The organism is Robertmurraya korlensis NBRC 107688 (assembly GCF_001591645.1).
Classification (GTDB): Bacteria; Bacillota; Bacilli; order Bacillales; family Cytobacillaceae; genus Robertmurraya_A.
In genome coordinates this window covers 115,343-173,013 of sequence record NZ_BCVH01000009.1, presented here as the reverse complement: position 1 = coordinate 173,013, position 57,671 = coordinate 115,343, and the positions used below count along the sequence as shown (strand labels likewise).

General features: G+C 36.8%; 64 protein-coding genes and 1 tRNA gene (2 of these 65 running past the window's edge). 21 read left to right on the top strand and 44 right to left on the bottom strand.

The window, feature by feature from the left end; all coding sequences use genetic code 11:
- The 3 genes from BKO01S_RS13940 to BKO01S_RS13930 form a co-directional block, all read right to left on the bottom strand.
- Nucleotides 1–181, bottom strand: the 5' end (the start) of a protein-coding gene (locus BKO01S_RS13940; protein WP_066055034.1) for a flavin-containing monooxygenase. The gene continues 848 nt to the left of window position 1, outside the view; only the first 181 of its 1,029 coding nucleotides appear in the window; its start codon is at nt 179–181; its stop codon lies off the left edge, out of view.
- 282 nt (nt 182–463) lie between these two features.
- Complete coding sequence (locus BKO01S_RS13935; RefSeq protein ID WP_066054971.1) at nt 464–853, bottom strand: cupredoxin domain-containing protein; 390 nt, start codon at nt 851–853, stop codon at nt 464–466.
- A 74-nt stretch (nt 854–927) separates the two neighbouring features.
- Nucleotides 928–1,905, bottom strand: coding sequence for an NAD(P)H-dependent flavin oxidoreductase (locus BKO01S_RS13930; protein ID WP_066054968.1), 978 nt, complete (start codon nt 1,903–1,905; stop codon nt 928–930).
- Between the two features lie 267 nt (nt 1,906–2,172).
- On the opposite strand from BKO01S_RS13930, the gene BKO01S_RS13925 reads away from it, so the two are divergent.
- On the top strand, nt 2,173–2,751 hold the full coding sequence (locus tag BKO01S_RS13925; protein WP_066054965.1) for a class I SAM-dependent methyltransferase: 579 nt from the start codon (nt 2,173–2,175) through the stop codon (nt 2,749–2,751).
- A 120-nt stretch (nt 2,752–2,871) separates the two neighbouring features.
- Nucleotides 2,872–3,729 (top strand): metallophosphoesterase, encoded by an 858-nt coding sequence (locus BKO01S_RS13920; RefSeq protein WP_066054962.1) that lies wholly within the window; start codon nt 2,872–2,874, stop codon nt 3,727–3,729.
- Nucleotides 3,730–3,952: 223 nt separating this feature from the next.
- Here BKO01S_RS13920 and BKO01S_RS13915 read toward each other — a convergent pair whose 3' ends face one another.
- The 3 genes from BKO01S_RS13915 to BKO01S_RS13910 form a co-directional block, all read right to left on the bottom strand.
- The gene (locus BKO01S_RS13915) at nt 3,953–4,453 is read right to left on the bottom strand and encodes a hypothetical protein (protein ID WP_084362083.1); all 501 of its coding nucleotides are present in this window, start codon (nt 4,451–4,453) and stop codon (nt 3,953–3,955) included.
- 315 nt (nt 4,454–4,768) lie between these two features.
- Nucleotides 4,769–4,918: a hypothetical protein gene (locus tag BKO01S_RS24415; RefSeq protein ID WP_157077374.1), complete on the bottom strand. Its 150-nt coding sequence runs from the start codon at nt 4,916–4,918 to the stop codon at nt 4,769–4,771.
- A gap of 132 nt (nt 4,919–5,050) precedes the next feature.
- Nucleotides 5,051–5,123: transfer RNA gene (locus BKO01S_RS13910), tRNA-Val, on the bottom strand.
- A gap of 233 nt (nt 5,124–5,356) precedes the next feature.
- Here BKO01S_RS13910 and BKO01S_RS13905 point away from each other — a divergent pair.
- The 5 genes from BKO01S_RS13905 to BKO01S_RS13895 all read left to right on the top strand — a co-directional run bounded on the left by BKO01S_RS13905 (nt 5,357) and on the right by BKO01S_RS13895 (nt 9,141).
- Complete coding sequence (locus tag BKO01S_RS13905) at nt 5,357–6,622, top strand: S8 family peptidase (RefSeq protein ID WP_066054954.1); 1,266 nt, start codon at nt 5,357–5,359, stop codon at nt 6,620–6,622.
- Nucleotides 6,623–6,769: 147 nt separating this feature from the next.
- On the top strand, nt 6,770–7,984 hold the full coding sequence (locus BKO01S_RS13900; RefSeq protein ID WP_066054951.1) for a tetratricopeptide repeat protein: 1,215 nt from the start codon (nt 6,770–6,772) through the stop codon (nt 7,982–7,984).
- Between the two features lie 9 nt (nt 7,985–7,993).
- Nucleotides 7,994–8,125, top strand: coding sequence for a hypothetical protein (locus BKO01S_RS25025; RefSeq protein WP_269748527.1), 132 nt, complete (start codon nt 7,994–7,996; stop codon nt 8,123–8,125).
- A 530-nt stretch (nt 8,126–8,655) separates the two neighbouring features.
- Nucleotides 8,656–8,817, top strand: a complete 162-nt coding sequence (locus BKO01S_RS23980) for a YozQ family protein (protein WP_084362077.1) — start codon at nt 8,656–8,658, stop codon at nt 8,815–8,817.
- 102 nt (nt 8,818–8,919) lie between these two features.
- Entirely contained in the window at nt 8,920–9,141 is a 222-nt protein-coding gene (locus BKO01S_RS13895) for a hypothetical protein (RefSeq protein ID WP_066054948.1), read from the top strand.
- An 18-nt stretch (nt 9,142–9,159) separates the two neighbouring features.
- Here BKO01S_RS13895 and BKO01S_RS13890 read toward each other — a convergent pair whose 3' ends face one another.
- The 3 genes from BKO01S_RS13890 to BKO01S_RS13880 all read right to left on the bottom strand — a co-directional run bounded on the left by BKO01S_RS13890 (nt 9,160) and on the right by BKO01S_RS13880 (nt 12,746).
- On the bottom strand, nt 9,160–11,112 hold the full coding sequence (locus tag BKO01S_RS13890; protein WP_066054945.1) for a TRAP transporter permease: 1,953 nt from the start codon (nt 11,110–11,112) through the stop codon (nt 9,160–9,162).
- Nucleotides 11,102–11,629, bottom strand: a complete 528-nt coding sequence (locus BKO01S_RS13885; RefSeq protein WP_066055031.1) for a DUF1850 domain-containing protein — start codon at nt 11,627–11,629, stop codon at nt 11,102–11,104. The genes BKO01S_RS13890 and BKO01S_RS13885 overlap by 11 nt, the downstream gene beginning before the upstream one ends.
- Before the next feature lie 115 nt (nt 11,630–11,744).
- Nucleotides 11,745–12,746: a TAXI family TRAP transporter solute-binding subunit gene (locus tag BKO01S_RS13880; protein WP_066054940.1), complete on the bottom strand. Its 1,002-nt coding sequence runs from the start codon at nt 12,744–12,746 to the stop codon at nt 11,745–11,747.
- Nucleotides 12,747–12,996: 250 nt separating this feature from the next.
- Between BKO01S_RS13880 and BKO01S_RS13875 the strand changes: the two genes are divergently transcribed.
- From BKO01S_RS13875 to BKO01S_RS13865, 3 genes are all read left to right on the top strand, one after another.
- Nucleotides 12,997–13,725: an alpha/beta hydrolase gene (locus BKO01S_RS13875; RefSeq protein WP_066054936.1), complete on the top strand. Its 729-nt coding sequence runs from the start codon at nt 12,997–12,999 to the stop codon at nt 13,723–13,725.
- Nucleotides 13,726–13,840: 115 nt separating this feature from the next.
- Nucleotides 13,841–14,353: a YjcG family protein gene (locus BKO01S_RS13870; protein ID WP_066054933.1), complete on the top strand. Its 513-nt coding sequence runs from the start codon at nt 13,841–13,843 to the stop codon at nt 14,351–14,353.
- Between the two features lie 6 nt (nt 14,354–14,359).
- Complete coding sequence (locus BKO01S_RS13865) at nt 14,360–14,782, top strand: GNAT family N-acetyltransferase (RefSeq protein WP_066054928.1); 423 nt, start codon at nt 14,360–14,362, stop codon at nt 14,780–14,782.
- Between the two features lie 29 nt (nt 14,783–14,811).
- Here the strand turns inward: BKO01S_RS13865 and BKO01S_RS13860 are convergent, their stop codons facing one another.
- On the bottom strand, nt 14,812–15,084 hold the full coding sequence (locus tag BKO01S_RS13860; RefSeq protein WP_157077373.1) for a hypothetical protein: 273 nt from the start codon (nt 15,082–15,084) through the stop codon (nt 14,812–14,814).
- A gap of 128 nt (nt 15,085–15,212) precedes the next feature.
- On the opposite strand from BKO01S_RS13860, the gene BKO01S_RS13855 reads away from it, so the two are divergent.
- Nucleotides 15,213–17,501 (top strand): UvrD-helicase domain-containing protein, encoded by a 2,289-nt coding sequence (locus BKO01S_RS13855; RefSeq protein WP_066054921.1) that lies wholly within the window; start codon nt 15,213–15,215, stop codon nt 17,499–17,501.
- 42 nt (nt 17,502–17,543) lie between these two features.
- On the opposite strand, the gene spoVIF is transcribed toward BKO01S_RS13855, so the two are convergent.
- From spoVIF to BKO01S_RS13830, 6 genes are all read right to left on the bottom strand, one after another.
- Complete coding sequence (gene spoVIF / locus BKO01S_RS13850) at nt 17,544–17,798, bottom strand: sporulation-specific transcription regulator SpoVIF (RefSeq protein WP_066054918.1); 255 nt, start codon at nt 17,796–17,798, stop codon at nt 17,544–17,546.
- 133 nt (nt 17,799–17,931) lie between these two features.
- Nucleotides 17,932–18,063: a YjcZ family sporulation protein gene (locus BKO01S_RS23975; protein WP_084362076.1), complete on the bottom strand. Its 132-nt coding sequence runs from the start codon at nt 18,061–18,063 to the stop codon at nt 17,932–17,934.
- A gap of 88 nt (nt 18,064–18,151) precedes the next feature.
- Nucleotides 18,152–18,508 (bottom strand): stage V sporulation protein AE, encoded by a 357-nt coding sequence (spoVAE, locus tag BKO01S_RS13845; RefSeq protein WP_066054913.1) that lies wholly within the window; start codon nt 18,506–18,508, stop codon nt 18,152–18,154.
- 14 nt (nt 18,509–18,522) lie between these two features.
- Nucleotides 18,523–19,542, bottom strand: a complete 1,020-nt coding sequence (gene spoVAD / locus BKO01S_RS13840) for a stage V sporulation protein AD (RefSeq protein ID WP_066054910.1) — start codon at nt 19,540–19,542, stop codon at nt 18,523–18,525.
- Nucleotides 19,542–20,015 carry a stage V sporulation protein AC gene (gene spoVAC / locus BKO01S_RS13835; protein ID WP_066055028.1) on the bottom strand — a complete coding sequence of 158 codons (474 nt, stop codon included), beginning with the start codon at nt 20,013–20,015 and terminating at the stop codon, nt 19,542–19,544. Before spoVAC ends, spoVAD begins: the two co-directional genes overlap by 1 nt.
- Before the next feature lie 16 nt (nt 20,016–20,031).
- Nucleotides 20,032–20,505 carry a YhcN/YlaJ family sporulation lipoprotein gene (locus BKO01S_RS13830; RefSeq protein WP_066054904.1) on the bottom strand — a complete coding sequence of 158 codons (474 nt, stop codon included), beginning with the start codon at nt 20,503–20,505 and terminating at the stop codon, nt 20,032–20,034.
- A gap of 218 nt (nt 20,506–20,723) precedes the next feature.
- On the opposite strand from BKO01S_RS13830, the gene BKO01S_RS13825 reads away from it, so the two are divergent.
- Entirely contained in the window at nt 20,724–21,683 is a 960-nt protein-coding gene (locus tag BKO01S_RS13825; protein WP_198158818.1) for an EAL domain-containing protein, read from the top strand.
- A gap of 33 nt (nt 21,684–21,716) precedes the next feature.
- Here BKO01S_RS13825 and fabI read toward each other — a convergent pair whose 3' ends face one another.
- The 3 genes from fabI to mgtE form a co-directional block, all read right to left on the bottom strand.
- Nucleotides 21,717–22,493 carry an enoyl-ACP reductase FabI gene (fabI, locus tag BKO01S_RS13820; protein WP_066054897.1) on the bottom strand — a complete coding sequence of 259 codons (777 nt, stop codon included), beginning with the start codon at nt 22,491–22,493 and terminating at the stop codon, nt 21,717–21,719.
- Between the two features lie 126 nt (nt 22,494–22,619).
- A complete protein-coding gene (locus BKO01S_RS13815) occupies nt 22,620–24,473 on the bottom strand; it encodes a monovalent cation:proton antiporter family protein (RefSeq protein ID WP_066054894.1) in 1,854 nt (617 codons plus the stop codon).
- A gap of 11 nt (nt 24,474–24,484) precedes the next feature.
- On the bottom strand, nt 24,485–25,861 hold the full coding sequence (gene mgtE, locus BKO01S_RS13810) for a magnesium transporter (protein ID WP_066054891.1): 1,377 nt from the start codon (nt 25,859–25,861) through the stop codon (nt 24,485–24,487).
- Between the two features lie 153 nt (nt 25,862–26,014).
- Between mgtE and prpE the strand changes: the two genes are divergently transcribed.
- A complete protein-coding gene (gene prpE, locus BKO01S_RS13805; protein ID WP_066054889.1) occupies nt 26,015–26,752 on the top strand; it encodes a bis(5'-nucleosyl)-tetraphosphatase PrpE in 738 nt (245 codons plus the stop codon).
- 15 nt (nt 26,753–26,767) lie between these two features.
- Here prpE and BKO01S_RS13800 read toward each other — a convergent pair whose 3' ends face one another.
- The 4 genes from BKO01S_RS13800 to BKO01S_RS13785 are packed head-to-tail and all read right to left on the bottom strand — an operon-like array spanning nt 26,768 to nt 29,556.
- Nucleotides 26,768–27,655: an RluA family pseudouridine synthase gene (locus tag BKO01S_RS13800; RefSeq protein WP_066054886.1), complete on the bottom strand. Its 888-nt coding sequence runs from the start codon at nt 27,653–27,655 to the stop codon at nt 26,768–26,770.
- 18 nt (nt 27,656–27,673) lie between these two features.
- Nucleotides 27,674–28,471: an NAD kinase gene (locus tag BKO01S_RS13795; protein ID WP_066054883.1), complete on the bottom strand. Its 798-nt coding sequence runs from the start codon at nt 28,469–28,471 to the stop codon at nt 27,674–27,676.
- 28 nt (nt 28,472–28,499) lie between these two features.
- A complete protein-coding gene (yjbM, locus tag BKO01S_RS13790; protein WP_066054880.1) occupies nt 28,500–29,138 on the bottom strand; it encodes a GTP diphosphokinase in 639 nt (212 codons plus the stop codon).
- A 43-nt stretch (nt 29,139–29,181) separates the two neighbouring features.
- Nucleotides 29,182–29,556: a UPF0738 family protein gene (locus BKO01S_RS13785; RefSeq protein WP_066054877.1), complete on the bottom strand. Its 375-nt coding sequence runs from the start codon at nt 29,554–29,556 to the stop codon at nt 29,182–29,184.
- 135 nt (nt 29,557–29,691) lie between these two features.
- Between BKO01S_RS13785 and BKO01S_RS13780 the strand changes: the two genes are divergently transcribed.
- From BKO01S_RS13780 to BKO01S_RS25290, 5 genes are all read left to right on the top strand, one after another.
- Nucleotides 29,692–30,273: a CYTH domain-containing protein gene (locus BKO01S_RS13780; RefSeq protein WP_066054874.1), complete on the top strand. Its 582-nt coding sequence runs from the start codon at nt 29,692–29,694 to the stop codon at nt 30,271–30,273.
- Between the two features lie 8 nt (nt 30,274–30,281).
- The gene (locus BKO01S_RS13775; RefSeq protein ID WP_066054871.1) at nt 30,282–30,896 is read left to right on the top strand and encodes a lytic transglycosylase domain-containing protein; all 615 of its coding nucleotides are present in this window, start codon (nt 30,282–30,284) and stop codon (nt 30,894–30,896) included.
- Nucleotides 30,897–31,183: 287 nt separating this feature from the next.
- On the top strand, nt 31,184–31,591 hold the full coding sequence (locus BKO01S_RS13770; protein WP_066054868.1) for a globin domain-containing protein: 408 nt from the start codon (nt 31,184–31,186) through the stop codon (nt 31,589–31,591).
- A complete protein-coding gene (locus BKO01S_RS13765) occupies nt 31,588–32,460 on the top strand; it encodes a ClpXP adapter SpxH family protein (protein WP_066054865.1) in 873 nt (290 codons plus the stop codon). Before BKO01S_RS13770 ends, BKO01S_RS13765 begins: the two co-directional genes overlap by 4 nt.
- Before the next feature lie 278 nt (nt 32,461–32,738).
- Entirely contained in the window at nt 32,739–32,915 is a 177-nt protein-coding gene (locus tag BKO01S_RS25290; protein WP_501193737.1) for a hypothetical protein, read from the top strand.
- Between the two features lie 35 nt (nt 32,916–32,950).
- Here the strand turns inward: BKO01S_RS25290 and pepF are convergent, their stop codons facing one another.
- The 6 genes from pepF to BKO01S_RS13735 form a co-directional block, all read right to left on the bottom strand.
- Nucleotides 32,951–34,768, bottom strand: coding sequence for an oligoendopeptidase F (gene pepF, locus BKO01S_RS13760; RefSeq protein WP_066054862.1), 1,818 nt, complete (start codon nt 34,766–34,768; stop codon nt 32,951–32,953).
- A gap of 118 nt (nt 34,769–34,886) precedes the next feature.
- Nucleotides 34,887–36,077, bottom strand: coding sequence for a competence protein CoiA (locus tag BKO01S_RS13755; protein ID WP_066054859.1), 1,191 nt, complete (start codon nt 36,075–36,077; stop codon nt 34,887–34,889).
- 89 nt (nt 36,078–36,166) lie between these two features.
- Nucleotides 36,167–37,678, bottom strand: a complete 1,512-nt coding sequence (cls, locus tag BKO01S_RS13750) for a cardiolipin synthase (RefSeq protein ID WP_066054856.1) — start codon at nt 37,676–37,678, stop codon at nt 36,167–36,169.
- 103 nt (nt 37,679–37,781) lie between these two features.
- On the bottom strand, nt 37,782–38,447 hold the full coding sequence (mecA, locus tag BKO01S_RS13745) for an adaptor protein MecA (protein WP_066055026.1): 666 nt from the start codon (nt 38,445–38,447) through the stop codon (nt 37,782–37,784).
- 280 nt (nt 38,448–38,727) lie between these two features.
- Nucleotides 38,728–39,123, bottom strand: a complete 396-nt coding sequence (spxA, locus tag BKO01S_RS13740) for a transcriptional regulator SpxA (RefSeq protein WP_066054853.1) — start codon at nt 39,121–39,123, stop codon at nt 38,728–38,730.
- Nucleotides 39,124–39,501: 378 nt separating this feature from the next.
- The gene (locus BKO01S_RS13735; protein WP_066054850.1) at nt 39,502–40,077 is read right to left on the bottom strand and encodes a GNAT family N-acetyltransferase; all 576 of its coding nucleotides are present in this window, start codon (nt 40,075–40,077) and stop codon (nt 39,502–39,504) included.
- Between the two features lie 167 nt (nt 40,078–40,244).
- Between BKO01S_RS13735 and BKO01S_RS13730 the strand changes: the two genes are divergently transcribed.
- Nucleotides 40,245–40,430 (top strand): hypothetical protein, encoded by a 186-nt coding sequence (locus BKO01S_RS13730; RefSeq protein ID WP_066054847.1) that lies wholly within the window; start codon nt 40,245–40,247, stop codon nt 40,428–40,430.
- Between the two features lie 113 nt (nt 40,431–40,543).
- Here the strand turns inward: BKO01S_RS13730 and BKO01S_RS13725 are convergent, their stop codons facing one another.
- The 5 genes from BKO01S_RS13725 to BKO01S_RS13705 form a co-directional block, all read right to left on the bottom strand.
- A complete protein-coding gene (locus BKO01S_RS13725) occupies nt 40,544–41,473 on the bottom strand; it encodes an ABC transporter ATP-binding protein (protein WP_066054844.1) in 930 nt (309 codons plus the stop codon).
- Nucleotides 41,474–41,484: 11 nt separating this feature from the next.
- Nucleotides 41,485–42,525 (bottom strand): ABC transporter ATP-binding protein, encoded by a 1,041-nt coding sequence (locus tag BKO01S_RS13720; RefSeq protein WP_066054841.1) that lies wholly within the window; start codon nt 42,523–42,525, stop codon nt 41,485–41,487.
- A 15-nt stretch (nt 42,526–42,540) separates the two neighbouring features.
- Nucleotides 42,541–43,569: an oligopeptide ABC transporter permease gene (opp3C, locus tag BKO01S_RS13715; RefSeq protein ID WP_066054838.1), complete on the bottom strand. Its 1,029-nt coding sequence runs from the start codon at nt 43,567–43,569 to the stop codon at nt 42,541–42,543.
- Nucleotides 43,570–44,499: an oligopeptide ABC transporter permease gene (opp3b, locus tag BKO01S_RS13710; protein WP_066054835.1), complete on the bottom strand. Its 930-nt coding sequence runs from the start codon at nt 44,497–44,499 to the stop codon at nt 43,570–43,572.
- Between the two features lie 141 nt (nt 44,500–44,640).
- Entirely contained in the window at nt 44,641–46,326 is a 1,686-nt protein-coding gene (locus BKO01S_RS13705; protein WP_066054831.1) for a peptide ABC transporter substrate-binding protein, read from the bottom strand.
- Between the two features lie 238 nt (nt 46,327–46,564).
- Between BKO01S_RS13705 and BKO01S_RS25220 the strand changes: the two genes are divergently transcribed.
- Both BKO01S_RS25220 and trpS read left to right on the top strand, forming a co-directional pair.
- Nucleotides 46,565–46,924, top strand: coding sequence for a DUF3899 domain-containing protein (locus BKO01S_RS25220; protein ID WP_084362075.1), 360 nt, complete (start codon nt 46,565–46,567; stop codon nt 46,922–46,924).
- Nucleotides 46,925–47,076: 152 nt separating this feature from the next.
- Nucleotides 47,077–48,066, top strand: coding sequence for a tryptophan--tRNA ligase (gene trpS / locus BKO01S_RS13700; RefSeq protein ID WP_066054828.1), 990 nt, complete (start codon nt 47,077–47,079; stop codon nt 48,064–48,066).
- Between the two features lie 28 nt (nt 48,067–48,094).
- Here trpS and BKO01S_RS13695 read toward each other — a convergent pair whose 3' ends face one another.
- The 10 genes from BKO01S_RS13695 to BKO01S_RS13650 all read right to left on the bottom strand — a co-directional run.
- Nucleotides 48,095–48,841, bottom strand: a complete 747-nt coding sequence (locus BKO01S_RS13695) for a YjbA family protein (protein WP_066054824.1) — start codon at nt 48,839–48,841, stop codon at nt 48,095–48,097.
- A gap of 96 nt (nt 48,842–48,937) precedes the next feature.
- Complete coding sequence (locus BKO01S_RS13690; RefSeq protein WP_066054821.1) at nt 48,938–49,147, bottom strand: YuzI family membrane protein; 210 nt, start codon at nt 49,145–49,147, stop codon at nt 48,938–48,940.
- Between the two features lie 114 nt (nt 49,148–49,261).
- Complete coding sequence (gene opp4C, locus BKO01S_RS13685; protein WP_066054818.1) at nt 49,262–50,179, bottom strand: oligopeptide ABC transporter permease; 918 nt, start codon at nt 50,177–50,179, stop codon at nt 49,262–49,264.
- A gap of 13 nt (nt 50,180–50,192) precedes the next feature.
- A complete protein-coding gene (opp4B, locus tag BKO01S_RS13680) occupies nt 50,193–51,158 on the bottom strand; it encodes an oligopeptide ABC transporter permease (RefSeq protein ID WP_066054815.1) in 966 nt (321 codons plus the stop codon).
- Between the two features lie 37 nt (nt 51,159–51,195).
- Entirely contained in the window at nt 51,196–52,914 is a 1,719-nt protein-coding gene (opp4A, locus tag BKO01S_RS13675) for an oligopeptide ABC transporter substrate-binding protein (RefSeq protein ID WP_066054811.1), read from the bottom strand.
- Nucleotides 52,915–52,944: 30 nt separating this feature from the next.
- A complete protein-coding gene (locus BKO01S_RS13670; RefSeq protein WP_066054808.1) occupies nt 52,945–53,961 on the bottom strand; it encodes an ABC transporter ATP-binding protein in 1,017 nt (338 codons plus the stop codon).
- Nucleotides 53,945–54,985: an ABC transporter ATP-binding protein gene (locus BKO01S_RS13665; protein WP_066054806.1), complete on the bottom strand. Its 1,041-nt coding sequence runs from the start codon at nt 54,983–54,985 to the stop codon at nt 53,945–53,947. The genes BKO01S_RS13670 and BKO01S_RS13665 overlap by 17 nt, the downstream gene beginning before the upstream one ends.
- Nucleotides 54,986–55,163: 178 nt before the next feature.
- Nucleotides 55,164–55,952 (bottom strand): DUF2268 domain-containing putative Zn-dependent protease, encoded by a 789-nt coding sequence (locus BKO01S_RS13660; protein WP_066054803.1) that lies wholly within the window; start codon nt 55,950–55,952, stop codon nt 55,164–55,166.
- 112 nt (nt 55,953–56,064) lie between these two features.
- Complete coding sequence (gene fabF, locus BKO01S_RS13655; protein WP_066054800.1) at nt 56,065–57,303, bottom strand: beta-ketoacyl-ACP synthase II; 1,239 nt, start codon at nt 57,301–57,303, stop codon at nt 56,065–56,067.
- Between the two features lie 48 nt (nt 57,304–57,351).
- Nucleotides 57,352–57,671 carry the 3' end of a beta-ketoacyl-ACP synthase III gene (locus tag BKO01S_RS13650; protein ID WP_066054797.1) on the bottom strand. 613 nt of this gene lie beyond the right edge of the window, so the window shows 320 of its 933 coding nt (coding positions 614–933); its start codon lies off the right edge, out of view; its stop codon occupies nt 57,352–57,354.

Genomic DNA, 57,671 nt, shown 5'->3' with positions numbered 1-57,671 from the left:
GGCCGGGTAAGGAACTATATATTCTAGGAGTAAAAAGGGTTAATGAGTCATACCTTTTCCTCCAACTCTCCCCAATTACACTCGATTGATCAAGAATAAGAAACGATCGTTTACTCTTTTTTAAGTAATATCCCATGGCTAATCCCGCTTGACCAGCACCTACAACAAGAACATCATACATTCCCATATCTCTCCCTTTCTATTATGTAGATGACCTTTTCCCCTGTCCTCACATAATTGATGACTCAACCCCCTTATTCAAACACCCACTTGAATATTACTATATGAAATTACTTACTAATGGTCAAATCAATGAGTTCCATCAATCAGAACCGATATTGTTTGAGGTATTTTTTTTCAGCAAAATTAAAGATCTGAGTCCGTAGAATAACGAAATCAGATCTTTGAGGTTGCCCTATAAATACTTGTCTAATTTTTACAGGTCATCAATTGACCCATCTTGTTATTTGACTATTACTTTCCCAACCATACCTTCCTTGATATGGTACCGACATATCAGTTCATATGTACCCGGGTTTGTCGGTTTCACTGTGATGGATTTTTCTTTTCCCGGCTGGACTTCCACGTCAATTCCAAGCTTTTCGACAGTGAAGGTGTGCTCTTTTTTACCCATGTTTTTCAATTTCAATGTTGTCGTACTCTCATTGGGAATAGTGATTACATTAGGATTAAAATAATTATCATTCAACTCGACCTCAATCGTTTTTACCGTCTCCATAGGCTGTGTGATGACGCCGGATTCGGCAGACACGCCGATTGAAGCTGGTATTGACATAACCGCAAGTATCCCAAGTAAGACAACTAGTCCTGTGAACCACTTTTTAACAAACATTCGCAATCCCTCCTTTCTTAGGACTATTTTTTTCTAATTTATAAAATATTATCACTATAATTTGGGTTCTGCGTTTATTCGTCGGTCCGTCCCTCAATTATATTATTTACACGGGCCAATCCTGTTTCTGCAGTTACAATCATCTCATCAAATAAGTTTTGAACCGTAGGGATATTGTTGATTAGACCTATTATCTGTCCTGCCCATCCGAAACCTTCTGTTTTACTTCCATCGTATATATATCTGGCATTAGCTTTACCGCTGATCATATCTTTCAAATCTTCATAGGTTGCTCCGCCCTGTTCCCGTTGGATAATCCCCTGTGTATATTCAGATTTTAAGACTCTTCCTGGTGACCCCAGTGTTCTCTTAATCACAACAGTATCCGTCTCTGTTGCGCTTAAAATTTCCTGTTTATACTTTTCATTTGCGTGAACACATTCTTGAGTGGCTATAAAGCGAGTTCCCATTTCAATTCCTTCGGCCCCAAGTGCAAAAGCGGCCAGTAAACCGCGGCCATCTCCAATACCCCCACTGGCTAGTACCGGAATGGATATAGAATCAACGACACGGGGAACAAGTACCATTGTACCAATATCGTCACGCCCCAAATGTCCTCCACCTTCCTGTCCCACAGCCATTACCGCATCTGCACCTAATTCTTCCGCTTTCTGCGCTTGTCTAACCCCTGATACAAGTACAAGTGTTTTCATGTCTTCTCCTTTAATTCGTTCAAAAACAGGTTGCGGATTAGCTCCCGTTATAGATATTGCTGGTACCTTTTCCTCAATAGCAACCTCAAGTAGTTCTTGATATTGACCATCATGTCTAGCAATGGCAAAATTCACACCAAATGGCTTATTAGTAAGTGTACGTACTTTAAGGATTTCCTCGCGAAGTCTTTCCGGTGTACGTAGTGTTGCTGCAGTAATTTGTCCAAGCCCTCCTGCATTTGAGACCGCAGCTGCTAATTCAGCATAAGCAAGATAGGCAAGGCCCCCTTGCACAATTGGATATTTAATTCCAAAAATCTCCGTTACTCGTGTTTTCATAGTCTCTTCCACTCCTTTTTAAGGATGTTTTTGGTTATTGGGTTACCTATTCGACACAAAAGGTTACTAATCCTATAGAACGGTTCCAAAAAGGACTCTACAAAAAGTAATTGCTATCAAAAAAGCATCCCATATTAAAGGAATGCCTCCGTATCGTAATCCTATCGGAAATGATTTTTTACTTCCGGCTAAAATAAATCCCATATAAACATAATAAAGAAGATTGTTAAAAAATAATTAGAAAACTTAATAAGGAGTGAAAGTAAGTTGGAATTATCTCCATCTTTTTATCATAGGTTAGTTCGCCCGAAATGGAGTACAAGAAAGTATATTCACTCGAATATAAAACAACATTTCCCTCTTGAAAATAAGGTTGTTCTAGACTTTGGAGCAGGCACTGGGGCTAACTGTACTTTATTCAATCCCAGTCATTACTATGGAATAGAACCCGATTTAACTCGAGTTAATTTTGCCAAAAGAATGTATCCAGAATATTCATTTGATGTATTTGAAAATGATCAAATACGACTAGCAGATCGTTTCGTTGATATTGTATTAATTGTTGCTGTACTTCATCACATTCCGCCTCAAAAAGTGTCAATTTATATTAAAGAATTTCAAAGAATTTTAAAAAACGATGGGAGAATTATTGTAATTGAGCCATATTTAACCGATCATAATCCTATTAGTAATTGGTATATGAACAAATATGATAATGGGAATTACATACAAAAAGAGGATAGTTACTTAGATTATTTTCATCAATTAGGTTTTAAATCAGAAGTGTTAAAAAGGTACCGAAAATGTTTTTTCTATAATGAATTGTTCTTTTCAGCATACAAATAAGGAGGACAATAAGGTAGACATTCCCCGGCTTCTTAGATTTATTTGTTAATAACACTATCAATTACCATAACTCTTTTGTCCTTTGTTATGTATAATTGGAGTCTAGAAGGGGGAATGTTAATGAACTTTATTCTAATGATGGCAATTATAATCATTCTGTTATTATTGATTAATAAAGCCAATCGAAATACCCATGAAGTGATTATTAATAAAATTAATATAAATTCTCCGCTACAACAGCCAAACCAATTTGTACCGACTTTAAATATTCTTCAACTCTCTGATTTACACTTAGAAAATATTTCCATTACTCCAGATCAACTTTATAATAAGCTGAAGCATGAAAAACTTGATCTAATTGCGTTAACGGGGGATTTCCTAGACCGAAAGCGTTCGATTCCTAAGTTAGTTCCTTATTTAACCGTCTTAAATAAATTGGGGGCTAAACATGGTATATATGCAGTACTTGGTAATCATGACTATATACTACGAGACAAGAATCTCAATATGTTAATTGAGACGCTTGAAGCTCACAACTGTAAAGTACTGAATAACCAATCTGAAACGATAATTGTTCAGGGGAACCCCGTTAACATAATTGGCATTGATGACTTTAGTACAAAACGAAGTGACCTATCCACTTCATTTGCTAACGTTAACCAAGGGACGAACTTAGTTTTAACTCATGATCCTAACATTGTTCTTCACATGAAAAATTATCACTTTGATTACTTGTTATCTGGTCATTTTCATGGCGGACAAATTTGTTACCCTAAAGCATACCATCTAGTTAAAATGGGGAAACTTCCACGAATGAATATAATCAAAGGACTTCATGTAATGGACGGAAAACCATTCTATATTAATGAAGGATTAGGACAAACATCATTTAATGTTCGCATTGGCAGTAGACCAGAAATTACTCTTCATACACTAGAAATATCCCCTATTGAAGTTCCTAAAGCTAATGCCATCTAAGACGGTGCTCCGTCTTTTTTATTGTGGAAACAGAAAAAGAGAGTGTCAAAAGACAACTCTCTTTTTTCTAATGATAAAAAGAATAAAATCCCGTGTACAATACTTGTATAATTACATAAAAAATTTAAGACTGGGGATATTATATTTCAACTACTAATATTGTTTTTTTATGTATATGAATGTAGCTGACAGGAAAGAGATATCAGCTACATTCAATATAAATTTATTGTTGGTAAGATTGATTACTGTTCATACCAGAGCTCATACCCATTTGCCCTTGGTTTTGTTGCTGATATTGCTGTTGTAATTGCTGTTGTGATTGGTTAATTTGCTGAGAGATTTGATTTAACAAATTAACGGACTGTAGTGATTGTTCTACATTGCTTAACATTTGTGTAGCTTGGTGAATAGATTGCTGTAACTGTTGGAATGTTTTTTGCTGTTGTTGTTGAGCTTGTGAACTAAATTGTTGTAACTGGCCTAGCAGTTGATTTGATTGCTGTTGATTTGATTGCTGTTGATTCTGTCCAGAATAAGACATAGAAGATTGTTGTCCACCTGAACTTACTTGGTTTAACGCGTGTTGAATTGTTTCTAATTGGCTTTTCAAAGGTGTTAGCTCCTCACCGATTTCAGCTTCAACCTTTGCTGCAGCTATTTTTTCAATTTTGTCATTTTCTGTAGACTTAACACTTTCTTTAATAACTTTTGTTTCTTTTTCCATAGCAAATTCCTCCTTGAATTGGTTCTTTTGTAAAGGTCTTGTTATCACTGCTAAAGGTTTATTTCGGTTATTCACAAATGATACCCCTATAGCAATAGCTAACAAAATAAATAGGAAGAATAACATTCCGAAAATGGTAATGCACCTCCAATGTCCTCCCTCTAAACTCACCGGGTAGACAAATATATTATCTTCAATGTCTAATATATTATTTAGGAAAATTTAGCCACTGTTCCGTTAAATAAAAGGCTAACTAAAGAGAATAAAAAAGGGACCCTCATTTTGGGTCCAATTGTTTCAGTATTATTATCTTTCTTAAGGTTCAATTTTTCTGGTTACTTTGTTGTCGGTACTAGCAAATTCGGTACCATATTTACCAGATGAACCAGCCTGGTTACGCAATGCTTCCGCTTGATTAGCCTCGACCTCTTCAGCAGTATTTCTTTCCTTTTTCTTATCTACCATTTAAAGTCACCTCCAACCTTAATGTAACCAAAAACCCCTCATTTATATAATTGGGTAGCAATGACTCGTTTAACATAAACAAAAAAGGCCCAAAACCCTAAAAAATATAGGGTTTTTGAGCCTTTTTTAAGATGACCTGTGAGGGACTTGAACCCCCGACCCCCACCCTGTCAAGGTGATGCTCTCCCAACTGAGCTAACAGATCGTTATAAAGTACATCACTTATTATACCTGATTTAAAAGATTTGTCAATATCAAACCCTTTATATTAAAATTTTCCTTGATTAAATTTGAAATAATCCCCCTTCCTCTCTTTTATATCAAGAAATTTTCCCAACTTTTAAACTCTATAAGTCTATTGATTTTGTCAGAAAATTATCACTATACTAACCTTACAACCTCGTAGGTTGAACCTTTAAGTCAGGAAGGAGTTCATTCATGAAAAAAAGAACTTTAGGATCTGTGCTTATTAGTGCAGCAATGGGATTATCATTATTTGCGAGCGGTGCCTTAGGTGCCCAGCAGGAGAGCGCTTCAAAGGATACGTATCGAGTTCACATTCAAGGACCTCAGAGTGAAAAGGTAAAAGCAAAGCAAGCATTCGGTTCACGATGGGATTTTGGCACGGACGGATTTACAACATCTGTAAATGAAAGTCAATACCATGCTCTACTTAAAAACAAGAATCTAACTATCCAGTTAGTCGAAGAAATAAGTCTTGAGAATCGTACAGAAGCAAAAGCAAAGCCTGGAGTATCTACCCAAGCTCTCCCAACTGACCAAACCCCTTGGGGAATTCAAGCCATTTATAATGATAGTTCCGTACAACAAACATCTGGTGGAGCAGGAATTAAAGTTGCTGTATTAGATACCGGTGTGTACACAAGCCATATTGACTTAGCAGGTTCAGCAGAACAGTGTAAGGACTTCACTCAAAATCGTTCACCTTTAATAAATGGCTCGTGCTCCGATAAAAACGGTCATGGAACGCATGTTGCAGGGACTGTTTTGGCACACGGTGGTAGCGATGGCCTTGGTATCTATGGTGTGGCACCAGAGTCTGATCTTTGGGCGTATAAAGTGTTAAATGACCGTGGTTCTGGGTATTCCGATGATATCGCTGGAGCCATTCGCCACGCAGCCGATGAAGCTACTAGAACAGGTTCCAAAGTTATTATCTCCATGTCTCTTGGCTCAAGCACAAAAGATACCATGATTGCGAATGCAGTTGATTATGCTTACAGCAAAGGTTTGTTGGTAGTTGCAGCTGCCGGTAATAGTGGTTCGGCAAGCAATACGATTGGCTACCCTGGCGCGTTAGTAAATGCTGTTGCGGTGGCTGCACTAGAAAATGTACAACAAAATGGTACTTACCGTGTTGCTGATTTTTCTTCAAGAGGTAACCCAAATACAGATGCTGATTTCGTCATTCAAGAGCGTGATGTAGAGGTATCAGCACCTGGTGCAGCAATTGAATCAACTTGGTACAATGGTGGATATAACACGATTAGCGGTACATCCATGGCTACTCCACATGTTTCCGGTTTAGCAGCTAAAATATGGTCGGCTAGTCCATCCCTAACACATACACAACTAAGAAGCGAATTACAAAATCGTGCAAAATTATATGATATTAACGGCGGAATTGGTACAGCAGCTGGAGATGACTATGCTTCAGGATTTGGATTCCCTCGCGTAAGATAGGTATTTTTTCAAAACCATCCTATATTCTCTGGATGGTTTTGTTATGTTCGAAATACCGTCCTTTTTTCCTATATTCGAAAAAGTCTGAAAAACAGGTTTACATTCATGGTAACGGTGATAAAGTAAAAGAATTAGGAGGTGATTTCGTTGCAATTTGGACCTTTAATTAAATATTACCGGACACAAAAAGGGCTTACCCAAAAAGAGCTTGCTAATGGAATTTGTTCCGTTTCCCATTTGAGTAAAATTGAAAACAATGGAAAAGAAGCTAACGATGAAACCGTCTCTCTCCTTCTCGATCGATTGCATATTAGCATGAATCGTGCCGAGGAACAGGAGAATATTATCGGACACTTACTAACGAAATTAAATGAAAAAATTTACTTTTATCAAAAAAAAGAGGTTGAGGATATTATCATCCAGTTAAAGGATTATGAAGCCATTATTCCATTTACCTCTTACCTACATACTTATGAGCTGTATAAGATGCGCTACCTATTATTTCTTGGTATTGTAGACCGAGCTGACCAACAAAAGGAAATTCTAAATAAACTTAAGAAATCATTTTCCCAACATGAAATCTATTTATTTAATTATTGCATTACGGTACTGTATATATTAAAGGGTCAATTTGAACAAGCGGATCAACAGTTTGACACGTTATTTCCTGTAAGTCATGACTCTTCTGGCGAATTCTTATATTACCGTTCGATGGTAAAGGCAGCCTTACAAGAGTCCGGTCATGCGATTCACTTTGCAAAAGCGGCCCTTCAGTCGTATATGAATGAGCATAATTTTATCCGAATCCTCCATTGCCTAATGCTATTGGGAATTAACTATACTCATTCTGGTATCTTTGAAGAAGCGAAGAGCTGTTTTCAACATTTAGAAAGAAATGCCATATTATTAAAAGAAACAAATCTCCTACCTCAGATTTATCATAATATCGGGCTTCTTTATAAAAAGCTTGAAGACTACGATGAAGCAATATTTTATTTAAATAAAAGTCTTTCCTTACAACTACCACAAACTACACATTTTCTCATCACACAGTACGTTAAGGGCCAAGTTGCTTTTGAGATAAAACTACATAAGGTAGCAAAAGAAGCCTTTACTATTACGTTCACTCTATCTGAAACTTTAAATAATAAAAAGTACTCCATTCTTTCAAAATATTACCTGCTAGCACTAGAGAATCATTCAAAGTCAATCCAATATGTTATCTTAACAGTTATTCCTTACTTAGAAAGTTCTAATGAGAATAAAGATGACTTGCTTATGTTTTATCAATTACTTTCCAAGCATTATCAATCAAATGGTATGTTTGAGAAAGCAATATATTATTTAAATAAAAACAACTAGGAGGATTTTATGAAAAAAATAATCTATTCTATTGTTGCTATCGCTTGTATTCTAACAGCTTCAACAGGTGCCTCTTTTGTTCTTTCAAGTTCAGATTCTCCACAAGGACACCCAATATTACCCCCAGTGAAAGAAGCATGAAAAACGGCGGTCTGAGAAACCTCAGATCGCCGTTTTTCTATTCATGTTTCCTAAAAAACTACATATTACTCACTAACTAAAATGAGTATCTAATTAAAATAATTATAAAAAGGGATTGATTTTTTAATGAGAAGTGTTATCATTGAAATATAAACTTTGGAATTATTGAAGATTTTAAATATCCACTTTTAAGAGAAGTAAAGGATGTAGCTAACAAGTTAACAAAACTTCGTGTCATTGTCATCAACTTGAGCTTAATGTGTATGTAAAGCTTGTAGTGAAAACTAAGTAATAATAAATAAAAAAGTAGGCGATAATATGTATAACAGTGTATGCTCTAAATGTCAAACTCCCATTAAATATTTAAAACATAGTGTGATTTGCAAGTGTGGCAGTAAATGTAAAACTAGAAAAAATTAATATTACCCTTAAAACTGCGAAATATAAGCAGTTTTTTATTTTTTATTTTGTATGGGCTACTCTCTTTTATCAAAAAATAATCAGGTAAATGACTGAGAGGTGGTTACTTTATGAAAAAGAGTGATTCTTCACAAATTGCTGGGAAAACTTTTGAGCCTTCTGACTATAATGGTAAAAGTCAGCTTGAAATGGGGTTAGCTGAGACACACGAACAAGTAAGTGATGATTATTATGAAGGAACGATCGACCAAGAACTTGAAAAAAATGAGTAAAGAAAAAAGTGTGGATTTTTATCCACACTTTTTTATTACATTGAATAAAGAACGTTTGTTCGTATATAATGATAGTATAAACCTAAATCGTGAGGGATGAAAATGCGACGATTTTTAAGTAAGGCACTAAACGAAAAACAACTAATAGAAATCATCTATATTTCTGACAAACAAACGATTACTCAAAGAACCATTCAAATAAGCGAAATCAACCAACATACGATTCGTGCCTACTGTTTATTACGTAAACAAAGCAGGTTATTTAAAATAAATAATATATTATCCGTACTACCGAAAAAGCAAAAAGAGCCTTTCATTAGTTAGGCTCTTTAGCTAAATTATTTAATTTACTGCCGTTGTTGGTTCAGCTCTTTTCACCAGTATTTGGAGCGCCACTAACACACCAAATATTACTAGACCAATGATGTCTGTCATACCCTCTGGATAAATAAGCAATATTCCTCCAACAATCCCAGCAATTCTTTCAAACCAAAACAGCTTTCTCATCCAATATCCAATAACCCCTGCTCCGATTGCCATCATACCTGCAAGTGCAGAGAAAACGACCCAAATGAGATAAGTCCATGTCGTATTAATCATAAGTAATTCTGGAGATAAAACAAACATATACGGGATAATAAAGGCTGCAATCGCTAGCTTTGCCGAATTTACCCCTGTTCGAATTGGCTCGCCTCCCGATACCCCAGCTGCTGCAAAAGCTGCTAAAGCTACCGGAGGAGTGATATCAGCTATGATTCCAAAATAGAACACAAATAAGTGAGCTGATAAGTCAGGAACACCAAGCAAAATAATCGCTGGCGCGGCAATCGTTGAAGTGATAACATAATTAGCCGTTGTTGGTGATCCCATTCCTAAAACAATGGCTGCTAACATAGTTAGCATTAAAGTAGGAATCAAAGCACCACCAGCTAAGTCTAAAAGTCCATTAGCAAGCTTTAAGCCTAATCCTGTCTTAGTTACAACTCCAACGATAATTCCAGCCGCTGCCGTAGCTGCCGCTACTCCAAGCGCTGTTCTTGCACCATCAACTAAAGCTTCAATCATTCCTCTAAGACCGAGGCGTGTTTGTTTATTTATTGCCCCGACAATAATGGCGACAATGATAGACCATAATGCTGCCCGAGTTATTGTCATACCAGAGGTCATCAAGACAATAACAGCAATGATTGGAGCTAATAAATAAAATTTCTTTAAGACTTCTTTTCGATTAGGCATCTCTTCTTGCTTTAATCCACGTAAACCTAGTCGCTTTGCTTCGAAGTGCGTCATGATCCATATTCCAGCAAAATAAAGCAAGGCTGGAATGGCAGCTGCTTTTGCAATTTCCCAATAAGTGATTCCACCAATGAATTCTACCATTAAGAATGCAGCTGCCCCCATGATTGGAGGCATCAATTGCCCACCTGTTGAAGCAGCTGCCTCAACTGCACCCGCAAACTCCTTTTTATAACCAAGCTTTTTCATCATCGGAATCGTAAAAGATCCAGAAGTTACTACATTCGCTACGGAGCTACCACTAATGGTTCCTTGTAAGGCACTAGAAAAGATTGCTACCTTCGCAGGTCCTCCAATTCTCTTGCCCGCAATCGAAACAGCTAAGTCATTAAAGTATTGACCTACCCCTGTTTTCACAAGGAAGGCACCAAATAGTAAAAACAAGAAAATATATGTTGAAGATACTCCAAGTGGTGTTCCGAGTATTCCTTCGGTTGTATAAAACATCGTTTGGACGAGTCGTTCTAGTGATAATCCTCTATGTGCTAGGAAGCTTGGCATATAAGGACCATATACGGCATATGCCAGAAACACTAAAGCAATTATCGTAATCGGTAAACCTACTGCACGTCGAGTCGCTTCAAGCACGAGAATAATAGCAAGTATTCCGATATAGAAGTCCATTGACGTTAGCATCCCTACTCGTAATACTAAATCATCAATCATTAGTGGCCAGTATGCTCCTACTGCCACTGAAGCAATAGCTAGTATTCCATCGTACCACGCTATCTTATGATGCTTTCCTCTTTTATACTTTCTTGCAGGAAATAGCAGAAAGATAAGGGCCAATGCAAAGCCCAAATGAATAGAACGTTGTAATTGAGCAGTTAACACACCGAAAATCCCTGTATATAACTGGAATAATGAAAATGATAGCAAGCCAATAAACACAATCCAGCCAAGTACTCCTGTTAATTTCCTCGTGCCTGCTTCCGGATCATACTTTTCTAAAAGTTCATCTTGTTGTTCTTGTGTTAAAGTTTCAAATTTATCCGCCAATGATATTCACTCCTTTCCATTGTTGATAAAGGTTCATTTTGGTAACCTTTATTCTAACCCAAGTACCGGGCTCAATGTATTCATTTAAAGGGTAGTTCTTGTTATTAAACATAACCGTATGGTTTGCACGCACTTTTCCTGTTCTTAAATCGAAATAAGGAAAGAGTCGATTCATGTTTTTTATATAGTACTTTCCATTCTTTTGTTCAAAGATTTCTCCATCTGATGCGTTTTCAGGCATACCAATCGAAAAATCAGAAAATTCCAGTTCAACTTGTTTGATCTCATCTTTAGTCGTTATCTTATAACTTTCAACTACATCTGATAGATGAATCGAATGTGTATATTTTATTTTAAATTCTGGATTTTCACCGAGTGGAATATATACAAGAACCTTTCCGGTGTTCTCTAACTGAAAAGTTAATGCTTTTTTATATGGAATGGTTGATAAACAAATGATGAGTAACAAACTGAGGAATAAACTTTGAAAGGACTTGCTTTTAATCATTTTCCCCATTCGAACACGTCCATTTTCTAGTACATATTTCTCTCTTAAAAGCGAAAAGTGACCGACCAAAATAACCCTTAATGGTTATAAAAGCCGGCCGGTCCTATTTTCACCAAACTACTGATTATTCAGCTTTAATACCTTTTTCATCGTAATACTTCTGTGCACCTGGGTGGATTTCAATTCCTACACCATTTACAGCATTTTCAGCTTTGATCAATTTACCTTTAGCATGTGTAACCTTATCAAGATTTTCAAAGATTGCCTTCGTAATATCATAAACGACATCTTCAGGAAGATCAGAACTTGCAACTAGCATTGCTTGAACAGCAACCGTTGCTACTTTATCAGTAAGTCCGTACGTACCAGCAGGAACTTCGTCCTCAATATAGTAAGGATATGCTTCAATTAATTCTGCAATTTTATCCGTTGCAATCGGTACGATTACAATATCTTCTGTTGCAGATAAACCTTCAACTGCACCTGTTGGTGTACCAGCTGTAACGAATGCAGCATCAATTGTTCCATCTTGGATTCCTGCAGTAGATTCGTCAAAAGACAAATCTTGCTTTTGGATATCATCGAAAGATAATCCGTGAACCTCTAAAATTTGTTCTGCGTTAGCAGCTGTTCCTGAACCTGGTGCTCCTACAGAAACCTTTTTGCCTTTTAAGTCTTCTACAGACTTAATTCCTGACTTCGCTGTAGTAACTATTTGAATGGTTTCAGGGTATAATGTCCCGATTGCTTGAACATTATCAACAGCATTTCCTTCAAACATTAATTTTCCTTCTTTAGCGTAAGAAGCAATATCTGTTTGTGTAAAGGCAATCTCTGCATCACCAGCTTTTAGAGTTGTCATGTTTTCAGCAGAGGCACCTGATGTTTCAGCATTTGTTTCGATACCAGTTGCATCTGAAATAATCGATGCAAATGATCCACCTAGCGGGTAGTATGTACCACCAGTTCCACCTGTTACAATACTAATGAATTTTGGCTTTTCAGCACCTGAATCACCGCTATCCTCAGCACCACTTCCCTCGTCTTTGTTTGCTCCACAAGCTGCGAGCACAAGTGACAGTACCAACATTAGAACGGTTGAAAGAAGAAAACGTTTCTTTTTCAATGGAATTCCCCCTTTTATAAATTTCCAGTATTTCGTATTTAATTTTATCATAATCTGTCATCTGTTTGTCAAACTATTTGGTACAACTAGCATCTTCCCTCCACTTCTCGAACACCCATTATTGTACACAGAAATACTTTATGCAATTTCATACAGTGCTTATACACTAGTAAAATAAAACCTATCTACACACACTATTTATGATAAAATTTTAATAGTACCTTTATATTCCAGTTAGGAGGAATGCTTAGTGAATATCCTAAAAGGAACAATTCAAGACTTAACATTTTATAGTAACGAACTTAACGAAGAAATAAACCTATTGGTATATAAACCAGCCAACTTTTCTCCATTGTATAAATACCACCTTCTTGTTACAGCTGATGGGAGGGATTATTTCCAATTAGGTAGAATAGCAAGGGTTTGTGATGAATTACTTTCTGTTAAAGAAATTGAAAACATGATTGTCGTTGGAGTCCCTTATTTAGATATTGAGGATCGCAGGGAAAAGTATCATCCAGGAGGCAAAAAGCATGAGGCTTACATCCGCTTTTTAGCTCATGAGCTTATTCCATTCTTGGATAAAGAGTTTCCAACCTTTCATATGGGGATGGGACGGACATTAATTGGTGATTCACTGGGTGCTACTATCTCTCTTCTCACTGCAATAAGATATCCAAACACATTTGGGAAGGTAATTATTCAATCCCCTTATGTTAATGACCTCGTTCTGGAAAGAGTCGCTATGGAAAACACAACAAGCCAACTATCTATTTACCATAGTATCGGTTTAAACGAAACATCCGTAAAAACAATGAACGGTAAGGTTCAGGATTTCTTAACCCCAAACCGTGAACTGAACAAATACTTAAAAAGTCATTCACTAGCCTATGTCTATCATGAATTCGATGGCGATCATACTTGGACGTATTGGCAAGGAGACCTGAAATCGTCATTAAAAGCGATGTTTGGCTCATAATAATACGGGTATGACGAAACATGAATGGGTATAATTATATAAATGATTTAGAAAATTTGTTATAATAAATAATATGCAACTCTTCTATAATCCATATACTAACGGAGGTCATATAATGAAATTTGGAATTGTTATTTTCCCTGGGAAAGCACTTCAAGATTTAGCCAATTCTTACCGAAAACGTTATGATCCTCATTACTCTCTCATTCCACCACATATCACTCTGAAAGCACCTTTTGAGGCTAGTGATGATGAAGCAAAAACTTTAGCAAACAAACTTGAAGATATTGCAAAACGATTTTCTCCTTTACATATTCACATTCCGAAATTCAGCTCCTTTCATCCGGTGAACAATGTAATTTATTTCAAGGTAGAACCTTCTACTGAAATTACTGATCTTCATGAGGCGATAGACGCTCTTGGATATGGAGAGACGACTGAATATTCCTTTGTACCTCATATTACGTTAGGACAAAGATTATCTGATGATGAACATTCAGATGTATTAGGATCTTTAAGAATGCAGAAGGTGAACCATGATGAATACATTGATCGTTTCCACCTTTTATATCAATTAGAAAATGGCTCATGGACTGTTTTTGAGACATTCAGGCTCGGGAAGGAATAGATACTAGTGAATGTAGAAATAGTGACAACAAAAGAGAAGCTTCAGGATGCTTTTAACGTTAGAAAGCATGTATTTGTTGAGGAACAACAGGTACCTGAGGAGGAAGAAATTGACCAGTACGACAGTGAATGCACTCATTTCGTTCTTTATGATCAGGAAGTTCCTATAGGTGCTGGGCGTTTTCGAGATTTAAATGGCATCGGGAAAGTAGAAAGAATTTGTGTGTTATCCGGAAGTAGAAATACCGGAGCTGGAAAACTGATTATGGATAAAATTGAACAATACGCAAAACAGAATAACTACTCCGCATTAAAATTAAATGCACAAACGCAAGCAATTCCTTTTTACGATAAATTAGGGTATGAAGTAATCTCTGATGAGTTTATGGATGCTGGCATTCCACATAGAACCATGAAGAAATATATATAATAAAAAATGCCTCAATTTTGAGGCATTTTTTATACACTTATATCAAGGTATTTTCCTTTTCCTGTAATCTCATATATATGGGTTAGCGCTTCGTTGGAAGGCCTTAGTACTTTTTTTTCTTCCCTTTGAATCAACCTTTTAGAAAAAGAAGATTGTTGGTGTTGATTCCCCTCGGATGTTCCACTTTTTATCGGAATGACTCTAGTTACCGATTCATATTTATATGGATCTCTCGATGCTATTAAGTTTCTCTCTAAATACTGGTTCGATTGAAAATTAACTACAGGTACAATATACCCCATCTTCTTCACCTCTTTCATAGGTCTCCTTTGATTTTGGAAAAATAAAACTTTTACATTCTTCTTTATGTAGGAGTAATTGTTTTGTTATGATAGAGTTCGATTGAGTTTTTGATTTTAAGGGGTTAATTATGAAAATTGCTATTAAAAATAATGAAAAAGTTAATTTAAACACATTGAATAGAGAGAGCTACCAGCTCATATATGATGACGCCAAAAAAGGAAAACTGCATTGTCCCACTTGTAAAGAACAGGTCCGGCTGTATTTAGGGATACAGGAAGATCCTTATTTTTATCATATGCTTCGTAAACACTCTAATTGTAAAGATATTGATATTGAACCTGATGAAGCGGGTAGTTCACCTATCGAATACGTTGAACGAAATGGCTTTAAAATACCTGTTACGCGTATGATTGTGACTCCAACTAAACACGATACGTTTCAACCAGCCATAAATGTAAAAGCTTCTCCCTCCTTTCAACGAACAGTCCGGAAAGAAACAAACATAACCTCACAGTATATAAAACATTTATCTAACAACGGCTTCCAACTTGATGATCAACAAATAAAAGCAGTTACAACAGTAACTGGCTCTGTCCTAGTCATCGCTGGTGCTGGTAGTGGAAAGACGCGAGTGTTGACTACAAGGGCTGCCTACATGCTTTATGAGCTTAAAATTGATCCAAAATCTATTATGCTTGTTACCTTCACAGCAAAAGCAGCAACAGAAATGAAAGAAAGGCTTAATAAATATCCACTTCTTTCACCTTCAGACATTAATAGGCTATTAACAGGTACATTTCATAGTATTTTTTATAGAATACTAACCTTCCATGAGCCTGAAAGATGGCATCCATCTAAACTAATTAAAAAGGATTGGCAAAAGGATCAAATTCTTAAAGAGGGTGGAAAAACTATTTCACTTGATGAAAAGGAGTTTGCATACGATTTAGCCTTACAACAAATTGGCTATTGGAAAAATACTTTTCTTCTTCCACAGGATGTGCATGCAACCAATCGTTGGGAGGAGCAAGTATTACATTTATATAAGTTTTATGAAGCAGAAAAAGAAAAGAAAAACCTTTTCGACTTTGATGACATGCTCATTGGATGCCATAAGTATTTAACTGAACATCCAGATATACTAGACATGTACCAAAATCGCTTCCAGTACTTTTTAATTGATGAATTTCAGGATATTAATAAAGTTCAATATGAGCTCATAAAAATCCTATCTCGGAAAACGGAGAATTTATTTGCGGTAGGAGATGATGATCAATCTATATATGCATTTCGAGGTAGTGACCCTACTTACCTTCTCTCTTTTGAAAAAGATTTTCCGGATAGTCAAATCATTATATTAAACGAAAATTATCGTTCGTCCCATGAAATTATATCTACTGCCAATCGGATTATTGAAAAGAATACATCTCGTAGAAAAAAAACCATGTTAGCTCAATACCAACATTCTCTTTCACCAATGTTGTTTTATCCCTTTGATGAAGAAGAGGAAGCAACAATGATTGTTCAGGACATACATGAAAAACTACAAAATGGATACGTTCCAAATGATATCGCCATTTTATACCGAACAAATACAGGGAGCCGAGCAGTTTTTGAAAGATTAGTAACCTCTAGCTTTCCCTTTAGAATTGACATGGATATGGAAAACTTTTATGAACGTTATATTGTTAAATCGATGTTGTCCTTTCTTCGACTCATTATCAATGAAGATGACCAAACTGCTATTAGTCAGATTCTCCCTGTTTTATTTATTAAACAATCCGTTCTGAATGACATTAAAGCAAATAGTATTTTGGATGATTGCTCCATGCTCGAATGCTTATCAAATGTTACGACTGGTCACCCCTTTCAAGAGAGAAAGCTAAAAAAGCTATTGCCTTCAATTAGAGGCCTAAGAGGCCGTACACCTGTTGAATGCATTGAAGGTATTGAAAAGGAAGTTGGTTTTGGTGACTACCTTAAAAAACGAGGGAATGAAGGGAATAGTCTGGAAAAAGGCTCTGATGATATTCGTGATTTAAAAGTCGCAGCCAAAAACTTTGAAACAATCACTGATTTCCTTGACCATACAAAGCATATAAGTGCGATGAATAAAGAAATAAAAAATCTTAGTAAACAGCTTGATCAGGCAATCACACTTAGTACCATACATCGTGCAAAGGGCTTAGAATATCGAGTTGTTTATATTCTCGATGTTGTTGATGGAGGAATTCCTCATGACTACGCATTAGAATCCTTAAGGAATGGGGAGTCCGCACCACTTGAAGAAGAACGTCGTTTGTTATACGTAGCTGTCACTCGTGCTCAAGAAGAATGCTATATAGCAATCCCGCATAAAAGAAGAGGAAAAAACGCTAAGCCCTCTAGATTCTTAGCTCCCATCCTTCCTAAATAATAGAAGAGAAGCTTACATATTTCGTAAGCTTCTCTTTTTGGTTTATTTTTTATTAATCATTTTAGATAACGTATTAAAATCAAGTTGCTTCCCATCAGCAACAATAGAAGAAACGATTTTATCTTCCATTTCTTTAGTAACTGGTTTGTTTGCAATTTGAGAAACACGTTGGATAACATTTCGAACTGTTTTTTCATCTTTAAAGTTTGCATTTTGTAATGAACCAGCCAGTTCAAGAATGTCTTTCATATTTACGCCAGTTTTCTTTTCAACATTTTTGAAGAATTGATTATCCATTCTTAAAACCACGCCTCCTTTTTTAGCTACTCTCATCTTATGAAGGAACCATAAAAAGGGTGATTTTTTGGACAGGAAAAAGACCGTTTCTTTGATTAGAAACGATCTTTCTTCCTACTCTTGGTTGTGGAGATTAGTTGTAAAAGCTAGCTCCAACAATAATTAACAAAATGAATAGTACAACGATTAATACGAATGTTGAACCGTATCCACCGCCGTAGCTGCCGCCGCCGTAGCCATAGCCACCGTAGCCGTAACCACACATATCAAGTCACCTCACTTTTCCTTGACTTACTAATAACTTATGTAAGTGACCTGAAAACGTGTAGGCTTTGTCCTATATTAGAAAAGTTTTAGCCTTTTGGCTTAAATATAAGTGCACCGATAAAAGCAAAAACAATGGCTGAAGAAATACCCGAGCTTGTGATCTCAAACATTCCAGTAAGCACCCCGATAATTCCATGCTGCTCCGCTTCTTGAAGTGCACCATGTACAAGAGTATTACCAAAATTTGTGATAGGGACAGTTGCACCAGCACCCGCGAAATCTGCTAATGGTTCGTATAAACCAAAACCATCTAACACTGCCCCTACCACGACAAGTGCACTTAATGTATGTGCAGGGGTAAGTCGTGCTACGTCAAACATAAGCTGCCCGATTACACAAATCGTACCTCCAACAACAAAGGCCCAAAAAAACATAGCGAGCATCTCTTTCCCTCCCTTTAATCGTTCATTTCAATAGAAACAGCATGGGCAATACAAGGAATACTTTCCTTTTGTTGCACTGTAAGCGGCGATAGAAGTGCTCCTGTTGCTACGACTAGAATTCGCTTAAATGTTCCCTTCTTCATTTCATTTAACAAATGTCCGTATAATACCGTCGCTGAACATCCTGCTCCACTACCACCGGATTGAACTGGTTGCTCTTCTTTATAAATTAACATTCCGCAATCTTTAAATTGCTCCTTTTTAATAGGTAAACCTTCCTTTTGCAATAAACCAAAGGTTGTTTCATGACCAATTTTCCCTAGGTCCCCTGTTACAATTAGGTCGTAATAGGAAGGCTCAATTTCCATATCCTTAAAATGAGCCAGGATTGTATCAGCCGCAGCCGGGGACATCGCACCACCCATATTAAAAGGATCCGTTAACCCTAAATCAATGACCCTTCCAATCGTGGCTGATGTTGTGACAGGCTTCCCACTATCATTTCCCTGATTCGCTTTCACTAGGCCAACACCTGCACCTGTTACTGTCCATTGGGCCGTTGGAGGCTTTTGTCCACCGTACTCAGTAGGGTAACGAAATTGCTTCTCAACAGCTGCATTATGGCTCGTTGCACCTGTAACAATATAGTTTCCTCCTCCATAATTAACGAAAAACGATGCTAAAGCTAATCCCTCCATGGAGGTTGAGCAAGCACCAAAGACACCAAGATATGGGATTTTTAACTGCCTTGCAGCAATACTAGTTGGCGTAATTTGATTAATGAGGTCTCCAGCAATCATAAATTGTACATCATCTACCGTCACACCCTCTTTTTCGAACGCGGTTTTCGTTGCTACTTCTAGCAAGTGACGGTGAGCTTTTTCGTATGACTCCTCTCCCATCCATAAATCATCGTATAGAACATCAAAATCGTTCGACAATCGACCATTTTTCTCGAAAGGACCACCAGTAACGCCTGTAGCAGTAATCACGGGGCGATTATTAAATATCCAAGATTGTTTTCCTTTCAGCATTATATTGCCCCCAATTTGATTAATATTGTCTTAATTAACGCAACTACAAAAGCTGAAAAAACTCCAAATAAGACAACTGAACCAGCCAGTTTAAATAAATTCCCACCTACACCAAGAACAAATCCCTCTGTTCTATGTTCAATGGCAGCGGAAATGACTGCGTTCCCAAACCCAGTTACAGGTACGGCACTTCCGGCCCCTGCAAATTGACCTAAGCGGTCGTATACCCCAAAGCCTGTTAGTAGCATTGCAATAAAGACCATTGTCGCTACAGTAGGATTTCCTGCTGTTTGTTCAGTAAAATTAAAGAAATAAATATAAAAATATGTGATTGCCTGTCCAATCGTACAGATGAATCCTCCAACTAAAAAAGCCTTTAAACAATTTTTAAAGACTGGTCTTTTCGTTTCAAAATTCTTCTCGAATTGCTTATATTGCTCAACCTCTTTTGATTCTGGCTTTTTGCTCCCCACCTTCACATGCTCCCTTCTAAGTTAGTTCTTTTTTCAGCTTAATTATTTCGTTGAGCTTTTTCTTTGCATCCTTTTTGGAATAATCCGGATTTTTCATTTTATCGTTTAGCTCAACAGCTTCTAAAAATATTTTATAGTCACTTGATACAATGAAATTTTCCTTTGGATATTTTTCTTCAAGCATTTTATTAATCTTTTGCTCAATTTTGACCATATGAAAACGTTGCATATGCTTAACTTTATAAGCTACTAATATTTCCTCCTCGCCTTTGATAACTGCTACATCATAAAGCTCTTCAAATTTGGCAACATTCTTTTTTATTGAGGATACTAGCTTATTTTTTTCCTCTGTTTTCTCATCAAGAATGATTGGATCGGGATCACTTTTCTTTATCAAGGACATCCCACTGTTCTGCGTTGCGTCATTATTACAGGAAGTAAGCAGCACAGTTAATACGGTCATGCAGGTGAAAGTGAGTGTTTTTTTCATATCATTCCATCCTTTTGTTCTAATTCTTGTCATTATCTTTTGAATTAGAGGGGATTTTTATGACTGATTACATATGTATATTTCTTCCACCCCTATTTTTAAAGGTTTATCGAAAATTTACAATTTCTTCATTAAATTCATAAAAACATATGATAATGTCGAAATAGAGCGAAAAGATCATGTCTGAATTTTTTCGTGGGAAAGGGGCCTTTTTTACAATGAACTCAAACGCTTTACACAGCCAAAACATTATCCAACTTCACACATTTAGCGATCTAGAGCTTCGAAAAGAATTTCGAACTTTGTTGTCTAAAAAACAATTAAAAACGGTTTTCCAACCAATTATATCTCTCACAGATGGCAGTACCTTAGGATTTGAAGGTTTAACTAGAGGTCCCATTCAAAGCAGATTTCATTCACCGTTACAGCTTTTTAAGTACGCAGAGGAGTATGGCTCGTTATATACACTTGAAAAGATAGCTCGAGAGCTGGCATTTGAAAATAGCTCAACTATTCTTAGAAACGATGAAAAACTATTTATTAATTTGAGCCCTCAGGTTATTTATGACCCAAACTTTACACCTGGCCATACGATTTCCTTACTGCATCAATATAAACTTTCCCCACATAACATTGTGTTTGAGATAACAGAGCGAAGTGCCATTGAGGATTTTTCAGCTTTTACGAAAGTTCTTTATCATTATCGTGATCAAGGATTCCAGATTGCCGTCGACGATGCCGGAGCAGGCTACTCGTCTCTACAAGCAATTTCAGAAATCCAACCCGATTATATTAAAGTCGATCGGTCCCTTATTAGTAAAGTTCACGAAAATAATGTGAAAAAACATATATTAGATGCTTTCGTAACCTTTGCACAAAAAATGGACTCGATAATAATAGCGGAGGGCATTGAAATGGAAGAAGAGCTTGAGGCTGTCGTTCAATTAGGGATAGATTGTGGCCAAGGGTATTACATTGCTAGACCAGGTTTCCCAGTCTCGAACATTGATGAATCCATTATAAAAAAGATCACAAACTCATACCTGCAATTGAACGGAAAGGAAGAACATAAGCCGTTCATTGTCCAACTAGACGATGAAATTGTCATAATGGACAATGATCAAATAATAAAAAAAGTAGCTGTAAACCAACTACTGCAACTTTTTAAAGGCAAATAAAAATCCTGCTTCCATAAGAAGCAGGATTTTTTATTATCTTGAAAGTAAGTGGTAACCAGAATCTACATGTAGATTCTCACCAGTCATTCCACGTGAAAGTTCGCTAAATAGGAATAATGCGGTATCTCCTACTTCTTCTTGAGTTGTTGCATGTCTTAACGGAGAGTTCTCTTCAATTTCCTTAAGAATCAAATTAAAATCACTGATTCCCTTAGCTGAAAGTGTACGAATTGGTCCTGCAGAGATAGAATTCACTCTAATATTGTTTGGCCCCAAATCATTGGCTAAGTATCTTACACTTGCTTCTAAAGAAGCTTTTGCCACACCCATGACATTGTAATTTTTAATTACTCGTTCCCCACCTAGGTAAGTTAGTGTAACAATACTTCCACCTTCAGTCATTAATTCTCTAGCTTCTTTTGCAACTGCTGTTAATGAATAAGAACTGATATTATGAGCTAGTAAGAATCCATCTCTCGTTGTACTCATGTATTCTCCTTGTAATTCTTCCTTGTTCGCAAATGCGATACAATGAGCAATACCATGAACTGTTCCAACTTGTTCTTTAATTGAAGAGAAACACTTTGCAATATCTTCATCAGAGGTTACATCACAAGGAATTAGAAGAGATTGTTGACCTTCTAACGTGTCAACCAATTTACGAACTTCACTTTCAAACCTTTCTCCTGCATAAGTGAAGATTAAGTTTGCTCCAGCATCATGCAAAGAACGAGCAATCCCCCATGCAATACTACGCTTATTGGCCACGCCCATAACAACTATATTTTTTCCTTTTAAAGAAAGGTTCATTATGTATATCCTCCTAAATAAGAATCTGTTATTAGTACCTAGTACTAATATTACATGATTTTTTACAAAAAGAAAAGTGTTATTGATATAAAAGGGTCTGCTGGGCCCCAACCCAGCAGACTCCTTTTACATTAGGAATTCTAACTCCCTCTTTAATTCTTCTACATACTCTTTAGAACCTGTCACAATTAAACGGTCATGTAAGTGCAACTCTGTATCTCCATGAGGAACGATGGTTTCTTTCCCTCGGAATATTCGCACAAAAATGACATCTCCAGTAAATGGGAACTTTCTAAGGGTCACTCCTTCATATTGAACGTTCATTAGAAGAATCTCGTATAATGCTGTCTCTTGATTCGTTAGGATATTCAATACGCTTGGTGTTTCAATTAATGCACGGAGTAATGCCTTCGTTGACAGGAAGATAGAGAACACCTCTACATCATGCGCTTTTAAAGACTCCTCTAAATCCTGTGTTTCAATTCTCGCAATAACCCTATCTACTCCTCGCTCCTTACAGGCTAGAGCTAAATTAGCATTGATTTCATCACTTCCAGTTGATACAACGATGATATCTGCATCAAGAACATTGTTCTTTTCAAGAGTTTCAAGTTCAAAGTCTGGAATTTCAACAATATTAAATAATGAGTCAGCGATTTTATAAGTCGCTTTTTCTTGCTTTGTATGATAAATCGTAGGTTCATAAAGACTAGATTCTAGTTGCCTGGAGACGGGCATTGTTAGCTGATTTGCTCCAATAAAAGCAATCTTTAGTTTTTTGACCTGTACCGATTCCTTCGGTAGCAGTTTTTTAAACAAAATCGGTGTGATAATACATGTAATTACTGCAACCAAAATCAGCATTCCACTCATCTCATTAGTAATAACACCCATTCTCTCCCCAATGGTAGCTGCTGCAATCACTAAGGAAAGTGTTGACGTTAATATAAAGCCCGAAGCAAAAACCGTTTTCAAATCATACCATTTCTTTAAAAACAGGGCAGGAATGATTTTTGAAAGAAGCAAAGCAATTAAGAGAAGTGGTATTAGTATGATAAGCTGTGGATCACTAAATAGCTCCCAAATATCTAAACCAACACCTACCATAACAAAGAAAATCGGGATCAAAAACCCGTAACCAAAGGAATCAAGCTTATGAATTAATTCTTGATTAGGTGATAATAACGATACTAGCACCCCTGCTAAAAACGCACCAAGAATATTTTCAGCTCCAACCGTTTCAGAAAGTCCAACTAGTACAATGATGAGAGTAAATACTCCTCTTGTACCAATTTGAATAGTTCCCGTGGATAACGGTTCTATAATCTTATTATTTTTAAATCTCTTGGCAACAAAGAATAAACCTACTCCGACAGCAAATAGAACCAGTAGTAACCACGTATTGCTGTCCCCACCTCCGTATAGAGATACAAAGACAGCTAGCAGAATCATTGTAACTAAATCGGCAATGACTGCAACAAGTAGAATAATTTGACCAAGATTGGACTTCATTAAGTTCCCTTCCTTCAAGGTAGGAACGACAACACCTAGAGAAATCGTTGAAATAATTAACGTCATTAAAAACGCGTTCTCAATAAATCCAGCGAGTACGAATAAATATGATAATACCAATGACACTAGGAAGATACCTATAAAAACAATGGTTGCAGCTAAAAACGTATTAGGTTCCTTATTGCCATCCCCTTGTTTTTGTTTATTCCCACTTTTCTTAAAAGCAGTAAAATCAATTTCAAGTCCACTTAAAAACATTAAAAAGATAAATCCCAAAGTCGACAATGTTTCTAACCACATGTCTTCATGAACAATATCAAAACCGCTTTTCCCAATTATTAGACCAACAATGATCTCAGCAACCACTACTGGAATAAAGTTTAATTTAAAACGGTGCAAAAGTATCGGTGTTAAAAATGCAACAACCACTACGATTAATAGTGATGTAACGGAAGCACCATGTTCCATTTGTATTCCCCCTAACTTATCAAATACCCCATAAAGATAGTAGCCATACCTAAATAAATGAGAAGACTAATAATATCATTAACTGTTGTAATAAACGGGCCTGAAGCAACAGCCGGATCAACTTTAAGTCTGTGCATGATTAACGGAACTAATGCTCCCGCGAGTGTCGCAACAATTAAAGTCAACAGGATGGATATCCCTACGAGCATACCTAAAAAGATATCTCCTTTCCATAGGTATACAACAATCATGACTAACATTCCACATGTTGTACCTGTAATGACCCCTGTTCCGGCTTCTCTTACAATCAGCTTTGACTTTTCTTCTTTTTCCAAATCCCCGGTTGCCAGTCCTCTAACAGCTACAGCCAAAGCTTGAGTCCCTGTATTTCCTGCCATACCTGCAATCAAAGGAATAAAAACTGCCAATATAGCAACTTGATCCAAGGTTTGTTCAAATCGCCCCATTAAATTTGCCGTTATCATTCCTAGAAATAATAGAATGATTAACCACGGTAATCTTTTTCTCGCAGCCGAGAGTGGGCCTCTGTCATAACTATCGATTCCTGAAACCGCCGCTAGCTTTGAATAATCATCAGATGCTTCTTCTTCCATAACATCCATCACATCATCTACGGTGATTATTCCGAGCAGATGGTTTTGAAAATCCACTACCGGTAGTGCTAGAAAATTATAATCTTTCATTTTCCTAGCAACTTCCTCTTGATCCTCTCCAACCGATACAGAGTGAACACGGTCACTCATTACCTCTGCCACCATCTGATCATCGTCACTTACAATTAAATCTCTAAGCGAAATAACACCAACCAGCCGCTTTTCATCATCTACTACAAACAAATAATAGATGGTCTCAGCGGTCGGAGCCTCTCTTTTTAAAATATACATCGCAGACCGTATCGTTTGATTTGCTGCAATCGAAATAAATTCCGTGGTCATAATACTACCTGCTGTATACTCTTCATAGTGGAGTAACTCTTTAATCTCTTGAGCCGCTTCATTATCCATTATGGCTAAATAACTTGCTACTTGATCTTTGCTAAGCTCATTAAGAACGTCTACCGCATCATCCGCATGCATATTAGCTAGCATTTCAGCAGCATAAGTCGGTGTCATTTGTGAAAGAGCCTCTTTGTAATCTTCATCCTCAATTTCTATATTTTCAAATATCTCCGCCATCTCTTCAGGCGACAAATAATGATAGATCTTAGTTTGGGCTTCCTCTTCCAAATCCTTAAAAAATGAAGCTTGATCATATGGATGTAATTCTAAAAATTCTTCACGAAACTTTTCTATATCTTCATTTTGTAAAGATTCGAATAATAAATCAAAATCAATATGCTGTTTCTTATCTACACTTGCTTCAGCCATTGTTTCTCCTCCTTTCTTCTATACTCTCTTGTATCTAACATGTACTTTAACTTTCCCTAAACCAAACATGAAAAAACACTCTGCTTAGAATCATAATGTGACGTTCCTTAAGAGAGAATAATATTAGAGATGGGAAAGGAGAATATAGTATATATGAAACTAGACATCATTGGTGACATTCATGGCTGCTTTGAGGAATTCAAGCTGCTAACAATTCATTTAGGCTATGAGTGGATAAACGATTGTCCCTTCCATTCAGACCGTAAGTTGGCTTTCGTAGGGGACATAACTGATCGTGGACCACAATCCCTTAAGATGGTCGAACTTGTGTATTCCATTGTTATGGATCAACAAAGCGGATATTACGTTCCAGGTAACCATTGTAACAAACTCTATCGTTTTTTTCTCGGTAGGAATGTTCAAGTAACTCATGGGCTTGAGACAACTGTTGCAGAATACGAGGAATTAGGAAAAAAAGAAAAAAGCGAAATTCGTGAGAAGTTTATCCGACTTTATGAGTCGTCTCCTCTTTACCTTGTAATAGACGATCAAAAGCTTGTTATCGCTCATGCTGGGATAAAAGAGGAATTTATCGGCAAACAAGGTGAAAAAGTAAAGACATTCGTTCTTTACGGTGATATTACTGGTAAATCAAACCCCGATGGTACACCTGTTAGAAGAGATTGGGCAAAAGCTTATCATGGAAAAGCAACGATCGTCTACGGGCATACACCCGTTAGTGAGCCTAGAATTCTTAATAACACGTATAATATTGATACAGGTGCTGTATTTGGTGGTAAGCTCACTGCCCTTCGCTACCCGGAAATGACGTTAATAACGGTCCCTTCTTCCATGCCTTTTGTCCAGGAAAAATTCAGGCCATTTGAATAAACTTATAAAGCAAGTTTATTCAAACAGCTTTGTCATTTCTTCTGGTAAAGGAGAGGAAAACGTCAGTTCTTTTTGATAGATCGGATGAAAAAAAGTGATTCCTCGACAATGTAAAGCCTGCCGCTGAATAAGCTCTCGTGAACCGCCATATAAATCATCACCTAAAAGAGGATGTCCAATATGTTTCATATGCACTCTAATTTGGTGGGTTCTCCCTGTCTCAAGCTGTAACTGAGTGTGAGTAAATAACGGATAGATTTGTTTTACAAAATAGTGAGTGCAAGCATATTGGCCATCGTCCGTAACTTCTCTTTCAATGATGCTATCCTTCTTTCTACCAATAGGTGCGGTGATCGTACCTTCCTCTGTTGGCAATACTCCGTGAACAAATGCTTCATAGGTCCGATGAACTCCACCACTCTTCTGCTGTTTGCTAAATAAGTGATGGACATGCCGGTGCTTTGCGATCAACACAATTCCAGAAGTATCACGATCAAGTCGTGTAACAATATGAGCCGTTGATTGAAGGTTAATGGATTGGTAGTAACCAACTAAAGCGTTGGCCAAACTGCCTGTTGGATGCTCCCTTGAAGGAATTGTATTCATCCTAGCTGGTTTATCAATGACTAATACATATGGATCCTCATACAAAATGGATAAGGGGATTTTCTCTTCAAAAATCCCCTCACTCTGTTTTTCTGGTGGATAATAAACCTCGAGAAGATCCCCTTGTTTTAACGCATATCTAACCGTCACTTCCACTCCATTTACTACAATACGACCACCATTAAATTTGATATCAGTGAGAGCTGTTTTTGAGACACTTTTCTCTTTTAAATAATCTCGTATTAACAACCCTGCTTGCTCTTCATCAATATCCCATTGAAGTTTAAATTGTGACATCATCCAATCTCCTGCTTGTTAATTATCCGCTACAAATGAATCTCTTACCCTCTTCCAGAATGGGAATGGTCGAAAACGAGCAAAACGTATCTTTTCGTCCGCAACACGAAACTGGATGGACTTTACATCTTTATGAAGAAGTGTTAAATGATCGATCGTTAATTGAAAATCTGGCTCATTAACAGGTTTTAGCATACATGTATGATGGGCTGGCAACACAAGTGGCGACCCTATTGTTCGGAACACACGGTTATTAATCGATGCCATTTCCGCTAATTGAATAGCCGGTAATGATGGATGGAGAATAGCTCCCCCTAATGCCTTGTTATAAGCGGTACTTCCTGAAGGAGTAGAGAGGCATAGTCCGTCACCCCGAAAGCGTTCAAACTGTTGACCACGTATTTCCACATCCATCACTAATGTCCCTTCCACACTTTTAACAGTGGACTCGTTTAAAGCCAAATATCTTGTTTCTCTTCCACCATGCTGGTAACGAACAATTACCTCTAACAATGGATACTCAATCACTTGATATGGTGTTTTGGCAATTGCAATGACAAGCTTCTCAATTTCCTCTGGGACCCAATCAGCATAGAAACCAAGGTGGCCAGTATGTACACCAACAAAGGCTGTACGATCCAAACGGCTACTATAACGATGGAACGCATATAGAAGCGTTCCATCCCCTCCCACTGAAATCACAATATCTGGTTGATCCTCATCGTATACAAGTTCAAAATCCTGTAAATACGTTCTCATTCTATGCATGAGAGTATTAGACTTTGAATCACCTTTTGACGTAATCGCAAATTTCATGACGGTGCTCGCTCTCTTCTATAATTAGTTAATTATTTCCCTCTTGATGTAACTCTTTTTTCCTTGAAAAGAATGCTTGTGCATCCTGTATTTCTCCTCGAATGAGAGACATTTCTTCATCAAGTCGAAAAGCAGCTTCTGCCGCTCTTTGAAGCCTTACACGGATATCCTCCGGAAATTGCCCACGGTATTTATAATTAAGGGAGTGTTCAATCGTTGCCCAAAAATTCATTGCGAGTGTACGAATCTGAATTTCAACTAGTATCTTTTTTTCTCCCTGAATGGTCTGAACAGGATATCTCACGACAACATGATAAGAACGATAGCCACTTGCTTTTTTGTGAGATATATAATCTCTTTCTTCCACAATTTCGAAGTCATTTCGGAGACGAAGCAGTTCAACAACCCTTTTGATGTCGTCAACAAATTGACACATCATCCGAAGGCCAGCAATATCCTGCATTTCTGTCTCAAGCTTATCAAGTGGAATCGATTTTTGATTTGCTTTATCCAAAATACTTGCGATCGGCTTTACTCTACCAGTAACAAATTCAATTGGTGAGTGAGAGGACTTCATCTCGAATTGTCGTCGCATCCCTTTAAGCTTTACCTTTAGTTCTTCCACGGCCTGATTGTAGGGAGCCAAGAATTTTTCCCAGTGTTTCATAAAGTCACCTCATCCGGAACTTTTTTTATATAGGTGGGTGATATTAGTTACAAAAACACTCTTCTACTTTTGTAACCATTTCCTCTCCATAGTTGCTATTTCCTTTTATATTGTCAATTAAGTACAACAATTCTTCATGAAGGTTTGGTAACGCAATGGTTTCCTCACCATTAGAAAGTTTATATTCGCTATGGTTCTCCAATCCTTCTTTTAAGATTGGCCAAGTAGTAAGACTTAGCGCAATATAACTAAAACTTTCATTTTTTTCAACAATGTATACAAAAGCCAATTCAGTCGAATCAACAAGTACTTGACCTGTTGCTTTCAGTTCCTTTATTGGAAAATCATTGTTTACTAGTAATACCACTTCATTTTTTTCGGTTTTTATTGCTTTTTCCACATAAATTTTTTCTCTCATTTTTCAATACCTCCACACTCCCCCTATTTTATCATAAGTGGCTGAATTATCCACTTCTCAGGGAATCACATATTGAAATTGAATACGTAACAGCCGATAATAAAACATAGCATCGATAAAGAAAGGAAGAACGTCTTGAGCCAACATATTGAAATTGAATTTAAAAACATGCTTACAAATAAGGAATACCTTCATTTGATAACCGAATTTTCGATAAATGAAACCATGATCGATACGCAAATTAACCATTATTTTGACACAGAGGGGTTTCAATTAAAAGAATTAGGAAGCGCGTTACGTATCCGTGAAAAAGATGGGGATTTTGAACTTACGTTAAAGCAGCCAGCAGAGGTTGGGCTTCTTGAAACAAATCAACCATTAGCAAAGCAAGTCGCTTCGGCAATGTTGGAAGGTACAGCATTTCCAAGCGGAATTGTACTGGAACAATTAGAAAAAATCGGATTTCCTATCGATAAGCTTCAATATTTTGGTTCTTTAACGACAAAACGGTGTGAGTTACAATATAAAGGAGGTTTATTAGTTCTAGATCATAGTTTATATTTATCAAAGGAAGATTATGAACTAGAATATGAGGTCCAAGATCCTTTAGAGGGTGAGTTGACTTTCAAACAGCTGCTTCAAACCTTTCAAATTCCCATTCGGGTTACTGAGAATAAAATTAAACGTTTTTACAATCAAAAATACTCCCTTCATTGAGGTGTCATATGAATATAGATAAAATTAAAGTTATGCTTCAACTACAAGCATTACAAAATTTCGGCTCCTCTTCTCATTCAACAGGGAATATATTTCAAGAATTAATGAACAATTTTCTGTTAGAAGATGGAAATTCCCTATCCCAACCAAGTGGACAAGCCAATGTTTCTACTACTGCTACCCTATTAAATTCAACACCTTCCTTGCCACCTATCAATATGACGAAAATTTCAAGTACTGGAAGTAAATCTGAATTTGATTCATTCATTGATGAGGCAGCAGCGAAATATAACTTACCAGTTAATCTAATTAAATCTGTTATAAAACAAGAATCTAACTTTAATCCAAATGCCGTAAGTGCCGCTGGTGCTTCCGGATTGATGCAGCTAATGCCTGCTACTGCAAAAGGACTTGGAGTAAATAATGTGTTTGATCCAAAAGACAATATTTTTGGTGGTAGCAAATACCTAAGACAAATGCTTGATAAATATAACGGCAATACAACATTAGCTTTAGCAGCATACAATGCAGGACCTGGAAACGTAGATAAGTATGGTGGAGTTCCTCCGTTTAAAGAGACTCAAAATTATGTTAGAAAAGTTACGAGTCATCTGCTTGTGTAAAAAATACCGTCTGTTCAAAAACAGACGGTATTTTTTTATGTAATATAACAGTAGGAAATAACCTCCTAATGCACATTGTTTGTTATATAATCTCCACACTGATAAAATAGTACTATCAATTGGAAAGATGCGTAGGCGGCTTGTTAGGCCCGACAGGCATAAGACGAAGACAGAAAGAGGTCCTGACCTCTGTAGGGTTTTGGCTTATGTCCCGAGGGACTAGCCGCCGGAGCTCGATTACAAGCTATTTAAATAAATGAAAAAGAAATACTAAAGGAGTTTTTAAAATGGTCGAAAACATGCTTACACCTTTTGATTTGATCGGTGAAGAAACATTGCATCGACTAGTTGATGCCTTTTATCATCGAGTAGGGCAACATCCAGATCTGACTCCCATATTTCCGAACGATTTAACGGAAACAGCGAGGAAACAAAAGCAGTTTTTGACACAATATCTTGGTGGACCAGCCCTCTATACAAGTGAGCATGGGCACCCGATGATGCGAGCTCGCCATTTGCCGTTTGAAATTACGGAGACTAGAGCAAAAGCATGGCTCGGATGCATGCGTGAAGCAATGGATGAGGTTGGACTATCCGGATCCCTTCGTGATGAGTTTTATGCGAGACTTGTACTAACAGCTCAGCATATGATAAATACAGATGAAAATGAAGAGATGAAAGGTGAGAGAACGTGAGGAACCGAGAAATATTGCCAACGACTCCCTCCCACTATTGCCATGGAAATGAGAAGAAGCTGCTTGAAATTTATATGTTTGTTGACCCTCTATGTCCAGAATGCTGGGCACTTGAACCGATTCTTAAGAAACTACAAATAGAATATGGTCGCTTTATTTCAATCAAATATATTTTAAGTGGTCGACTTGCCTCATTAAATATGAGCAAAAAGCAAAAATACGAAAACATAGCGGACTTATGGGAAAAGACAGCAAGCCGAACAGGCATGTCTTGTGACGGAAGTCTTTGGTTCGATAACCCTATTTCCTCCCCTCATTTAGCCTCGATAGCTATTAAAGCGGCTGAATTGCAAGGAAGAAAAGCTGGAATTCGTTTTCTAAGAAAACTACAGGAAGGTATTTTTCTTGAAAAACAGAACATTTCAAGTTTTGAGGTGTTAAAGGAAATTGCAAATTCCACTGGGTTAGACGTAGAAGAATTTGTTCTTGATATCCATTCGGAGTCAGCGGGGAAAGCCTTTCAATGTGATTTAAAAATAACCTCTGAAATGGAAGTCGACGAAATACCAACGATGGTCTTTTTTAATGAAAATATTGAAGAGGAAGGAATTAAAATTACCGGGTATTACCCTTACGAGGTATATGAGCAAATACTTGAAGAAATGTTACCGATTAAGCCTGAGAAAAGTAACCCTCCAACTTTAGAAAGCTTTCTCAAATGCTTTAAGCTCGTGGCAACAAAAGAAGTCTCGGTTGTTTATAATATGTCCATTAGTGAAGCTGAAAGAGAAATGAAGAAGCTCCAGCTAAAACAAGTGGTTGAACAAGTTCCAGCTAAATATGGGATGTTTTGGCGCTATATTGAATAGCGCCAAAACTATGTAAAAAGAAAAGGCCATACAAACCTGTCTGTTTGTAAATGGCCTTTTCTTTATATTAAATACGAACAAAGGGGATGGGAGAAATTTTTCACGGTCAAACAAAGGGGTATATGTTTGCTTGTGATCAACTTCACATCAATAATATATCACGATTTAGATTATTCGACAATATTTATGCTCGCTATTTCACAATATTGTCATATTCTAAGAATGATTAATGGGACAAACGAATATATTTATTAGGAAAGGAAAAAGGAGGGGATTATGTGTTTCATACGATTAGTTTTTGGCTAATAATATTATTTATTGTTATCTCTTTTATACTAAACCTTTTTGGCTTATTGAACATATTCCCTCTTTTATTTACAGCTCCTCTATTATTTCTCTCTCTATTGTCTTTAGTCCTCTTTTTAAATGAACGGAAAAGATTTAAAGGTTTATAAAAAGTCCCTCCCGAATGATCGGAAGGGACTTCGTTTTATGATAGTAATGCTTCCATTTCGTTTAATTTCTCTTCAAATACCTTACAAGCTTCCTCAATCGGCTTCGAACTTGTCATATCCACTCCAGCCTTTTTCAATACTTCAATTGGATAATCTGAACTACCAGACTTTAAAAAGTCTAAGTAACGATCAACTGCCGGCTGCCCTTCTGTCAAGATCTGTTTTGACAACGCTGTCGCAGCACTATATCCAGTTGCATACTGATATACATAGTAATTGTAATAGAAATGAGGAATCCGTGACCATTCTAAGCCAATTTCTTCATCAATTTCAATATCTTCTTCACCAAAGTACTTTTTATTCAGCTCATAGTACTCTTTGGTTAAAAGGTCTGCAGTTAATGCTTCATTTTCTTGTGCCTTTTTATGAATTAAATGCTCATACTCCGCAAACATGGTTTGGCGAAACACGGTGCCTCTAAATCCTTCTAAAAAGTGATTAAGCAGGTACAGACGCTTTTGTTCATCATCAATGGTCTTTAATAAGTAATCATTCAATAGAGCTTCGTTGCATGTAGACGCAACCTCTGCTACAAAGATGGAATAACTTCCATATGCATATGGTTGTTCTTTTCTAGTATAGTAGCTGTGTACAGAATGACCAAACTCATGAGCAAGAGTAAACAAGTTATTTACATTGTCCTGCCAATTCATAAGGATATATGGATTGGTTCCATAAGCACCCGAGGAATAGGCACCACTTCTTTTCCCTTTATTTTCATGAATATCTACCCAACGGTTAGAAAAACCCTCTTTTAAGACATTCTGATAATCATCACCGAGTGGAGCTAAGCCTTTTAGAATTAATTCTTTTGCTTCCTCATAAGGAATCTCCATCTTTACATCCTTTACAAGCGGTGTGTAAAGATCGTAGATATGAATCTTATCTAGCTTTAATACTTTTTTACGAAGCTTTACATAGCGATGAAGTAAATGTAAGTTTTTATTTACCGTATTAACCAGATTTTCATACACTGATTCTGGTATATTATTATCAGCTAATGCAGCGTGTCTTGCAGAGTTGTACTTTCGTATTCTTGCATTAAAGTTGTCTTTCTTTACTTGACCGCTTAATGTACTAGCAAACGTATTCTTGAACTTTCCATACGTATCATAAACAGCTTGGAAAGCTTCTTTCCGTACTCGCTGGTCACTACTTTCGAGGAACCTGATATATCTACCGTGTGTTACTTCTACTTCATTCCCATTTTCATCTTTGATGCTTGGAAACTGAATATCTGCATTGTTCAGCATCCCAAACGTATTGCTTGAGGTACTCATAACTTCCGATGCTTCTGCTAGAAGGGCTTCCTGTTCTGCAGACAATACATGTGGCCTCTGCAAATTTAACTCTTCTAAAGAATGTTCATAAAGCTGTAATTCTTCTTTTTGTTGTAAAAATGCTTTTACCTTTTCTTCTTCGATAGATAATATTTCTGGAACAATATAGGCAAGCGTACTTGCTGCCTGTGTATATAGATTTTTAATGCGGTCATCTAGACCCTGATAAAAGGAATTGGTGGTATCCTGATCGTAACGCATATGCGCATATGTATACAGCTTACCAATCCTTTCTAGCAACTGGTCCTGTGCTTGTAAAGCGTTAAATAAAGAATCCGCACTTTCCCCAAGCTTCCCTTGATACTTGGACATAGAAGGAATTAACTGTTTAACTTCTTGAAATTCACTTTCCCATCGTTGGTCTGTCTGGAAAATATCCTCCAGTCTCCACGTATCCTCTGATGGTACTTCACTTCTTGTAGGTAGTTTCTTTACTGCCGTATCATTTGCCATTGTTTATTCCTCCAATCTACTTACTTCTGTTTTTGGTATTCGCCACCAATTACCAAAATCCTGCTTTCATCTAGGAATTTCCATTACATCCTAGTGTATGTTAAAGGAGGTGAGTTCATTAATACCAAACAATCTGTTCATTTGTCATTTGCTTATAAAATTGTTCTTCAAACTTACTAGCTTCATTCATACTACAAGGCATAACGACACTGTTTTCATACCTATATACATTCGGCCTAATTTCTTTGAGAATTTGGCACTTTGTTAGGAGAAATAAATATTCTTTTATTAAAGCCATCATCTGAGAATCACTTGGCTTTAAATGCCTTCTAACTTTAATATGGTTTCTCTTGATTCGTATTATTAATCGTTTATATACATTGTCTTTAGTCAATATACTCCCTTCCTTACTCATGAATAAATTATCTAATAAAACATACATTTGCCAAATGATTGGCGAGGTTTCTAGTAATAGATTGTCTCTTAGGGGTACACCAGCATAGGGCGGGAGGAGATGAGGGTGAAGCTGCTTCATATACAGCTCTTGTAAAAAATGATTAGGTTTGTGAAAACGAATGATATTATTTTTTACCTGTTGAACTTCTTTACGCCAGTTGGAAACATAGAAGGTGTTCTGAAAAATTGGATTTAGCCAATGAGGTAAGTGTTGCTTAGATGGAGGGATAAAATTGTAGTCACATTGCATGGTATTTGATGAAAGTGGGTTTAAATTGGTTATGGTAATAAAGGTGTTAAGACTAGGACAATACGAGGGTATATACCAGGCTCCTGTATGATTTCTTTTTAAAAACAAGGATTGAAATTTTGAGAGGGTAATTTGGTTGGTTTGTTTTCTTTGAATTCTATTTGCTCCTAGGATCCATAAAGGGCTCAATCCGTTCCTTACATATCCATTTGATCGCTTTTCAAAAACCTCCTCTGATATAGGGGAACATTGATATTCCAAACAGTATGTTCTTCCTTTAAACGTAAACATCAGATCTGGTCTTTGCTTTAATTCAGGTAAGAAAACCTCCAATTCAACATTTGGGCATTGTTTTTTTACCCAGTGATAGAGCTGCTTTTTTGCCTGTAGATGATATTCCGTTTCTCTTTCGTACTCGGCACATGTAGGTGACAACTGAACATGAGCAAAATGACTCATACGTTGAACACCAAGCTTAACAATTACCTTCCCATTACAAAGGGGACAATAATACTGGTCATCCTTACATCCGCATAACCCCTCCTTCTGTTTTAAGTCACCAATATAGACAGTTTCTCCTGTTTGATTTTTAGCAATTAACAATGAATCATCTCCTTTCTTCTAAATTAATTCTCTTTCCCATCCGTTAATTCCTTCATAAAAAATCTCCTAGCTGGTTTGGCTAGGAAATTTTATAGAAGTGGAGATAAAAGCCTTGAGGTAGATTCCAATAGCTTTAATCCAATATGACGGTTAGTGAATTGTGCAAGATTGATTTGCCGAGAAAACGTGATATCGCTTTCATACTCCATGACTAACTTTTCAACACTACTAGTACCATATAAAAAAGCATTTACTTCAAAGTTTAAATGAAAACTTCTCATATCCATATTTGATGTACCAATCGAAGCAATCTTCTTATCTATAATAAGAATTTTACTATGCATAAATCCTTTTTCGTATTCGTACACTTTTACACCAGCCTCTAGTAGCTCAGGAAAATAAGACCGTGAAGCATGAAAAACAATCCTTTTATCGGGCTTATAAGGTACTAGAATACGTACATCAATTCCACTCAATGCAGCAACTTTAATAGCAGAAAAAATATCTTCATCTGGAATAAAATAAGGTGAAGCAATCCAAACTGATTCCTTTGCGGATGTAATCATAGCAAAAAAGATGGTCTTTATCACACTATGTTCATTATCTGGACCACCAGCAATTAGCTGAACACCCCCATGAATGTTTTCCTCAAGAACAGGAGAAAGATATTCAGAATTTAAAAAGCTTTGATTCGTCATATAGTACCAATCTTGTAAGAAAATTAACTGAAGCGTTCGTACCGCTTCTCCTTTTACAAGTAAATGGGTGTCTCTCCAAAAACCAAAGGAATCATTCCGACCTAAGTATTCATCACCAATATTTAATCCCCCAACAAACCCAATATTCCCGTCAATTACAATGATCTTTCGATGGTTTCTAAAGTTAAACTTACTATTTAAAAACGGGATATGTACTGGACCGAATGGTACGACCTCTACACCAGCTTTTTTAAGTTCTTCTATGTATACGTTCGGTAGCTTCCACGATCCCACAGCATCGTATAAAAAGCGAACTTTCACACCTTCCTTCGCCTTTTGAATTAGTACTTTTTTTATTTGTTGACCAATTTCATCATGGCGAACGATATAATATTCCAAGTGAATGTGATGATGAGCCTTCTTAAGTTCTTCTAGAATTTCAAAAAAAGTTGAATCACCATTTGATAATACCTTAGTAGAGGTAGCAAAGGATATTGGACTATGACCAATACGGTGGGCCAAGTGAAATAATCTTTGCTGATCTTCACCCATTACCTTTATCTTCTCTTCACTAATCGGGTCTCCTCCACGTTCAAATTTCAAATAATTACGTTGGTCCAAAAAGAATTTGCGGCGGTACATTCTTTCCTTTCTATGATTTCTTCCAAATAACAAATAAAAAAAGAATCCTACTAACGGAAAACTCCCAAGCACAATCAACCATGTTAATGTTTGTGTAGGATGCCTATTTTCTAAAAATATGACTGCCCCAATAAAAATAACCGACAACGTAGTTAGAAGACTAATATAACGGAATAATCCTTCATTCACCCTGTCATGGAATAGATAATAAAGGATAGCTAAAACAGTAATAAATAAAAGAATTCTAACAAAATTTTTCATAACTTCCCCCTCTGAACATCGTCTGACCTATTCCCCTTAGATGGAAGATAAAACTCTTTGTCCAAAAAGTAAAAAACCGATTTCATTTACTGAAATCGGATGATTATCTAAAGTGTTTTCGTATTTCAGAGAAAACATTCTCAGCGATGATTAATTTCCCATACTCTTCTACACGGTGAATGGTAGTTGCTGTTTCATGACCATACTCTAATAATAAGCTTAAGCTATTATCGATATCCTCTTCATCGTATTCTTCTTCAGGAAATTCAACAAATAAATAATATTTGCCTTCAAAGGAGTATAGTCTAGTTGATAAATCTTCTAGAATATTTCGATTTGAAAGTGATATTACGTCTTCAAAATCCTTAAAAGCAATTAGGAATTCGAGTGTATCTTCGTATGAATCATCATCATCGTCTGTTTTTGTATTAAAATGCTGATCGAGTAATTCCTCAATTCTTTCATCTACTGGAATATCTTTCAGCTTATCATCGGTGATAGGAAGCTCGAATTTTTGCCCATCTTTTGAAATTTGTGCTTTTGTTACGAGAACTTCAAGGCCTTTGTCAAGAGCCTGAACTTGAATCCAAAGCGGGCCTTCAATCATAAATTCTTCCTCTTGATGGACTTCATCCATCATTTCCCAAAAAAGCTCTTCGCTTTTTTCGCGGTTATACCAAATTTCATCACGGTCAAATCCTCTTTCCTCAATATCCCCGTATGAAATATAAAACTTGACTGTGTTATCATTAATACGTTCGATTTCCAACATTAACCTCTCCCTTCTTGCATTTTTGGAAGGGACTTACCCTCATGCAGAAAAACGATTCTAGTCTGTATATTACTTAAGGCATGTGTTAAACGTATTGTTGCCTCGTATTTATATTTTATGACAAAAATACAATAAAGGGAAATAAAATGTTCCACTTTTCAAAAAACCAACTAACACCCATAAACTATACTATTCTTCCTACATAATTATCTATTACAGCTAATTTTAAACCAACAATAGATAAAAAACCTTCGATGATATCGAAGGTTTCAATCATTTAATTAACCAAGCGCTGAGCTTCACGTAATTGGTACGTACGAACTCTCCTTGGTAGGAAACGGCGGATTTCATCCTCATTATACCCGACTTGAAGTCTCTTCTCATCAATAATGATTGGTCTACGAAGTAAACCTGGGTTATCTTTAATTAATTCAAATAAATCCTGAAGAGGCATTGTCTCTAAGTTAACATCAAGCTTTTGGAACGTTTTTGATCTAGTTGAAATAATTTCATCTGTTCCATCTTCAGTCATGCGAAGAATTTCTTTAATTTCATCAATAGATAATGGTTCAGAAAAAATATTTCTCTCTGTATAAGGAATATCATGTTCTTCTAGCCAAATTTTCGCTTTTCGGCATGATGTACAACTTGGTGAAGTGTATAATGTTACCATTAACTAACTCACACTCCTTTAAATTTAAACTTATAGAATCTATGTTGAGAGATATTTTGGCCATTTGACGTATTATTTAAAATTACTTTAAATTAGTAATTTATATTGATTATTATACATCAAATCTGAGTAAAAAGGTATCCTTTTTTCGAAAGTTTTAAATTACGATATATTACACTTTTTATTGGCTAGATAGTCTATATACGTAAAGGGTGAGAGAAAAGTTTCATTATTTTATCCTTTTTTTTAAAAAAACACGAATATTTTTTTGTTTTTTTCTTACATACCCTGAAATCTCATATCGTAAACCTTATTAAAATTCTCATTTAGCAAATGAAAATGAAAAACAGTTACCTTCTAAGGCAACTGTTAAAACTCTTAGATATCTTTTAATAAGTCATTGGTCTCATCTTTTTGGTCAAAGCTTAATACTTCTTCTACTGGATCATATGACTCGCCATAGAAATCAATATCTTTATACGTGTGTATTAAATTGTAAGCTTTTTTCATACCTTCAAAAATCGCCTCTTCACTTTCATGTCCAGGTGACCAATAAAGAATTTCCATTGTATTCACTTCATTGGTTGCTAATGATCTTCTTTCATATCCAATCTTGCTAGCATGCTCAAACCCTTCACGTTTATAAAATCGCAATCTTTTCTCTGAGTCGGTATCTTTATAGTTAATTGGTTCAACTTCTAAGATGATTGGTTTTTTCTTCTGTTTTAACTTTTCGAGAAGTTGGTGTCCTAATCCCTTCCCTCTTGCTTCCCCAGAAACATACAAATAATCAATGAATAGAAACTGATCAAATTCTGCATACATTAAGACATGGTATTTCCCTTCATCTTTATGATAAATAGAAGACTTTTCTTGAAGAAGGGTTTCCATATGTTCCTTTGACTTCATTTCTTCAATTGGAAAATACTGATTCAACTTTTCATACCAGTGCATATAATACTCCTTTAAATGGATTTAACCCATAATGTCCTTATTCCGAACCATACAATACAATTTTTTGTTAATATTACTCTTTTCATACAAGTGATAATTCTTTAGAATAGATAGTAGTGGAACTACATAACCGGTCTTACACCAGTTATTCATAAAGGAGGTTTATTATGGGTAGTTATATAACCGACCTAACCATTGTTGCCTTACTAATCATAGGAATTACTGCTGTTTTAGGGGTTATTACTAATGGTATTGGTGAGAAATTGTTTGGCGGCAAACAGAAAGCAGAATTTGTAGACCAATCAGCGAAATTCCAAACAGGCTGGAAACAGGTTGGTGGAAAAAGAAAATAATCATATTTGTTCTATTGATAATCGTAAGCGCTTTAATATTACTTAATATTTATGATAACGCACTTCCTATCTTCCTTCAAATGAAAAACGATCTCGTCTCGAGATCGTTTTTGTTATTTCTTGTATTGTGCGAATTCTTTCTCAGAACATAGAACAAAATGTCCTGGAGATACTTCACGTAATTCAACTGTTTCATCCGCTTGGTAATTATGCATTTTTGGATCATACGTTTTACGTTTCCTAGAGCGCTCTGATATAGGATCCGGTAGTGGAATAGCAGAAAGCAATGACTGTGTGTAAGGGTGCTTTGGATTATTATATAATTCCTCAGCTGGCGCTAGTTCCACAAGCTTTCCAAAGTACATAACTCCAATTCGGTCACTAATATACTTAACCATTGATAGGTCATGCGCAATAAATAAATAGGTTAACCCTTTTTCTTTTTGAAGCTTTTTCATTAAGTTAACTACTTGTGCTTGAATAGAAACGTCAAGAGCTGAGATAGGTTCGTCAGCGATGATAAAGTCTGGATCAACAGCTAGGGCACGTGCAATACCAATACGTTGTCTTTGACCGCCCGAGAATTCATGGGGATAACGATTTGCGTGCTCTTTGTTTAATCCAACTGTTTCTAGAAGTTCATACACTTTATTCATTCTTTCTTCTTTCGTTTTTGCTAAACCGTGGATATCCATCCCTTCAGCAATTACATCAGAGACTTTCATTCTTGGGTTTAATGAAGCATATGGATCCTGGAAGATCATTTGCATTTTGTGATTAAATGACTTTAACTCTTCTTTTGATTTTTTTCCGTGGACATTAACTCCATCGTATAAAACTTCGCCGTCTGTTGCATCATAAAGTCGAATAATTGTTCGACCTGTTGTAGATTTACCACAACCTGATTCACCAACGAGTCCTAGTGTTTCACCTTCATATATATCAAAGCTAATTCCATCAACCGCTCTGACTTCATTTGGCTTTCCGATATTAAAGTATTGCTTTAAATTTCTAATTTCAAGCAATTTCTTTTTAGTTTCCATTGGTTTACCTCCTATTTATTATTAAAACCTGGATACATTTCTCTTCTCTTAATAACGGCTGCTGGTGGCTCTACCTTTGGAGCATCCGGATGAAGTAACCATGTAGCTGCATAATGTGTATCCGAAACTTTAAACATTGGAGGCTCTTGTTCTAAATCAATCTTCATTGCATATTCGTTACGTGGTGCAAATGCATCTCCCTTAGGAGGGTTAAGAAGGTCTGGTGGTGATCCTGGAATGGCATATAGCTCATCCTCAGCTGTATCTAAATCAGGCATTGAGCTAATTAGACCCCATGTGTAAGGATGCTGCGGATTGTAGAAAATTTCATCTACAGTACCAATCTCAATGATTCGTCCACCGTACATAACCGCTACACGGTCAGCAACATTAGCAACCACACCTAAATCATGTGTAATAAAGATAATAGATGTATCAATTTTCTTCTGCAAATCTTTCATTAGTTCCAAAATCTGTGCTTGAATCGTTACATCTAACGCAGTAGTCGGTTCGTCAGCAATCAATATTTGTGGATTACATGCTAGTGCAATGGCAATAACAACCCTTTGTCTCATACCACCTGAGAACTGGTGAGGATATTGTTTAAAACGTTCTTCAGCCATTGGAATTCCAACAAGCTTCAAAAGTTCAATCGCACGCTGCTTAGCAGCAGATTTGCTCATATTTTGGTGCTTAATAATTGGTTCCATAATCTGTTTACCAACAGTCATCGTTGGATTCAAGGAAGTCATTGGATCCTGGAAAATCATAGATATTTCTTTGCCACGAATCCCTTGCATTTGCTTGTCAGTTAATTTCGTTAAGTCTTTCCCATCAAAGAGAATTTCTCCCTCTTTAATTTCAGAGTTACTCTCTGGCAGAAGTCGCATAATTGCCTTTGTTGTAACAGATTTACCTGAACCAGACTCACCTACTATTGCAAGAGTTTCCCCTTTATTAAGATGGAAATTAACTCCACGAATCGCCTTAACTTCTCCAGCAAACGTATGGAAAGATATATTTAAGTTATTTACTTCTAGAATTTTTGACATCTTATTTCACCTGCCTTAGTCTCTCATTTTAGGATCTAACGCATCACGAAGACCATCTGCAATCATATTAAACGCAATCATTACAACTGAAATTACAATCGCGGGAACAAGCATCTGGTAAGGGAAGGCAATCATTGCTCTAAAACCCTCATCGATAAGCGTTCCTAATGAGGCTAGTGGGTCTTGAAGACCTAATCCGATAAAGCTCAAGAATGCCTCAAAAAATATTGCGTTTGGAATACTAAACATTGTATTAATAATGATAACACCAGCGAGGTTTGGCAATAGATGCTTAAAAATAATCTTCGCATGACTAGCCCCTAATGTTCTAGATGCTAAAACAAATTCTTGATTTTTAAGCTTTAATACTTGTGCACGAATAACACGTGCCATACTTACCCAACCCGTTATAGTCAAAGCAACCGTAATTGATATAATACCGGGCTTTAACACAATAATCATTAAAATAACAATTACTAGATTTGGTATACCCGAGAGTACTTCAATAATTCTTTGCATAATATTATCAACTCGGCCACCGAAGTAACCTGAAACTGCACCGAAAGTAACACCGATAACCATGTCGATAAACGCTGCTAGGAATGCAATATAAAGAGAGATTTGAGTCCCCTTCCAAACACGTGAAAATTGGTCTCTTCCAAGTGCATCCGTACCAAACCAATAGTACTCTTCGATTTGTTTCTGCTCATATGGATTAACCACATTTCCATTTTTCAGTGTTCTCGTTCCATCAAATGGTAACCATGAAATATTCTCTAGGGCTTCAATACGTGGTGGTAAATTAGCGTGTTTTGTATTCTGCTTATTAGAGTCAAATTTACTTAATGATGGGCCAATTAAAGCCATTATTATTAAAAACCCAATAACTACTAAACTTACAATTGCACCCTTATTCTTTCTAACTCGTAACCATGCATCCTGCCAATAGTTTAGACTTGGTTTAGAGATACGCTCACTTGTTGAAGCGTCAATAATAGCGGGCTCAAATTGGTCTTTGCTGATTTTTTCATCAAATTGTGCCATTTATTTTTTCCCTCCCGCTAGACGTATTCTAGGATCAATCAAGCCGTATAGAATATCTACTATTAATATTACGACAATAAAAAGGAACGCAAATAACAAGGTTGTTGCCATAATGACCGAATAGTCATTCACTTGTACAGATTTAACAAACTGCTCTCCAAGTCCTGGAACAGAGAAAATCTTTTCAATTACAAGAGAACCAGTCATTAAGCTTACAGCAAGCGGTCCTAATACAGTGATAACTGGGATTAAAGCATTTCTTAAAGCATGTTTAAATGCAATTTCAAAGTAGTTCGCACCCTTTGCTCTTGCTAATGTAATATAATCCGATCCTAATACTTCAACCATTTCCGTTCTCATAAAACGAGCAGCAATAGCGATTGGAAACATTGCAAGTGCAATCGTTGGCATAACTGTGTATTCAGGACCTTTCCAGAATGCAACAGGAAACCAACCTAATTTTACACCAACATAATATTGAAGCAATCCAGCAAAAACAAACGAAGGAATAGATTTACCAATAACGGCAATGAATGTTGTTCCATAATCAATCCAAGTATTTTGCTTTAGTGCTCCTATTACTCCAAGGATAATCCCAAATACTGTCCCTACTAGCAATGCTTGAAATCCTAATAAAGCAGAGGCACCAATCCTTGCACCTAATAATTCTGATACTGGTGTATTGGCAAACTGATAAGATGTTCCTAAGTCCCCTTTAACTAGGTTTGTCATATACGCTACGTATTGAACGGGAACTGGCTCATCAAGCTTATAGTGATCAAGCATCATCTCTAGTTGCTCATCTGACATTTTTGCTTGGTTTTTAAATGGTGTTCCAGGAATAAGTTTCATTAAGAAAAACGTCATCGAGGCAATTAGAAACAAAGTTATAATCATATAAATGACCCTCTGGCCAATATATTTAATCATTCCGTGCACCTCCTGCTAATTTTGAATTTTCCCCATGTTTCGACAATTTCCTTACAGGGAAAAAGAGAGTATATTTTATGCGAATATACTCTCTCTCCTATTTCATTGTACATCATTTTCCCATACTAATTATATGGTAAATTATTTATTTAGTTTAGCATATTTCCAACTGTACTCTGGTCCAAAGATATGGTAAGTAAAGCCTTCAAGCTTATCACTTACTAAGACATTTGATGCACGTTGGTATGTTGGAGCAAGAGCTGCATCCTCGAATAATACCTTTTCAGCTTCTTGAAGAGCTTCAAAACGTTCAGCAGGCTTAGCAGCTAATTCACCTTGAGCAGATTTTACTAACTCATCGTATTTAGCACTAGAGTAAGACATTTTGTTGTGTCCGCCACCAGTTAACCAAAGATCAGAGTATGTCATTGGATCTGGATAGTCTGGGCCCCAACCAGCATGAAGGATATCATAATCTTGAGTATCTTCACGGTCAAGACGTACAGAGAATGGAACACTTTCAAGGTTAATAGTTAAACCAGGAAGGTTATTTTGTAATTGATCTTTAAGGAAAGCATCAACTGTTTTTGATGTTTCAGTGTCTCCACCAAGGAAGTTTAATTCTAACTTATCTACGCCTAATTCAGCAAGACCTTTTGTCCAGTATTCTTTAGCTTTTTCAGCGTCAAAAGTATTCATGTCTCCGTTTGCTTCACGGAAGTCTTCGCCAGTTTCAGGGTGCTTAACAAACCCAGCTGGTACCGCGTAGTTTGCAGCTAGAGAACCGTTTTGAAGAATATCGTTAACTAAAGCATCTTTATCGAATGCTAAAGAAATAGCAAAACGGATGTTTTTGTTAGCTAAAGCTTCGTTTTCTTGGTTAAGCTTTAACCAGAACTCTGTTGGCTCTAACCATGTTACTAGACGAGGATCTCCCTCATACTGTGAAATTACAGCAGGTGTTGATAATTTTGGTGTTACGTCAGCTTGTCCTGCTTCGAAAGCATTTGCAGCTGCTTGTGGATCTTTAGATGTATTGTAATTGATTTTTGTTAAAGTAACGTTTTCTGCATCCCAGTATTCTTCATTCTTTTCAAGAGTCCACTCAGTAGCAGCAACCCCATCCCACTTAGTCATTTTGAAAGGACCGTTAAAGATTAGGTTTTCAGCATTCTTTGCATAATCAGCGCCTTTTTCTTCTACAAACTTTTGGTTTTGTGGATAGAAAGTAGGGAATGCCATTAAAGCTGTAAAGTAAGGAACTGGCTTTTCAAGTGTAACTTTAAGTTCATTATCACTTAAAGCTTCTACTCCAAGTTGGTTAACATCAAGCTCTCCAGCGTTTACTTGAACTGCATTCTTAATTACACCGGACATTATGTAAGGTCCGTAGAATGAAGCAGTTTCTTGTCCAATTGCACGTTGCCATGCATAAACGAAGTCATGAGCTGTTACAGTATCTCCATTTGACCACTTAGCATCTCTAAGTTTAAACGTGTAAACAGTACCATCTTCACTAACAGTTGGCTCACCGTCAGATAAAGCTGGAACCGCATTTTGCTCTTGGTCTAAACGGAAAAGACCTTCGTTAACATTGTTGATCATTGTGAAACCAACAGTGTCTTCAGCAAGTACAGAATCCATAGACGGAATTTCAGCTGATTCTAAAACTGTGATTTCTTGTGTTTCAGCTAATTCAGAGCCTTTAGCATCTGAATCGTTATCAGTGGCTGCTTCGTCCTTCTTGTCTCCACCAGAACATGCTGCTAAGAACATGCTTAGTACTAGAGTTAGGACTAAAAGCAATGAAAATTTTGACTTTTTCACTGATAGACCTCCTTAGATTGTTTTTTCTGAAAAATTGTACATTAGTTATTATACATCGAATTTACTTTTTGTACATGTTTTTTCAAAAAAATTTTACACTATTGTTATAATTGTTAACATCGACTTAAGATATACTATGATATAATTAGCATTTATTAGAAATTAGGCACCTAACCCGACCCACTGGTTTTTTGCTATATTGTTTTTCAAAAATAATATTTTCTGAAAGGATCCACACATGAAAACGCTTAAAACAAGGTTGAATTTAACACTTTTATTATTCTCACAAATACTTATTTTGATTCTAATGTTTTTCACTAATAGTATTTCTCTTCTAAATTACATAAATAAGAGTTTCTATCTATCAAGTGTATTACTATGTATTTCCTTAGCCATCTTTACAGTTAACACTGGCTTTTTTGACGTCGTAACAAAATCCTTTCGATTAATTTTTGCCGGAAAAGATGTAACAAGAGATACAGTAGAAGAAATGAGACCTTTATCTAAGATATTTACTATGAATTATTCTCCTTTACTGGTTGTAGGCTTCATAAACCTTACCCTCTGTCTCCTAGCGCTCTTCTTCTACTATATATAAGTAGTAGTTCTTGATTAAAAGAGAATAGTTACTTATAATTTTTAAATAACCTTATCTTATTAATGGAATTAATTAGTTTGTTGTTTATACTATGCCTTCTTTCTGGACATGTTTGGAGAGATGGCTTTTTACACATAAAAGGAGGAACTATCATGAAAACCATCTTCTCTGGTATTCAACCGAGCGGAATGATAACGTTAGGAAACTACATAGGAGCTTTGAAACAGTTCGTTGAGCTTCAAAATGAATATAACTGCTATTTCTGTATTGTCGACCAGCATGCTATTACAGTCCCTCAGGACGCTCAGCAACTAAGGAAAAATATTCGTAGTCTTGCTGCACTATACGTTGCAGTTGGCTTAGACCCTGATAAGGTAACTTTATTTATTCAATCTGAGGTCCCAGCCCACGCACAGGCAGGTTGGATGTTCCAATGTACCTCCTATATTGGAGAGCTTGAAAGAATGACTCAGTTTAAAGATAAATCCGCTGGTAAGGACGCTGTTTCTGCTGGATTGCTAACATATCCACCTTTAATGGTTGCTGACATTTTGCTTTACAAAACGGACCTTGTTCCTGTGGGTGAGGACCAGAAGCAACATTTAGAGCTTACACGTGATTTAGCAGAGCGCTTTAATAAGAAGTACAATGATATTTTTACAATTCCAGAGGTTCGCATTGCAAAAGTCGGAGCACGTATTATGTCTTTACAAGATCCCACGAAAAAAATGAGTAAATCTGATCCTAATCAAAAAGCTTTCATTTCATTATTAGATGAACCAAAGCAAATAGAAAAGAAAATTAAAAGCGCTGTTACAGACTCTGAAGGGGTAGTAAAGTTTGATAAGGAAAATAAGCCTGGCGTATCGAATTTGTTATCAATCTATTCCATCCTAACTGGAAAAACGATTCAAGAATTAGAGAATCAATATGAAGGTAAAGGATACGGAGATTTTAAAGCGGAACTAGCACAAGTTCTCATTAATGAATTTGAACCTATTCAGAAAAAATACCACCAGCTAATGGAATCTACCGAGCTGGATGAAATTCTTGATAGGGGCGCTGCAAAAGCAAACGAAGTAGCTAGTAAAATGGTTAAGAAAATGGAAAACGCTATGGGGTTAGGAAGAAAAAGAAAATAAATGAAAAAGGCTGGATAACTCCAGCCTTTTAATTTACTTTCGGACCATGCTCCATCTCCCATAACTTTTCAAAGAAGGGCTGCCCTTTTATTAAATTTTCACAAAAAGTCTCATGCTTTAATGACCAACCGTACTTTGTATTTTCATATAGATCCTGCCAAACATTTTCAAATGTTTGATCTTGAATCTCTGAATATTTTTCCGGGTTCCACTCTGTGTACCAGTATCTTACTTCTGCTACATTATTTGACGAGTGAAGTTGGTCTAATGCCATAAATAACAACTGCTTTAATTGTCTCTCTTTTCTTGTTAACCCGTTCATTAGCTCTGGGGCTGGTGACAAAATATGAAATTCTTTTAATGACGAGTGATCATTGAATGCATAGGTAAGCGTGTCATGCTTATCAATCATCTCATAAACTAGTTGCTCTTGCCTTGGAATCAGTCTACTTTTACGTATCGGTATATTATAGCCAATCGTATCAACTACTAATATCCCCGTACCATCTGTGACAACAAAGCAATACTCTAGCTGGATACGCTCGTGATTTTTACGTAAGTAAGCCTTTTGATAGACGTCATCCAATAGTTGCTGAGGAAGCTCAGAAAGATCATTCTCAATATAATTAAACAACACCGACTCAACCTTTAACAAGGGAACCTGATCAAGAAGTTCAACTCCGTCATCCTTCCGCCACTCATGGAAGTGACAGACATTGTATCCGTTCTCTTCTCCTTCAAACCAATTAACCCAAACATCATGAAGATACAACATGAATTAACCCCTCACTTCACAAACTGTTTGTCACTCAGTATGGGCAGGTTAACGTTAATTTATTCCTTTTATGATATCTTAATCCAATTAATGTTGTTATTCCTCTTTACCCGGATAATAAATACTTAAGCATATCACCAACATACCAATTAGAAAAAGATAGCACTCCACACGTTCCTTAATAAAATGAAGATAGTCCATTACCGTATATCCTGTCGTTAATAAGTTCAGGTATGCAATCGTACTTATCCCACCAAGTACAGCTAGTCCAAAACCAGTTAGCAAAAGGAAAATCCTCATAATCATAGAGATTTCCCCACTCTATTCATCGCCCTTCCCCCAGCTCTCTTTTTTACATACATATGTTACTAATGGACAACTTATGTAGACAAAAAAATCTACCAGTTTGAATTGGTAGATTTATCTGTTTGATTTTGGATTAAAGGCATCTTTAAACCCTTCCCCTATGAAATTAATTGATAAGATTGTGCCCGTTAGCACTGCTGCTGGCGGAATCCAAATCCACCATTTACTAGTCAACACATCCGGGCTGCGCGCTTCCTGAAGCATATTTCCCCAGCTTGGTATATTCATCGGTACACCAAACCCTAGGAAACTTAGACCAGTTTCTGCAACAATCATTACTGCTAACGTTAGAGTTGCCTGTACAATAATGGTAGACATTACGTTAGGGAGTAAATGCTTTGTAATTGTTTTAAAAGGTGAACAACCAATTGAAATCGCACTTAAAATATATTCATTTTCCTTTTCAGCCATTACCTTACTTCTTACAAGACGAGCGGTGCCTGTCCAGCTAAGTACCGAAATAACAAAAATTAATGTAGCTGTACTAGATTCTAAGAAGATTGACTTTAACACAATGACAAATAGCAAAAATGGGAAGTTCATCATAAAATCAGTAAATCTCATTAAAGCATTATCTACCCATCCACCGAAAAACCCTGCAGTCGCACCAACGATCGATCCGATGGTAATTACTGCAATCGTAATAGAGAACGCTAGCAATAAGGACGTTTGTCCACCGTGTAATGTTCTTGCAAATACGTCTCTCCCAGACTTATCCGTTCCAAAAAAGTGCTCAGCCGACGGTTCCTTACTCATTTGCGTAAGATTAATCTTAGCTGTTTCTTCGACCGGAATCGTCAAAGGCTCAGCAAAGATTGATAATAAAGTAACAATGATTAAAAATACCAAACTAATCATAGCAATTTTATTTTTAAAAAATTTCCGGCGGGCGAGAGCCCATGGTGATTGGCTCTTCGGAGGCTTTATAACGCTCCCAACAGCCGCTGATGTTGCTTGTGTAACTGGTTCCATTCTCTCACCTACCCTAACTTAAACGAATTCGTGGATCTACTAATCCATATAATAAATCTGCAATTAAATTACCTATTAATGTTAGAACCGTTAACATCATTGCTATGGCCATCATAACAGAATAATCACGAGCATTCACTGACTCAACAAACAGATACCCGATTCCCGGATATGTAAAGATGGTTTCAGTAATAATTGCCCCACCAAATATACTTGCAATATCAAAACCTAATAAAGTTACTATTGGAATAATGGAATTTCTTAAAATATGCTTATTATAAATCGTTGATTCTTTCGTACCTTTCGCTCTTGCAGTACGAACATAATCTTTACGAGAGCTTTCGATCATATCATTACGCAAAAATTGAGTATAGGATGCAGTGGCTAGTGATCCTAGTACAAGAGCGGGTAAAATCGTATGTTTAGCTTTACTAATAAAATAATCAAATGTGCCAGGCTCAACACCCGAACCAATACTTCCTGTGGCAGGTACCCATCCCAGGTTAATAGAGAAAATATAAATTGCTACTAATGCTGCAACAAAGCTTGGAATCGCTAAAGCTAAATAGTTAAATCCTGATATGAGATAATCACCTAAGCTATAAGCATATCTTCCGGAAAATCGTCCCATTAAAAATGCTAAGCAATATGTGATTAAAAGTGCAGATACTCCTAAAATGATTGTGTTTGGAAGGCGATCACCCACCAATTCCATTACTTCGCGTTTGTGTACGAATGAATCACCAAAATCTCCCTTGACCACCCCACTCATCCAACGAAGGTACTGAACGTGAATAGGATCGTTTAATCCCATTTTTTCACGCATTTCTTCTATATAAGCTGGATCTGAATTTAGCGGATCAATTTTACCAGATAGCGCATCCCCTGGCATAAGCTTCGCCAGGGAAAATACCACTACTGAGATAAGGAAAATAATTGGAATCATACCTATTAGTCTACGAATTGTGTATTGTAGCATGCTCAATTCCCCTTATCAAACTAGAATCAAATTGTTATTACTCTGTTACCGCCCATAAATGGAAGTCATCTGTTCCAAACGGAGTAACTTTAACGTTTTGTACACGCTTGTTGATTGCCCACGGATCAATACGTTGTTCGAAGAAAATAACCGGTAACTCTTCGTTAACAAGCTTTTGCCAATCATCATAGATTGCTTGGCGATGTTCCTTAACATCCATGCTTTCATCTTCAGGGAATGTTACACCCTTCTTGATTAACTCATCAGATTCTTCAGAGTACCATCTCCACATATTCCACTTGTCAGTTGATAACCAAATACCTGATGGGTCTGGGTCTGCTGATAGTCCCCATGCACCCATGAATGTTTCAACAGAAGGATCATCCGCTTCAATTGTGTCATAGAATAGGTTGAAGTCTTTTAATGCTCCACCGTTAAGCTTTGCATTTAGACCAATCGCTTGCCAAGATTGAATAATGAATTGTGCACGTGCTTCAGACGTTTCTGCACCAGCCATTGCATCAAAGTTTACAGTAAACGGCTTTCCTTCTGGATCTTCAACGAAACCATCACCATCTACATCTTTGTAACCAGCTTCATCAAGTAATTCTTTTGCTTTTTCTACATCAAATTCATAACCATTAATTTCAGAATCATCAATTTTAGCCCAAGAAACTGAAGGGAATGGTGTATTTAATGGTTTTCCTAAGCCGTTTGCAAAACCATCGATAAATGCTTGACGATCAATAGCGTGAGCCATTGCATGACGTAAAGCTTTGTTTTGGAATTTTTGGTTATCAGATACAACTACACCCTTTTCCGTGTCGTAATGACCCCAGTCAAATCCGATATAGCTGTATGACATTGCATCAGCTTCAACTGCATTTACGTTTGGAAGCTCTTTAATAGCTGCCCATTGATCCTTCGGTGCTTCGATAACATCTACTTCACCGTTTTGGATCAAGCCTTGCGCTAAAGATCCGTCAATGATTTTGTAAACAACTCCGTCTAATTTTGCTGGACCTTGCCAGTAATCATCAAAGCGTTCAAACTCAATCATTTCACCTGCAACGATATTCTTAACCTTGAAAGGACCTACCCCAATTGGTTTTTTACGAATTTGCTCAGAATCTGGAAGTTCTTTAGAAGAAATATCTCCATAATAGTGCTTCGGCTCTGGATAAACCCAGATATTGTCTAATAAGTTTACAGATGGCTCTGTAACCGTTACTTCGATTGTGTAATCGTCAATTACTTTAATACCTTCGATTGTATCAGCTTTTCCATCATGGTATTCTTGAGCACCTTTAATCATAGCTACGTTAGCAAAACGTGCACCTTCATAAGTTGGATCTGCGATTAAGTACCAAGCATACTCCATATCTTCTACAGTAAGCTCTTCTCCATCATGCCATTTCACGCCTTCTTTAAGCTTAAACGTTAATTTCATGTGGTCTTCAGAAAGTTCCCATGTAGCAAGATTTGGTTGTGGTGTTAAATCATCACCTGTTTTGATTAAAGCTTCGTGCATAAATTGAAGAGCATTTACATCATCTTCTCCTTCGTAATATGCATAAGATAAAACACCTTTAAATGGTTGTGTATAACCAAATGTGACGGTACCGCCTTCAATTGCTTCTCCAGCTGGCTTATCACCCTCTGCTGGCTTTTCGTTAGCTGTTTCCTTTGAACATGCTGCTAAAAATAGAGACATGATCAACATGATAGAAACTAGCCAAAATGCTGATTTTTTCATTGTTTTCCCCCCGGAAATAGTTTTTTTCTGCTAGTTGTATAAATGACAAGCGACTCTATGCCCAGGCTTCACCTCCTTTAAAGTAGGCTTAACCTGCTGGCACTCAGGCATGGCGTGTGCACAACGAGGATGAAAGGTGCACCCTTTTGGTGGATCAATTGGGCTTGGAACATCGCCTTCTAGAATAATTCTTTCTTTCTTTTTTCTAGGATCTGGCTCTGGAATAGCAGAGATCAATGCTTGTGTATATGGGTGCAATGGTTCTGCATATAAGCTGCTTTTTTCTGCTACTTCAACGAGACCACCTAAATACATCACTCCTATACGATTACTCATATGTTTTACTACACTTAAATCATGAGCGATGAACAAGAAGGTTAAATCAAATTCATCTTGAAGTTCTTTTAACAAGTTTAATACTTGTGATTGAACAGAAACGTCTAGGGCCGAAACCGGCTCATCCGCAATAATTAACTTTGGTCTTAACGCAAGTGCTCTTGCAATTCCAATTCGTTGTCTTTGTCCCCCTGAAAACTCATGAGGATATTTATAATAAGCATCCTCAGGCAATCCTACCTTAGTTAAAAGCTCCATTACTTCTGGTTTAAGATCCTTAGAGCTTCTATTTGTGAAGTTCCGAATGGGCTCAGAAATTAAATCTCCAACCATCATCATTGGGTTTAAGGAGGCATACGGATCCTGAAATACCATTTGAAAATCTTTTCGAACCTTTCGAAGCGATACACCCCGAATGTTTGTGATATCTTCTCCATCGAAAATAATTTGCCCGTCTGTTGCATCTAAAAGGCGTAATATCGTTCGACCAGCGGTTGATTTTCCACAACCAGATTCACCGACAAGTCCAAGCGTCTCCCCTTTTTTAATCTCAAAGGAGATATCGTCTACTGCTTTTACAACCGCAACCGTTTTTCTAAAAATTCCACCCTTAATAGGGTAATAGGTTTTTAAATTTCTCACCTCAAGAAGAACATCATTATTTCTCTTATCTCTTATATTAGTAGTCGTTTCCTTAACCTCTGTATTCATTATGCAAGACTCCCTCTCTTGGCCTGCTAGTTGGATATAGCAAGCAGGAAACTTCGTGCCCTTCGTCTGTTTCTGCTAAAATTGGTGTAATACTTGTACATTCTGGCATCGCCTGGGGACAGCGAGCAGCAAACTTACAGCCGACCTTCGGCATGTTTTTTAACGAGGGAACTATTCCTTTAATCGAACTTAGCACTTCAACATCTTCATCCATACGTGGGATGGCACCCATTAGCAATTTTGTATAGGGATGTTTTGGATCATGGAATAGGGTATCGACATCCGTTTTTTCAACAATTTTACCTGCATACATAACGATAACCTCATCACACATTTCCGCAACAACCCCAAGATCATGGGTAATTAAAATGACTGACATATCATTCACTTTTTGGATATCTTTTAACAGCTCCAAAATCTGTGCCTGAACCGTTACATCCAACGCTGTTGTTGGTTCATCAGCAATCAACAATTTTGGTTGACAAGCAATTGCAATCGCTATCATTACTCTTTGCCTCATCCCCCCAGAAAGCTGATGTGGGTACTCATCGACAATTTTCTCTGGTCTTGAAATACCTACACTTTTTAACAAGGCGATACTCTTTAATCTCGCTTCTTTTTTCGAGATTTTCATATGATTGAATAACACTTCTTGAATTTGAAAGCCTATTGAAAACACAGGGTTTAATGACGTCATAGGTTCCTGGAAAATCATCGCAATATCTTTCCCACGGATGCTATTAATCTCTTTATCTGACATTTTTTCTAGATGCACACCCTCAAAATGAATGCTTCCTGACTTAATTTTTCCGATACCTTTTGGTAAGAGCTTCATAATAGAGAGACTCATAACGGATTTCCCACAACCTGACTCACCAACAATACCAACAATCTCACGCGGTTTAACGGAAAAAGATACATTATCCACTGCATTGTAATATTGTCCATCAATTGAGAATGCAGTTTCTAGGTTTTTCACCTCAAGCAAAGGTGCATCTTTATGTAATTGAGTATTTACGCTCATTGGACACCTCTTACGTTTTTTTAATTATTCAGTCAATTGTTCTATTTGATTAAAATATTATTACAGGGAGATGACAATTGCAAGATTTTTTTCACAATTAAAAAGATTCAAGTTATTGAAAAAACAAAAAAAGCCTCTACTTTAAGGCTTTAAAGTGTACTTGAATCCCTTGATACATCTAGGTTTCTTCGGATTTCGTAATAAAACGTTTTCCTAATATTGTAAAAGATGTTTTTGTAGAAAAGTAATTTTCCTTGTAAGAAGTTCTGACAAGGTAATATCCGCATGCATAACCTAGTAGTTTTGGATATGCACCGGTCCCAAATAATAATTGATCATGTAATGGATCTGTTTTTTTTACCTGTAGGTTTGATATGATATATCTCTTCATGTACAATTCTATGTCTTCCTTACTATAAAAATGACACCAGTCCGCCAAGTATTCAGCCCCACAGCTTTTTTCTACTTCCAATTCTGCTAACCCTTCTAAAATCATTGAGTCTAAAAAAGTAAACTCTGACGGATCCTTCTTTTGTTTTCTAATCCGACACACATGATGGTATTCATGAACAAATAGTGACTCTAGTTCTAGTTCATCTTCTAAATCACCGATAAATAAAAACACCCTATCTGGAAATGAAACTCCCGATTTTTTCGATTGCCTCTCTCTAAAGAAAAAATTGCTAGATTGTGAAATAGGAAATATATAGATAGTTACTTCAGGTCCGTTCCACTTGCCTCTATACTTTTCATAAATATGATTGATTGTTTCCCATACCTTTTTTTCTTTAAGTCTTTCATACGTTTGAAAGGTTGCTCGGTTTGGCCGATACATGCCAAACGAAGAAAGATAGTCATATATCGGTTTTGGTTCACTTTCATTAAACTCTTTTAAAAATCTCTTACAGATACCAACTGGATTAGTAAAATCTTTGTCTAGCCACTCATCCGTACGAACAACTGCCACCTAACCTCCTCCTTTCCTTTTACACTTTCTTAGCATAATATGAAAAAATAACCAAAACTTGATTAATGCCCATAAAAAAAACAGAGCGGATATTATTCCACTCTGTTTCAATTTATTTATATGCTTTAAATACGATTGTTGCGTTGTGTCCACCAAAGCCAAGTGAATTACTCATAGCTACTTGTACTTCTTGTTTTCTAGCTTCATTTGGTACATAGTCTAAATCACATTCTGGGTCTGGAGTTTCATAATTAATCGTTGGTGGAATCATACCTTCTTTTATGGCTAGGACGCTGAAGATTGCTTCTACTCCCCCTGCTGCTCCAAGCAAGTGACCAGTCATTGACTTTGTCGAACTCACTGCAAGCTTATACGCATGTTCACCAAACACTTCTTTAAGAGCCAATGTTTCAAAGCGATCATTATAATCAGTACTCGTTCCATGGGCGTTCACGTAGTCAACTTCTTCTACATTTAAGCCGGCATCGTTAATAGCCATTTTCATTGCACGCGCTCCACCTTCTCCACCTGGTGCTGGTGCAGTAATATGATAGGCATCACCTGTTGCGCCATAACCAACGATTTCTGCATAGATCTTAGCTCCACGGGCTAAAGCATGCTCCAATTCTTCTAAGACCACAATTCCTGCCCCTTCTCCAATGACAAAACCATCACGATTCAGATCAAAAGGACGACTTGCTTTACTAGGGTCAGGATTTGTTGATAGTGCTGTGTTTGCACAAAAACCTGCTACAGACATTTTTGTAATAGGTGCTTCCGCTCCACCAGTTACCATGGCAGTTGCGTCTCCTCGTTGAATAACCTTAAAGGCATCACCGATTGAATTCGTTCCTGTTGCACAAGCAGTTACCGTACAAGAGTTAAATCCTCTTGCTCCTAATGTAATTGAAACCTGACCTGTCGCCATATCAGGAATCATCATTGGTACGAAGAATGGACTAACTCTTCGATAGCCTCGACTTAAAAAGGTCTCATACTGACTTTCAAAGGTTTCCATTCCACCAATACCGGATCCAATCCAAACACCAATATTATGTGAGTTACTGTCGTTAATCTCAAGTCCTGAGTCTTCAACCGCCATTTTTGCTGCTGCTACTGCGTAATGAGTAAAACGATCCATTTTTCTCGCGTCTTTTTTATCAATAAAATCTTCCACTTGGAAGTCCTTTACCTCAGCTGCTACTTTTGCTGGATATTCATCTGCATTTAATCTTGTAAGCGGCCCTACACCAGATACACCCGCTAATACATTATTCCATGCTGTTTCAACGTTATTACCAACTGGAGTAACAGCGCCAACTCCTGTTACAACAACTCTTCTCTTTGTCATGTCTGGCAACTCCTTTGCTTTTCTTAATATATATAATAGCTTAAATAATTACCTGCCCCAACGCATGGCAATGGCTCCCCAGGTTAAACCTCCGCCAAAGCCTACCATAACGATCAAATCATCTTCCTTTATTTTACCAGCTTCTACCTCTTCTACCAATGAGATCGGAATGGAAGCTGCTGAGGTATTTCCATATTTATTAACTGTTTTAGACATCTTTTCTTCAGGTAGTTCTAGTCTTTGTCTAGAAGCCTCCATAATTCGAATATTTGCCTGATGGGGAATTAAGAAGTCAACATCTTCCTTTGAAAGTCCTGCCTTCTCAAGGACATTTACGCTGCTTTCTCCCATTTGTCTGACTGCAAATT

What these genes read in the sequence shown, in the direction of transcription:
- BKO01S_RS13905 (WP_066054954.1), top strand. Translation starts at nt 5,357, where the DNA reads ATGAAAAAAAGAACTTTAGGATCTGTGCTTATTAGTGCAGCAATGGGA.
- BKO01S_RS13720 (WP_066054841.1), bottom strand. Translation starts at nt 42,525, where the DNA reads ATGTCAAAAATTCTAGAAGTAAATAACTTAAATATATCTTTCCATACG.
- mgtE (WP_066054891.1), bottom strand. Translation starts at nt 25,861, where the DNA reads ATGGCTGAAGCAAGTGTAGATAAGAAACAGCATATTGATTTTGATTTA.
- BKO01S_RS24415 (WP_157077374.1), bottom strand. Translation starts at nt 4,918, where the DNA reads ATGGTAGATAAGAAAAAGGAAAGAAATACTGCTGAAGAGGTCGAGGCT.
- BKO01S_RS13735 (WP_066054850.1), bottom strand. Translation starts at nt 40,077, where the DNA reads ATGCACTGGTATGAAAAGTTGAATCAGTATTTTCCAATTGAAGAAATG.
- BKO01S_RS23975 (WP_084362076.1), bottom strand. Translation starts at nt 18,063, where the DNA reads ATGTGTGGTTACGGCTACGGTGGCTATGGCTACGGCGGCGGCAGCTAC.
- BKO01S_RS13690 (WP_066054821.1), bottom strand. Translation starts at nt 49,147, where the DNA reads ATGATTATGAGGATTTTCCTTTTGCTAACTGGTTTTGGACTAGCTGTA.
- BKO01S_RS13935 (WP_066054971.1), bottom strand. Translation starts at nt 853, where the DNA reads ATGTTTGTTAAAAAGTGGTTCACAGGACTAGTTGTCTTACTTGGGATA.
- spoVAE (WP_066054913.1), bottom strand. Translation starts at nt 18,508, where the DNA reads ATGCTCGCTATGTTTTTTTGGGCCTTTGTTGTTGGAGGTACGATTTGT.
- BKO01S_RS13855 (WP_066054921.1), top strand. Translation starts at nt 15,213, where the DNA reads ATGAAAATTGCTATTAAAAATAATGAAAAAGTTAATTTAAACACATTG.
- spoVAD (WP_066054910.1), bottom strand. Translation starts at nt 19,542, where the DNA reads ATGCTGAAAGGAAAACAATCTTGGATATTTAATAATCGCCCCGTGATT.
- BKO01S_RS13725 (WP_066054844.1), bottom strand. Translation starts at nt 41,473, where the DNA reads ATGGAAACTAAAAAGAAATTGCTTGAAATTAGAAATTTAAAGCAATAC.
- opp3C (WP_066054838.1), bottom strand. Translation starts at nt 43,569, where the DNA reads ATGGCACAATTTGATGAAAAAATCAGCAAAGACCAATTTGAGCCCGCT.
- BKO01S_RS13785 (WP_066054877.1), bottom strand. Translation starts at nt 29,556, where the DNA reads ATGAGAGAAAAAATTTATGTGGAAAAAGCAATAAAAACCGAAAAAAAT.
- pepF (WP_066054862.1), bottom strand. Translation starts at nt 34,768, where the DNA reads ATGGCAAATGATACGGCAGTAAAGAAACTACCTACAAGAAGTGAAGTA.
- BKO01S_RS13915 (WP_084362083.1), bottom strand. Translation starts at nt 4,453, where the DNA reads ATGGAAAAAGAAACAAAAGTTATTAAAGAAAGTGTTAAGTCTACAGAA.
- BKO01S_RS13795 (WP_066054883.1), bottom strand. Translation starts at nt 28,471, where the DNA reads ATGAAATTTGCGATTACGTCAAAAGGTGATTCAAAGTCTAATACTCTC.
- opp3b (WP_066054835.1), bottom strand. Translation starts at nt 44,499, where the DNA reads ATGATTAAATATATTGGCCAGAGGGTCATTTATATGATTATAACTTTG.
- BKO01S_RS13770 (WP_066054868.1), top strand. Translation starts at nt 31,184, where the DNA reads ATGGTCGAAAACATGCTTACACCTTTTGATTTGATCGGTGAAGAAACA.
- yjbM (WP_066054880.1), bottom strand. Translation starts at nt 29,138, where the DNA reads ATGAAACACTGGGAAAAATTCTTGGCTCCCTACAATCAGGCCGTGGAA.
- BKO01S_RS13815 (WP_066054894.1), bottom strand. Translation starts at nt 24,473, where the DNA reads ATGGAACATGGTGCTTCCGTTACATCACTATTAATCGTAGTGGTTGTT.
- opp4B (WP_066054815.1), bottom strand. Translation starts at nt 51,158, where the DNA reads ATGCTACAATACACAATTCGTAGACTAATAGGTATGATTCCAATTATT.
- BKO01S_RS13885 (WP_066055031.1), bottom strand. Translation starts at nt 11,629, where the DNA reads ATGGGGAAAATGATTAAAAGCAAGTCCTTTCAAAGTTTATTCCTCAGT.
- BKO01S_RS13665 (WP_066054806.1), bottom strand. Translation starts at nt 54,985, where the DNA reads ATGAGCGTAAATACTCAATTACATAAAGATGCACCTTTGCTTGAGGTG.
- BKO01S_RS13775 (WP_066054871.1), top strand. Translation starts at nt 30,282, where the DNA reads ATGAATATAGATAAAATTAAAGTTATGCTTCAACTACAAGCATTACAA.
- fabI (WP_066054897.1), bottom strand. Translation starts at nt 22,493, where the DNA reads ATGAACCTTTCTTTAAAAGGAAAAAATATAGTTGTTATGGGCGTGGCC.
- cls (WP_066054856.1), bottom strand. Translation starts at nt 37,678, where the DNA reads ATGAAAAATTTTGTTAGAATTCTTTTATTTATTACTGTTTTAGCTATC.
- BKO01S_RS13730 (WP_066054847.1), top strand. Translation starts at nt 40,245, where the DNA reads ATGGGTAGTTATATAACCGACCTAACCATTGTTGCCTTACTAATCATA.
- BKO01S_RS13830 (WP_066054904.1), bottom strand. Translation starts at nt 20,505, where the DNA reads ATGAAAAAAACACTCACTTTCACCTGCATGACCGTATTAACTGTGCTG.
- BKO01S_RS13695 (WP_066054824.1), bottom strand. Translation starts at nt 48,841, where the DNA reads ATGTTGTATCTTCATGATGTTTGGGTTAATTGGTTTGAAGGAGAAGAG.
- opp4C (WP_066054818.1), bottom strand. Translation starts at nt 50,179, where the DNA reads ATGGAACCAGTTACACAAGCAACATCAGCGGCTGTTGGGAGCGTTATA.
- BKO01S_RS13860 (WP_157077373.1), bottom strand. Translation starts at nt 15,084, where the DNA reads ATGGGGTATATTGTACCTGTAGTTAATTTTCAATCGAACCAGTATTTA.
- BKO01S_RS13920 (WP_066054962.1), top strand. Translation starts at nt 2,872, where the DNA reads ATGAACTTTATTCTAATGATGGCAATTATAATCATTCTGTTATTATTG.
- spxA (WP_066054853.1), bottom strand. Translation starts at nt 39,123, where the DNA reads ATGGTAACATTATACACTTCACCAAGTTGTACATCATGCCGAAAAGCG.
- BKO01S_RS13870 (WP_066054933.1), top strand. Translation starts at nt 13,841, where the DNA reads ATGAAATTTGGAATTGTTATTTTCCCTGGGAAAGCACTTCAAGATTTA.
- BKO01S_RS23980 (WP_084362077.1), top strand. Translation starts at nt 8,656, where the DNA reads ATGAAAAAGAGTGATTCTTCACAAATTGCTGGGAAAACTTTTGAGCCT.
- BKO01S_RS13930 (WP_066054968.1), bottom strand. Translation starts at nt 1,905, where the DNA reads ATGAAAACACGAGTAACGGAGATTTTTGGAATTAAATATCCAATTGTG.
- BKO01S_RS13800 (WP_066054886.1), bottom strand. Translation starts at nt 27,655, where the DNA reads ATGTCACAATTTAAACTTCAATGGGATATTGATGAAGAGCAAGCAGGG.
- BKO01S_RS13895 (WP_066054948.1), top strand. Translation starts at nt 8,920, where the DNA reads ATGCGACGATTTTTAAGTAAGGCACTAAACGAAAAACAACTAATAGAA.
- prpE (WP_066054889.1), top strand. Translation starts at nt 26,015, where the DNA reads ATGAAACTAGACATCATTGGTGACATTCATGGCTGCTTTGAGGAATTC.
- BKO01S_RS13670 (WP_066054808.1), bottom strand. Translation starts at nt 53,961, where the DNA reads ATGAATACAGAGGTTAAGGAAACGACTACTAATATAAGAGATAAGAGA.
- fabF (WP_066054800.1), bottom strand. Translation starts at nt 57,303, where the DNA reads ATGACAAAGAGAAGAGTTGTTGTAACAGGAGTTGGCGCTGTTACTCCA.
- BKO01S_RS25025 (WP_269748527.1), top strand. Translation starts at nt 7,994, where the DNA reads ATGAAAAAAATAATCTATTCTATTGTTGCTATCGCTTGTATTCTAACA.
- BKO01S_RS25220 (WP_084362075.1), top strand. Translation starts at nt 46,565, where the DNA reads ATGAAAACGCTTAAAACAAGGTTGAATTTAACACTTTTATTATTCTCA.
- spoVIF (WP_066054918.1), bottom strand. Translation starts at nt 17,798, where the DNA reads ATGGATAATCAATTCTTCAAAAATGTTGAAAAGAAAACTGGCGTAAAT.
- opp4A (WP_066054811.1), bottom strand. Translation starts at nt 52,914, where the DNA reads ATGAAAAAATCAGCATTTTGGCTAGTTTCTATCATGTTGATCATGTCT.
- BKO01S_RS13825 (WP_198158818.1), top strand. Translation starts at nt 20,724, where the DNA reads ATGAACTCAAACGCTTTACACAGCCAAAACATTATCCAACTTCACACA.
- trpS (WP_066054828.1), top strand. Translation starts at nt 47,077, where the DNA reads ATGAAAACCATCTTCTCTGGTATTCAACCGAGCGGAATGATAACGTTA.